The following is a 57,671-nucleotide window of genomic DNA, read 5'->3' as shown; positions in this document are numbered from 1 at the left end:
CCTGGATGCCCTCCGTGGGGAAGCGATTTTGGCCCCAACTCAGTCCGGGTCCCTGCGTACCGGTTTCCATGGCCTGGCTGTCGATTTGATAGACCCATTGCGAAGTGTTTTCGTCGTAGGTGTAGACATGGTCGGCATGCTGCATGAACCACCAGCCGCCGGCGGGTCCGTACTCTGCGGCGTACAGCTCGTTGTACTCTTCCTGCGTTACACCGCCCGATGCATCGGCATCAAAAAAGAGTTCGACCTTGTCGTTATCGCCCGTTGCATCCTGGAAAAGAATATCGTCATAGACCGTAAAGAAAAAATAGAGTCCGTCGGCATCCCATAAGGTGCGGAAAGTTCCGAAATAATCGGCAAAGGATTCCAATGGCCAGAATTCCGTATTCGGATCTCCGATCACCACGGCGCGCGGCATGGCATACTGCCAAATTTCATCCATTTGGGCGTCGATGGTCGGTTTTACACCGGCGCGCGGTGTCGGCAGTACGTATTCATTGGCAGGCGCTTTGGCATTCAAGACCAATTTACCGAAAACCGTCGGATCGCACCAGTTGGCATTCGGATAGTCCATGATCCAGTTGAAAAAGGCGCGCTGTTTTTCGACGTCAAAGTCATTGACCTGAACGTTGAAACCGATCTCTTTGCCGGCTTCAAAGGGGCCCTCGGCTTTCAAACTAGACCACGGAAAAGCGAATTCCATGGTATATCCGTCTTCAGTGCCTGGGATTTTTTTCGCTGCCAAAATGCCGTCCGTCGGGAAACGGTTCTGTCCCCAGGAGAGGCCGGGGCCTTGTGTACCGGTTTCGATGGCTTCGCTGTCGATTTGGTAGACCCACTGAGAGGTGTTTTCGTCATAAGTATAAACTTGGTCAGCGTGTTGAACAAACCACCAGCCTCCGGCCGGTCCGTACTGACCGGCGTACAGGGCATCGTATTCTTCTTTCGTCACCCCGCCGCTGGCGTCTGCATCGAAAAAGAACTCCACTTTATCATTATCTCCCGTCCCGTCGGCAAAGAGAACATCATCCATGACATAGACAAAGAAGTAAAGATTGTTTTCGTCCCACATGACCTTGAACCACGCGGCGTAATCCTCGCCTGATTCAATTTCGCTGAAGCCGGTGCTGGGGTCGGCCTGCGTGACGGCAAAGGCCTGCGCGTCTTTCCAGGCTTCGTCCTCTTCGCCGTCGATGACGGGTGTAGCCGGAGCTTTGTAGACCTGAATAACGCGATCGGGTGTACGATAGGCGAAAAGTGTACCCGCCGCTGCGAGAAAAATTAGTAAAAATAGGTGCTTCATGATGGCCTCCGTTTTTTTATGAAGAGACTTGTTGGTGTGCTGCCTTAACTTAATTATTGTCGAAAACGATTAAGAACGTATTATACTTTAATGATTTTTAGTGTTTTTGTCAATATCTTTTTTCGGGCTGTTCTGAATCTATTGGGTGGGCCTTAATGAGCTTATTCACACAGTATAATCCAAGGGATCGGAAGAAAGGCTTTATAGGTCGACTCGTGCCGGTTTCTTTTACGACAATCCGTAGTGCTTTAATTATCTCTGACCGCAGTTTTTCGACGGCTTGGAAGGCAATTTGAAAAGTCCTGCGCCTCCTCTTTTCCTTCTATAAAGTCAAAGAGATAAGCGCAATCAATAGTCTGCTCTCTCGGCATAGAGGTCTAGAGAGGCGGTAAGGGTGATGAATTTATGTTTGATTCGATGCCTGCAGAGGCAACGACATTGCCTGAGGGAGGTTTAGGCGTTATCCCCAGTTTTCATACAGTTTAAAATATCGATCGTAAAAATGTTATTCTTCTTTCGGGTTGAACCGCAGTCCAAGCTCGACGATCTCCGGTCGACTGCCGAGGCGAATCGGCGGTCCCCAGGTACCGACGCCGCAGGAAATATAATATTGCGTATGTCCTTTTTTGAGATAACCCCAGCTCTGCTCGTAGGTTGCCCGCGTGATAAGGTCCAGCGGCCACAACTGACCATTGTGGGTATGACCGGAAAGCTGCAGATCCACACCCTGCTCGGCTGCTTCGTGCAGCTCGAACGGCTGGTGGTCCAAGAGCAGAATCGGCTTGCCGGGATCGACCGACTGCATAAGCTCGCGCAGACTTTTACGATCGACGCCGGTAAAGGCTTTTTTCACCCGATCATCTCTGCCCACCAGATAAAGGCCGTTGGGGAGGAGCACGCTCTCGTCGCGAAGCACTCTGACGCCGTGCTCCTGCAAATAGCCCACTGCCCTCTCGACGCCGCCGATGAACTCGTGATTTCCGGTCACTGCATAAATGCCGTAAGCCGCTTTGAGGGAGCGCAATGCCTCGCCCAGATTCTCGCGCACCACCGGCGCAATGTCTTCGTCGATCAGATCGCCGGGAAAGAGGATCAAGTCCGGCGACAGCGAGTTGATTTTATTGACGATGCGACAAAAGCGGCGCCGCCCGACAATTGTGCCGAGGTGCACGTCGGAAGCCGCGGCGATCTTGAGCTCTTTTGTCTCGCACGGTTTGTCGATCTTGATTTCCAGGCGCCGGACTTGAACCCTGCAGGCGTTCACATAACCTGCAAGCAGAATCAAGAAAACCACAGAAATGCCGGCTGTAAATGCCGTAAATTTCAGCCGTTCGGAATCCGCAGCCAAATAATGAAAGAACGGCAGAAAATGATTAACGAGGCGCAATAAATCGATAAAGAGGACGATCAAAAACAGATAGAGAAAGGCCGCCAACCAAAAGGATCCGACAAAGACAAGAAAATCCGAAATGCGGGAAAGCCAAATTCTTTCGAGGAGGCGGCCGATCAAATAGGAGAGCGCCAGGAAAAGAAAAAGCACGGTGAAAACGGTTGACAGCGTCGGGTGAGCCGTCAACGCTTGGCGCCCCCGAACAAAGATGTAAAAGTTCAACAGGCCGTAAATGCTGAAAACGACCGTGAAAAACAGAAGAAAGTTGATTTGTCTCATGATGGTCGCGGTTCAGTCCTTCAGGACGCGATCGATAAATTCAAAAACCTGATTCAAAGTCTCCGGTGAAGAAAACTGCGGCCCGCCGTGACCGGCACCTGAAAGAAGGATGAGGCGACATTTTTCCGAACCGATGATACGCCCCAGCTTTTCAGCAAATTCGATAGACTGTTCGACGGGCACTACCGGGTCATCCGTTCCGTGCATAATAAGGATCGGCGGGTCGTCGACCGAAAGGTAGGATTCCGGATTTGAGGCTGCAACCTTTTCAGGTATTTCGGTTATTCGGCGGCCCATAAAAAGGGATGCGGGCGAATCGGCCTCACCGTGATTCGGGCGGCCTTTGCCGCTTTTTCGGAACTGTTCATCCATTGTCAGAAAATTGATCGGGCCGAACCAGTCGACCACAGCTTGAACACAGCTTGAATAGTCTGCGTTGCCGAGGGAAAGATCTTCCAATTCCGCAACGCCGCAGGTAACGCCGGCCATGGCCGCCAAATATCCGCCGGCAGAAGGTCCCCAAGCGACAATGCGGGTACCGTCCAATTTATACTCTTCCGCGTGTGCGCGCAGCCAACGAACGGCCGCTTTGACGTCGTGAACTGCGGCCGGAAAAGTCGCCTCGCTGCTTAGGCGATGATTGATCGATACTACTGCATAGCCGCGGCGGAGACCTTCGAGCATCGGCGTCAGCTGGCCGTCGGCTTTGTCGCCGCCGAGAAAGGCGCCGCCGTGAATAGCGAGGATCACCGGAAAAGGCCCGTCGCCTTCATCCGGCAGATAGATATCCAGCTTTTGCGCTTCGGAAAGCGAGGCGTAAGGCAAATCAAGCCATTTGCGCTTAATCTCTTCGGTCGGCGCTTTAAACATGGGAAACTGTGCCGATAAAGATGAGGCTATCAAAAAAAGAGGTAAAAGTCTGCGAAATTGCTTCATATTTTATCCTCCGGTATTCATTGAATAGTGCCGGCAAGTATTCCATTAATCTTTCGGCTGAAATTTAGAGCCTTGTCAGAGTCAGCAGAACCACATCGTTTTCGCGCATGGTCAGGTCGAGCGCATATTTGCCGTCTTCGGCAATCGAAACGATTCGGCACTGTTCCGGCGCGCCGCTGCAGCAGGCGTGCAGCGCCTTTTCTTGAGCGCGGCTCAACTGGTCCGGGGCGCCCATTTCCAAATATGCGGTAAAGACGTCGTTTATGCGATAGCCGACGCGTCGGATTTCGAGAGCGTAACGCCCCGCCTGTAGGTTCGTGAATAAGAGTCGGCAGGGAGGCAAATCCGCCGCCGGATGCACCCGTTTGTAAAAAGCTTGATTGTTTGTCGAATCGGGATTGGGCATGATGCGAAAATCCCAAAACAGCACCTGCACGTTGCCTTGACTGTCCTTGCATGCCCAAGAACGATCGTCGCTGTTGACGAGCTCAATGTCGCCCAAGCGATTTAAAAATTCGAAAGCGAAAAAGGCCGGCTTTTTGCGCCCCTGAAGATTGAGCAGGCCGAAGCCGCCGTGAAACGGCCGTTTGGGCGGCGACGATTCTTCGAAAATATCGGTAAACACCCAATACGACATCGAGGTGACGGCGCGTTCCGCTCCCTTGACTTTATCAAGAATATAGGCCGCCTGCTGGTAGGTGTCGTGGTAATAGTCCGTCGGCGTATAGGACGAACTCCATTCGGTGTAGTGCAGCTCCAAGTCGGGTCGCGGCGAAGCGGCAATGATTGCCCGCGTGCGGATCATGTTGCCCTTGACGGCATTCGGATCGGGATCGAGCACCGTGCCGCGAAATCCCGTATCGTCGAAAAAGCCTTCGCGGACGCCATAGTCGTGGGTGGAGATAAAATCGAGCGGCACGTTTTGCGACGTACAGAAATCGATCATCTCGCGGACCCAGCCGTTGCCCGCCGTAGCCGGCCCCCCGACGCGATAACGCGGCGAAACCGATTTGACCGCCTCGGCCGTAACGCGATATAGACGAAAGTACTCTTCCTGCGTGCCCGCCCAGAAAAAGTTCAGGTTCGGCTCGTTCCACACCTCAAAGTACCATTGAGCGACCTCATCCTCGCCGTAGCGTTCGGTAAAGTGCAGCGTAAGCTGGCGTATTAGTTCGGCCCACCGTTCATAAGATTTGGGCGGTTTGATGATGCCGTTCCACCAAAAGACGGTATTGAGGCCGGGGTGATCCCAATCGGCCAAATCCCGCGGCATAAAGGAAAGCTCCACAAAGGGTCGAATGCCGATCGAAAGCAGAAAATCGTATAATTTGTCTATATACTGCCAGTTGTAGACAGGATTGCCGTGGGCATCCTCGGAATAGACGCCCATGTCGTCGTGCAGCAGGCCGTGCATGCGGAGATAGCGAAAGCCGCAGGCTCGTTTGGTCTCGATGAGCTGAGCCTGCCAATCGGCGCGCAGCCCTTCTGCCGCGCGACCGGCTCCGACGCAAAGGTTGCCGGCGAGAGACCTCGGGCCCAATATTTTTTGGGCATCAACGGTGATTAAGCGCGGCTGCGGAGCCGGTTTTCGCGATGCAGCAAGAGAAGCTCCATACAAAACAATAAAAAGGGATAAAAGACACTTAAAGACCTTCACCAAGTCCTCCTCTTTCGGTATGGACTGACTATTGCCCTTGGGCAACACGTATAATGGCATCCAACGCCGGTTTAGGCTTATAGTCGCGGTCAAACAACAGCGGCGCATTGCGGCGGTTGGGGACCGGAAAACCGTTCAGCCACGAGTAACGGTCCGTTACACCCCAAAAAGTTACGCGCGTGATTTTATCGCTGTGTTTTTTAAAGAGTGAAAAGATCTCGCCGTAGCGCTTGGCCTGCAGCTGCAGAATCGAATCGGGGATACTTTCTTCGTACAGTTTGCGACGGTCTTCGAATTTATAGAGACTCAAGTCGAGCTCGGTGATCATCACTTTTAAGCCCAAACCGTGATAGGCGAGGATGCTCTTTTCAATCTCTTCAATCGGCGGATCGTAAATGCTCCAATGTCCCTGCATGCCGACGGCGTCGATCGGAACACCCTTGTCGAGCAGGCCTTTCAGGAGAATCAGCGCTTTTTCCCTTTTTTTCGGGTCAGCCATTGAATAGTCGTTATAATAGAGCTCCGCGCCGGGATCGGCCGCTTTGGCAAAGCGGAAAGCGTATTCAAGATAATCCTCGCCGATGATTTTTTTATAGGGACTGTTGCGTAGAATCTCATCGCCGTCAGACGGGTCCATGATTGCCTCGTTAACCACATCCCAGCCGTGGATTTTGCCTTTATAGCGCGTCATAACTGTGGTAATGTGTTCCTGCATGCGCGCCAAGAGCTCATCGCGACTCAGGGGAGTGCCGTCGGGGTGTTGGAAAACCCATCTCGGCGTCTGCGAATGCCAAACCAGCGTATGGCCGATGACCTTCATGCCGTGCCGTTGGGCAAAGTTGACCAATGTATCGGCAGCGGCAAACTCCCAGCGGTCGGGCTGCGGATGGATCGGTTCCCATTTCATTTGATTTTCCGGCGTCAGCACGTTAAAATGCTTTTTTATCAGCGCAACGAGGTTCTCATTTTTTTCAAAATTAAAGCCGGGAGCGGTGCCGATCAGAAAATCGTTTTGAAAGTAATCCTTCAAGCCTTTCTCTTGGGCGTTGATGAGAAATGGAAATATGACCAGGGCGACAGCGAAAAACCGAATTTTCATGTTCAACCTCCGTGCGATTGTGGGTCCGGCAAAAGCAACGGCTAAAGTAGGGAAAATGTTTCTAACCCGCGGTTGGGTATTGGAATTTAGCAATATTTTTCAAAAATTGACCAAGAAACTTGCAAAAGCCGGAAAAATGCGGATCGGCCAACCTGGTCATAGACTTTAATTTTCGTTCATTTTGCTGCAGGCAATGGAAGAAGATTTTTCTAGTCATTCTTGCCGTGTTTGGGGGGCTGTCGAACAAAGATGAAAAAATGAGTCGAAGCGGGTTTTGTTAAAGACACGGCGTTCATATCCGTAAAGATGATATGGGCTTTTTATTGTCGAATTAATTTTGACTTTGCTCGGGAGGCGAATGCAGTTTTTCAAGTTGCCGTTTGAGTTTCTTCGTCTGTTAAAATTCGGGGCCGTCGGAATCTCCGGCGTTTTCGTCAACAGCGGCCTACTGTGGCTGTTGGCGACAAAGACCAAACTTCCCTTTTATCTCTGCTCGTTTATTGCCATCGAAACCTCGATCATCACCAATTTTTTACTGAATGATCGTTGGACCTGGTCGGATCGACGGCGCGGCAGCTTTTTAAGCCGGCTTTTGCGCTACAACGCATCGACTGCCTTTAGTTCGATCTTTATCACCATGACCATGCTGCTCCTTTTCAAAGAATGGGCGGGCATTCCTTTTTTGATCGCCAATCTTTTGGCCATAGGCTGCGGCATGGTGTTCAACTTTGTTGCCAATTATTACTACACTTACGGGCAAACCCGACTCAACCTGCCGAAAAGGGTTTGGATCGTGCTTTTCGTTTCGCTCGCCGTACGTTTGGGATTGGCGGCTTTTTTGGGCGCCGGTTTCGATGAAGCCTATTACTACAGCTATTCGATTCGCCCCGATCTCAGCTATTTCGACCATCCGCCTTTTGTAGGATTTTTAGCCGGCTTTTTTCCCTATTTGACCGGCCTTGCTTCCCCTTTTACCATTCGTCTGGGCGCCGTTCTGCTTTTTACCGCTTCGAGCCTGCTGCTCTATCGCTTGGCACTCCAACTGACGGACGAATCGCGGGCTTTTTACGTTTTGCTGTTGTTGAACAGCACGCCGCTTTTTTTCATCGGGGCAGGTACCATGATTCTCCCCGATGCCGGTCTGCTCTTTTTTTGGTGTGCGACTTTATTGCTCTTTCATCGCATTTTCATTCGAGAGGAGTTTACGCTCATTAACTGGCTCGTGGCCGGTGTCCTAACCGGCTTGGCCATGCTCTCCAAATATCACGGCGCGCTGTTGGGCCTCGGCGCCGCCTTGTTCTTGATTCTTTGCTGTCACCGAGAATTTTTGCGTCTCGGCGTCTATTGGTATGGGCTGACGGCATTTGCCGCATTTTTGCCTGTCATAGTCTGGAACGTACGGCACGATTTCATCAGCTTTGCTTTTCAAGGGGCGCGCGCAGCCGGCGGCACCTTCTCCCTGCAAAAGTTTCTGCAGGCCTTGGGCGGACAGGCCGGTTACCTGACGCCTTTTCTCTTTTTCCCGATGCTGATCGTTATTGTGAATGTTGTCAAAAGCGCTTTAAAAGGAGGAAAAAGGCCGCTTTTTTTCCTGTTATTCGGCGTGCTGCCGACATCCTTGATGTTGGGCATCGCTTTCTTTAAGCCGATTTTGCCCCACTGGACTCTGCCCGGCTATATCGTTTTGCTCATTCCCTTGGCAGAGTGGTTTTCCTTTGAAAAGAGCCGGGTTCGTCTTTGTTTACTGAAAGCAGCCGCTGTATTTGTTGCGTTTTTGATGCTGACGGCTGCCCTGCACACCCGTTACGGCATTCTGCACTTGGAAAAGTGGGCGCGACGGGGTTGGATCACGGAAAAGGACGTCCGAATGGATGCCACTCTCGACATGGTCGGTTGGCCGCAGGTCGGCCGTCGACTGATCGATCGGTATGCAAACCGCGATGTCTTTTTGTTTACTCACAAGTGGTTCCTAAGCGGTGAGATTGACTTGGCAGTAAAAGGTAAACTGCCGGTCATGTGCTTTAATGCATATGATGCGCGCGGTTTTGCTCTCTGGGATGCAAAACTCGACATGCGCGGCAAGGACGGAGTGCTGATCACATCGTCCCGCTTTCCCATCGATGTACAAAAGGCGTTTGCCGACTATTTTAGATCAATTACTTTGAGCGACTCTTTGGTCATTCTGCGCGGCGGAATACCGGTGCAAACCTTTTATTTTTACGAATGCCGAACTTTGTTGAAACGTTTTCCTTTGCCGTACGGGTTGAACGAGTTTTAGCTGGTTCATCGATATAGACCGTGTTTTGCACCCAGGCATCAGTTCCGAATAGAACGCCGAGTAGAAACAGCAGGCTGCTGAAATGCCGCCGGATCGTTGTTACAAGTTATGCGCCCGGTCGATTTATATATCAGGTGGAGAAGGAAAGCCGCCATTATTTTTCGATGAGATTGTTGATGCATTGCATTGCAAAGAGCGTCTGCAAAAGCGTTCGGTCTTAAAAGTGGAAAAGACCCTGAAAGGTCGGCATCGTGCCGGCTCAATTCATTTTCAGAATTCGTAATTAAATGACAACGAGACAGAATTCGGGAGGATTGTGAAAAAAACGCTTTTATGGCATGTCGTCGGTGCTGCAGTGTTGTTGACCCTGGCTGCGGTCATTCGTTTGGCGGACGCCGATATTCCTCTTTTTTGGCTGCTGCATCGGGTATCTGCCGTCACCGGCACCTTTCTTTGGGCAAACCTCACCATTCTAGGCGACACCTTGGTGGCTTCCGTCTTTTTTATCTTGTTGCTCCGCCGTCATCCGCAAATTGTTTGGAGCGCATTAACGGCTGCAGTCTTGGTGACGCTGATAGTAACTGTACTGAAATCTGGGACCGGCGTGCAGCGGCCTCCGGCTGTCCTGGATCGCTCGCTAATGACTATTATCGGCCCTGCGTTGGGACGTCGATCGTTTCCCTCCGGTCATACGGCAACGATTTTTTGCACCGTTGGGGTTTTATTGCCTTATCTAAAGGTGCCGACCAAAGCGGCGGCTTTGTTGCTGGCCGCAGTCGTCGGCTGGGCGCGCATCGTCGACGGTGTGCATTGGCCGACGGATGTGGCGGCCGGAGCAGCCATCGGACTGCTCGGCGCCGCTGCCGGTACGTTACTCGTTGCCCGTCTAAAATGGCGCGCTCATCGTACGGCACAATTGGTTTGGGGGGCGGTATTCCTAATCGCCGCCATAGTCCTGCTGATCTCCTATGACACCCGATATGAACAAGCCGTCGGATTGCAAAGACTCTATGCTGCGCTGATTTTATTGTTCGGCGGTTGGGAATATCTGCATTTGCTCCGAAACCGAACTCACAAAGCGGTGGGGCTCGGAGATCAAAGCATCACATGACCATTAATGATGCCTGCACGACGACTCTTAAGTAGGCGTTTCTGATTCCCGAAATGCCGATGGCCGATTTAAAACCATAGAAGGATTCAAACAGCAAACGTCTTTGCTTTGTTTGAAAGAGTTCTTTAACCCTATGAGGGACTGTGCTATGAAGGCATTATGGTTTATTTGCTGGACCGTGGCCGCAGTTTTTGCGTCGGTTCCAAAAGTAATCTTTGACACCGACATGAACGGCGATGTCGACGATGTTGGGGCACTTGCTTTATTGCATGTATTGGCCGACAACGGCGAAGTGGAGATTTTGGGTTGTATGACTTCGCATCCTGCTAATGCGGTCTGCCGGGCCGTCGATGTCATCAATACTTTTTATCACCGGCCTGACCTGCCTATAGGTGCCGTGCGCGGCGGCGGCGACAACGGCCAATATGCGGCCGTCATTGCCCAATCTTTCCCGAACGACGCGGTTCAGGCAGAGATACCGCTGCCGGTCGAATTGTATCGCAAAATCCTTGCAGAACAACCCGACAGCTCGGTAACACTCATTACCGTCGGCTTTTTACCAAATATTGCCGCCCTCCTTCGTTCCGGAGGCGATCATTACTCCGAGCTGAACGGCATCGAATTGGTAAAGAAAAAAGTCAAAGAGTGGGTATGCATGGGAGGTGTTTTCCCTGCAGGCAAAGAGTATAACCTCTCCTATATGTTTTCGGATGATGCAGTGTTTGCAGTCAATTCATGGCCATGCCGACTCATTTTTACCGGCTGGGAAATCGGCAAAGAGATTTTCACCGGTCGTTATGTCCACGAATTTATCGCCGGTAGTCCGGTCAAGGCCGCTTATCAGCTCTACAATTGTACCTGGGCATTCGACGGTAATCCGTATATTGCCTATTATCACGGCCATTATTCTTGGGATTTGACTGCGGTTTGGATTGCCGTACGCGGTTATGCACCTTTTTGGGATGTCGTTGATCAAGGATATTGTTATGTAAAGCCGGACGGCAGCAATGAGTGGCGAACGGACGACGATAAAGATCATTTTTACGTCGTCGCCAAGATGCCGGCTTATCAGATTGCCGAGGAGATCGATCGTTTGCTCAATCTGCCGCCGATCGGCGCCTATATTAAAAAAAGCAGCGCCGTCGGTTGGCTGCCTTGCCTTATCGAATTTGACGGACGGTTAACTAGACCGCCGAAAGAACGAACTGTTCAAGAGTATCATTGGCGGATCGGCGACGTACGTGCCGAAGGTGAGGTTGTTGCCTACAATTTTACAACACCGGGCATGTACCCAATAGAGCTCACGGCAAAGATGAATGACAGCGCTATTCTGACCGCCGTCGATAGCGTGCGCATCAGCGATCCGATTTTCAGCGGCGATCCGTTTTACGGGGATGCACGCAACTATCGCCGTATTCATGAAGATCTATGGAGCACAACATTTCATCAAGGAGATTTAAGATACCATCTGAGCGCTGATACCCGCACGCCTGCGATGTGGGACGGATTTTGTTTCGTGCGCGATACGCTTTTTACGACATTTGCGCTGGAGATGCTGGTTTGCTCCGAATTGGATCCGCGCTCGGCTGAATTTAAAATTCTATTCGGGGTTCAGGATGAGCAGAACTATAATCTGCTGCAGGGACGAGCCGCCTTGTCGCGCCTTTATGCCTTTCGCAACGGCAAACGCACCGTTAACGGAGTTATCTCGGCTAACCTAGTACCGGACGACCAGTTTCATCGCATTTACCTGGTAAATGACGGTACTCGCCTGACGGTTTATTTCGACGGTGTGTCGGTTTTCTCGCAAACAGATGCCGATTTGCTTCGTGCCGGTGCTGTAGGGTTCGGCTCAGACCGCTCCGCTTTCTTTTTCGACGATATTAGTATCAGCAGTCCCGTTGCCGAGGCTTCAAAAAATCAGAGCTTGCCCAAGTCGATTCTTCTATTGCCCAATTTTCCGAATCCGTTCAATTCCCTCACTACTATTCCCTATGAGCTCGATCGGGATAGTTTCGTCTCTTTAACCGTGCACGACCATAACGGCCGGATTTTGGCGGTGCCGGTAAAGGAATACCAAACTGCCGGTCAACATGAAATTGTATTCGATGCTTCTCATCTTCCTTCCGGAGTATATTTTTATCGCTTGGCCGTTACATCGCAAGCACTCGATTCACCCATGCCTTCGCAAATAAAAAAGATGCTGCTGTTAAAGTAATGCTTCGGGCACCTGAATGGAAGAATTGTCGCATAATTCCGCTCGTGATTTATTTTTCGAATAGAGCTTAGTTATAGAATCCTATTTGCGAGAACAAAGAAACAGCTCAAAGGATAGGAGAGTTTTATGGAGGCGGGCATTATCGCGATCCGGCAGCGTGCGGCCGCCGGATCGCGCTCTATGCTACTTTACCAAGATCATCTTCCGCGTCGCGCTAAAGTTTTCCGCTTCCATTCGATAGAAATAAACGCCTGCCGGCAAATGACTTGCATCGAAGGTAATCTCATGATTGCCCGCTTCATAAATCCCATTTATCAGCTCGGCCACGACTTTTCCTGCCGTATTGACAAGTACCATCCTAACCTGGCTTTTCTTGTTGAGTTTGAACGGAATTGTGGTCGTCGGGTTGAATGGATTAGGATAGTTTTGCGACAGATGGGCTGTTTTGGGTGCAAAGATCTCTTTATTGGTGACGCGGCTGCCTTTGCCGATGGCAACCATCCGTGCGACTTCGGCCAGGAACACTTTTTCCGATTCGGGGGTAAAGTTGTAATAATTAAACGGCGGTCCGCCGCTGTTGTCGCGGCCGTTGCCGATTACCGTACGCGGTCCGCCGGGCGCATCGATGGAGCCGGGGTAGAACTCGATATCCGGCTCAAAGCGGACGAACAGCACGGTGCCGTCGGTTTCCAGGCGCGCCAGGCAGATGCCGTAACCGGCATCGGTGGTGCCGACCGCATCCATCGGACCGTTGACCCATGGCACAGGCCCTGAGGTGTCGATGCCCTCGAACACCGGGTCGTCGGGCTCTTCGATAATTGCATTGCGAATGACCCCCTCTTCCGTCATGCTCACCATATTATTGGTATTGAACCAATTGAGCCGATTGCTGCGGCAATTCCACAGCTCGATGTTAAGGATGGGCGTCGTGATCTCGTTCCAGGCGGCTTTGTGATCTCCGTAGCCCGGACTGGGCGTCGACCGGCCCATGACGATGAGATCGGCGTTATAAAGAGTGTCCAACGTTTCCTGTCCCGCGGTCGACAACGCGGCATTATAAAAAATGATGACGTCGTACCCCGCATTCCTCAGCGCATTGATATGCGGCATGTCGGGATAGTCGTTGGTCACCGGGTCGATCTTGGTCTCAACTTGATAACTTACAAAGACGATCGTGCCCTTTGACTGCGCCTGCAACAGCGTAGCGGCGGCCAAAAACGCAAACAGAACAAGCAGCAAAATTTTGCCTCTCATGAAACCTCCCTGGTTGAATGACTCAATCCTCTTTTCGACTCCTCTCGTTTTCACGCTTTTCGAACTCACCCGCTCGACCGCCTCACCCATTTAAATGATGCTAACTTTGTTCGACCGCTTTACCTCGATCACCTCCTCTCAAATTTTATCCACACTCAAAAGGAACTCGACGTTTGCATCTTTTCCAATGAATAGCTTTAGAAGGTTATCATCTTTTCCCTCTGGGAATTATCAAAGCGTTTGGCACAGGATCTTCGGACGGTTTTATTGACCGCGCTAATAAATCGCTTGGTATATCCTATTCGTTCAGCGCAATAACGTAACTTTTTGAATAATGGACTGCTCATCTGTGGTCAAACGGCAAAAATAGACGCCCGAGGGCAGGTGATCCGGTTGCCACTTGAGGGCATGTTCTCCTGCATTCTGTCGACCTTCGAACAAGACTTCTGTTTTCCTGCCCAACAGATCGTATACGGCAATTTGGACCTGACCCGATTTAGGCAGCATATAACGAAAGGTCGTCGCCGGGTTGAAAGGATTGGGTTGACATCTGAGCATAAAATGCATCGGGAATCCGGATTCGGGTATTTCTACTTCGGCAGGTTTACGGAACATGCCGACGGCAAAGGGCCCGAGTCGGGTGATACCGCCGCGGGCAACCCAATACGGCTGCGTATCGAACTGCATGATGTAGTCGCCGCTTCCCGTTTCGGTGGTGTCGGTAAGGCAAAAGATTCGGGCGAATCGAGCGCGATCATTGCGAAACTCGTTGCTCTCCTGTGAAGTCCAGCCGAACTGCAAAGTATAATGGCCTCCGCCCGGAACCTCCTCGAGGATGTTCCATTTGACCCGCACGCGTCCCCCAAAAGGCGCCGGATCATTGTCCGGCAGAGCGCCGACAGCGATTGCATCGACTTTCCCATCGTTCTTGATCCAGACCGGCGCATAGCTGATTGTACCGATCGGGAAAAGAACCGGTTCGGATCCTACCGCCTGCACTTTGAGCATGCCGCCTTCAGATGTTACCGCATAAAAGCGGATGTCTGCCGAGGCAGCCGAGCCGACGGTAAGCGTATGCGGTCCCAATTCTAATTTTCCTTGCAGTTCAAGGTGTGCCACGGTTCTCGGCGCGTGCAACGTCACTTTTTTGGCGTTGGCGATGATCAGCCGCTTGGGTCCGTTCGTTTCCGGAAACTCGGCGTCTTTGGTCAACTGCGCCGACTCTCCCGAGTATTTCAACGAAGCCTCGGCGCCGTAAACCAAGCGGTTCGAACCCAACTGCAGTGCCCCCGCCGCCAGCTCTAAAGTCCCATTTACCTGAACCGATCGGGAAAGCGTCACACCTTTGCCGTTGCGAATGATGAGATCTTTAACGACCGCCGGCATTCGTGCTCCGGTGGCTTGCGCAACGGCGCCGTTAAAGCCGTAACCGGCGCCTTCCTCCAGGAGAATCTCGCCTGTACAGGCCAGCGAGCCGTCCACACCCTGCGGATGGCCGGTAAACAGCAGCGCCCCGGCGCAAAGATGAAAGGACCCTTTTCCCTGCAGGACACTTTCGCCCAAGTCCAAAACCGCTCCTTCGGCAACGATGATCGGCAAACCGCCGTCGCTAAAGGTCACTTGTGAGTGCGTCAACCTTTGGGGGACGCTGCGATTGACAAACACCAGCGCCGCTTTCGGGGATTGGGAATTCTGCACCGTTGCATTACGAAATTCGGCATTGCCGTAGAGATTCCAGATCGCGGAGACACTGCCTGGGGTGCCGCATTGGACGGCAAAGATGCCGCCGGTCACCTGCAGGTTTCCTTTGTGGTGAATCAGGACCTCGCCGTCCTTATTTTCGCAGGCTGCCAATTGTCCTCCTGTTTGGATCAAATCGCCGACGATTGTCACCTCGGCTTTGCCCCCGTCACGAGGAGAACAAAGCAGCAAAGTTCCGATACCGGTACGGTTGATGATCACATTGCCGCCGACTGTGTTGCCGTTCCATCCCAGTTCAACCGAGGCGGTTTGATTGGGGCAGTCCCAGACAAAATGAAAAAAATTTTGCAGGAGATTTTCGGGCGCGGAATTCACGACCTCAGAGATGCGGCAAATCGAATTCGGCCGCCAGACGGCTATAGGAACGGCGCCGCCGCCCTGCATGTGCTCATAGCGGCCGGTGTTGTAAAAGCTGATCGTCGCCGCCGGCTCGGCAACGATCACGCCGCGGTTGACCACCGTTCCTTCAACAGCCAGATCAATCCCCAAATCGTCTACCACGGTTAGCTCTTCCCCATCGGCAATGCTCAGCATGCCGCCCGATTCCACCCTCAGTTCATCGATTCGCACGTTCTGATCAACGAGCAGGGTATCGCCTCTTGAGATCGTTACGGGGCCGTCGGTATGGTCGGGAGTCTTGGGTGCGGGATATATCCACGCGGCGCCGTCGAATTGCGCCCAGGAAGCGGGGTCACTCCATCGGCCGGATTTCCGCGAGCGGAACTCGCCGACCGGTTTGTAATAATCGACACCGGCGTCGAAAGCTTCAACCGAAAAATAGTACTCTGTTCCGTGGTTGAGGCAATGGACGACCAGGGTGTCTGCATCGTAGACAATGAACGAGTTGTACAGCTTATTTGGCGCAATGCCGTAGCGGATGAGGTAGCCGTCCGCATCCGGAACCGGCGACCAGCGAATGACCGCGTCGCGTCCGTCGGCAGGGTTGCGCTCAACTTTGACTTCGGCAACGGGCGTAAAGACCGCCTGTCGGGAGTTGCCGAAAATGCGCAAATCGCGAACCGCAAAGGTGCCGCGGCCTGGGACAAAGACGTTCTTTAGCCTGACGTATCGGCTCGGCACCGGCTGCGGCAGTTCGATATAGTCGTGGGGCACATCTTCCGTGTTTCGGCTTTTGTCGACAAGGGTCTCCCAATTCACGCCGTCCGCCGACCATTCGAGTAAATACTGTTGATACAAAGAGACGTCGCGACCGCGCACCTGCTCGGGAACAGTATTATGTTCGGCAAAATTGACCTGAACGGCTTCAATGCTGCAGATCTTGCCCAGGTCGATCAGCAGCCATTCGTCCGCGTTGCCGGTTGCGGCGCTCCAATAGGTGCGCACCTCTTCGTCAACGGCGAGTTCGGGACCATGACCTTCGATCGACGAGGAGGCCAGGACTTTTTTCTTGTGCGAAAGGAGCAGCATTCCGCTCCAATTGTCGTCGATCGGTCGGTTCTCGAGACCAGGGAGAAATTGGGGATAGTCGCCCAAGGCGGTGTTGCAGCGGATAAATCCGTCCGCATCAAAATCGACCGGAAAGAGCCCCAGTCGTCGTTCGAACATGTGCTTGACGGAGATAGTCATGGTCACGACGCGCCACCATCGGCCGCTTTTGTCTTGAAACGTCCAGCCGTGACCGGCGCCGGTGATGAAGCCGGTCGGTTTGAAGGAAAACGGGCTGTAGGGTGCGTACTGATATGGGCCTAAAGGCGAAGAAGCCGTATAAATGCCGTCCGCATAGGTTTTGAACTCGGTGCCGGGAGCCGAATAAAGCAGATAATACTTGCCGTTGTGCTTGATCAGTTGCGAGCCTTCAATCCAGGGCTGCTCATCGAGGAGGTTGTCGTCGCCGCGCCTTTCCCAGCCGCGCCGCTTGGCATCGGCATAGACCACGTTGACCGGAGTGCCTTTTTCACGAAAAGTAAAGGGGTCCAACTCGACGATGCTGATCGGTGCAGCATTGGAAACGCCGTAGCTCAAATAGAGCCTGCCGTCGTCATCGAGAAAGAAGGCTGGGTCACCATAGCCCTTAATGAGCGGTCCTTTCTGCCAAAGGCCGGATTTAGGATCGGCAGACTTATAAATTTGACCGCTGCCGCCGGGGAGATAAAAGAGCGTGTCCCGCATGGCAATAACGGCCGGAGCGTAGGATTCTACATCGAGACCGCTGGGCACGATCAGCCGCCAGGTATGCAGATCCGGCGAAGTCCAATAACCGCCGGAGCGCGAGGCGAACAGATAATAGTCGCCCTTGAATAACACCATCACCGGATCGGCCGCCTCACGGGCGTCAACTGCGTCCACCATAAAGCTGTAGTTCAAGTTGAGCGGATTACAGAAGGTTTTTGGAGTCGCTTCGGACCGTACGGAAATCCAAAACAACGCCGTCAATGCGGCAAGGAAAAAATTGGATCGGTGGCCTTTTTTCATGCTCCTGCCTCCTTTATACACCTTACTTAACGTAGCAATATTTATAAAGTTTTACGATAAAACTCGAAACGAGACAACTAGTAAAATACAAGCAGCAAGCCTAATATTGTATGCTTTTTACCAAAAAATGAAATACAAAAACATTTATCAGGGATAACTATCTGTTTTTTTACTGCTCTAAGGCCGCTACGGAGGCCGAATCAGCCTTTTCCGAACATATTTCCGGCAGCTGTGCGCATTCGGCTTCAAATTCCTTCCGGATCCTAACAAGCATGTCGGTAGAAAATCAGCTATATTGTTCAATATCATTTTGTCATTTTTATTTTGCAAGACGGGTTTCCGAACCTTAATAAGTTTCGACAAGAGTGCATTTCTTCCCTAGATTGTTATTGATTTTTATATCAAGATGACCTATAATTAGGATGAATTGATTTTTTGACTTCCTGCCGATAGTTTCCTTTAATCATATAAGCGTCTCACCGCGTTGTTTATTCAAGGGTTTTTCGAAGCATCCCAAGATAAATCGCGCGATCTTTTAGTGTTCTTTTTACGCATTTACGAGCAGAGATCGCTTTTCTAGTGATAAAAACGGCTGAAAAATAGAATCAATCATAAGGAGAGAGTCAAAAGATGAGCCAATTCGTCCAAGATTTTATGGCGGAAGTCAAGGCTAAGAACCCCAACGAGCCCGAGTTCCATCAGGCCGTGCAGGAAGTTGCGGAATCGGTAGTGCTGGTTTACGAGCGCCATCCGGAGTATCGGCGTGCAAAGATCCTGGAGCGCATTGTCGAGCCGGAGCGCGTCATTATGTTCCGCGTGCCCTGGACCGACGACCGCGGCGAGATCCGTATTAATCGCGGTTATCGGGTTCAAATGAACAGTGCGATCGGTCCCTATAAAGGCGGTCTACGTTTTCATCCTTCCGTCAATCTCGGCATCCTCAAGTTTCTCGCCTTTGAGCAGGTCTTTAAGAACAGCCTCACCTCTCTGCCGATGGGCGGAGCCAAGGGAGGTTCGGATTTCGACCCCAAGGGCAAGAGCGACGGAGAGGTGATGCGTTTTTGCCAAGCCTTCATGAACGAGCTGTTTCGTCACATCGGCGCAGATACGGATGTGCCGGCGGGCGACATCGGCGTCGGCGGGCGGGAAATCGGGTTTCTTTTCGGTCAGTATAAGAAACTGATGAACTGTTTCACCGGTGTGCTCACTGGAAAAGGTATCAACTGGGGCGGTTCGCTGATTCGTCCCGAAGCCACAGGCTACGGTGCTGTGTATTTTGCCGCCGAAATGCTTGCCACCCGCGGTCAGACGCTGGAAGGCAAGGTGTGCCTCGTTTCCGGCAGCGGCAACGTCGCGCAATATACGGTGGAAAAGATTCTCGATATGGGCGGAAAGGCCGTGACACTTTCGGATTCGGACGGTTACATTTATGATGAAGCCGGCATCGACCGCGAAAAGTTAGAGTTCGTCAAAGAGCTGAAAAACATCCGCCGCGGCCGTATTAAAGAGTATGCGGAAAAATATCCGGGCGTTGTGTACACGCCTGTGGATCCGAACCTGCCCTACAATCCGCTGTGGAACCATAAAGCAGACTGCGCGTTTCCCAGTGCGACACAGAACGAGATCAATGCGATCGATGCCCAAAACCTGGTGCGCAACGGCGTTTATTGTGTTGCCGAAGGCGCCAACATGCCGACGCATATCGACGGCGTCCGCATTTTCCTCGATGCGGGCATATTGTATGGTCCGGGAAAAGCGGCGAACGCCGGCGGCGTAGCGGTTTCCGGTCTGGAGATGGCGCAGAACAGCATGCGCATGCCGTGGCAGCGCGAAGAGGTTGATGCTCGGCTGCAGATCATTATGAAGAATATCCACAAAACCTGCAAGGTGACTGCCGAGCGCTACAATGCGCCCGGAAATTACGTCGTCGGTGCCAACATCGGCGGGTTCCTCAAGGTCGCCGACGCCATGATGGATCAAGGCATCGTATAACCGTTATGGTTCGGAAGCCCTTTAAAGACGTTCTGACGCATTTCGATCCCAGCTGGATCGAACACGGCTACGGAACACGCTTTCAGGGCTTCCAAAACCTGATGCGACAACGCATCAGGGATATCCTTCTGGTCTCCAGCCTTTATGATTTGTATGTCTTTGAGGAGGACGGTCGGCTTTACGAGCTGCTGCGCGAAGAGTACCAGAAGCTGATGCTTTCGCACGCGCCCGAGTTTACCCGCGTTTCCAGCGGCCGTGAAGCCCTCAGCCTCATCAAAGAGGAAAAGCGTTTCGATCTTATCCTCATCTCCCTGCACATCGAGGACATGAACGCCATTACTTTCGCCAAGATGGTTCGGGAGAGCGGATTGGACATTCCGGTCGTTCTGCTTGCCTACGACAACCGCGAGCTCGCCGACCTTTTGCGTCGTCAGGAAGCGACTGCGTTCGACCGCGTCTTTATGTGGCAGGGGGACTTTCGCCTACTGATCGCCATCATCAAGACCCTCGAGGATCAGCTCAACGTCGATCACGACACACGCATCGTGGGTATCCAGTCTATCATTTTTATCGAAGACAATGTCCGCTTTTACTCGACTTTTCTGCCGATAATGTACTTGGAGCTGCTGACCCAGGCGCAGCGGCTGATTTCCGAGGGCATCAATCTGTCGCACAAAAACCTCCGCACGCGTGCACGACCCAAGATTCTGCATGCGACCACCTATGAGGAGGCATGGGACTATTTCAAAAAATACCAGGAACATATTCTGGGGGTGATTTCGGACGTCGATTTTCCGCGGCAGGGCAAATATGATCCTCAGGCCGGGCTGATGTTTGCCGAAAATGTTCTTGCGCGGCGTTCGGACGTGCCGATTCTTCTGCAGTCCAATCTTCCCGAAAACGAGCCGCTCGCCAGGGCTTTGGGCGCCTCTTTTCTGCTCAAGACCTCGCCGAACCTGGCCGAGGAGCTGCGCAGTTTTATGGCCGAGAGCTTTAGTTTCGGCGATTTCATCTTTCGCACGCCGGACGGCCGTATTGTGGGGCGCGCCCAGGACTTGATCAGCCTCGAAGAACAGATCAAAGTGGTGCCCGAAGAGAGCCTTCGTTATCATGCAGAACGCAATCATTTCTCCAATTGGCTGCGGGCGCGCACCGAATTTTGGCTGGCGCATAAGCTGCGTCCGCGCAAGGTCTCCGATTTTGCGTCGATGGAGGAGCTGCGCCAGGATCTCATTCGCTCGCTGCGGGAATACCGCCGCCTCTGCCAGCGCGGCATCGTCACCGATTTTAATAAAGACACCTTTGATCCGAATACGAGCTTTGCGCGCATCGGCGGCGGCTCGCTGGGCGGCAAGGCGCGCGGCTTGGCTTTTGTCAACATTCTCATCAACAACTATAACGTCCAAAACTTTTGGCCCAACGTCACCATCGACGTGCCGGCGGCATTGGCCATCGGCACCGACGTTTTCGACGAGTTTTTAGAAGAAAACAATCTGCGCAACTTTGCCCTTTCCTGCGAAAGTGATGAAGAGATTTGCCGACGCTTTTTATTGGCGTCGCGATTTCCCGAGCGAATTTTGGGTGATTTGGCCGCCTTCCTCGACTTGATGCATGCGCCGCTCGCCGTGCGTTCTTCCAGCCTCCTGGAAGATTCGCAGTACCATCCTTTTGCCGGCGTTTACCACACCTACATGATTCCCAACAATCACCCCGACCCCATCGTTCGGCTTGGTCAACTGCTTCGCGCCGTCAAACGAGTCTATGCCTCCACCTTTTTTCAGGCGCCGAAGGAGTACATCAAGGCGACGTCTTATCGGCTGGAAGAAGAAAAGATGGCGGTGGTCATTCAAAAACTGGTCGGCTCACAGCACGGCGATCGTTTCTATCCCGCCTTTTCCGGCGTGGCACGCTCCTACAACTTTTATCCGGTTGGACCGCAAAAGCCGTCTGAAGGAGTCGCTTCAGTGGCTTTGGGTTTAGGCAAAATGATCGTCGAGGGCGGAACTTCGGTGCGCTTTTCTCCCGCTCATCCCGATCATCTGCCGCAGTTTGCCACGATTGCCGATACTTTGAACAACTCGCAGCGCGACTTTTACGCGTTGTCGCTGGCCGAAGATCAGTACCACAGCGGTGTTGAAGATCTGCAAATCAAGCGCTTCGATATTCGCGTTGCCGAGCAGGACGGCGTGCTCGGCTTTCTCGCTTCCACTTATTCGCCGGAAAACGACTGCATCTATGACGGCGTCTCCCGTGAGGGAAGAAGGTTGGTCACTTTTGCGCCGATTCTCAAAGACAAAATCTTTCCCCTGCCGCAGATCATTGAGCTCCTTCTCGATATGGGAAGCTGGGGCATGGGCACGCCGGTGGAAATCGAATTTGCAGCAGACATGAGCCGCAAACCGTTCGAGTTCGGCCTGCTGCAGCTGCGTCCTTTTGTGCTCAATCGCGAGTTGGAAGAACTGACGCTCGAGGAAGTGCCGGAGGATGAGCTCCTCATCTCCTCAAACAGTGTGCTCGGGCATGGGGTGATGAACGATATTTATGACATTGTCGTCGTGGATCGCGATCTGTTCGAGCGCGGCAAAAGCCGCGAGACGGCCCAGGAGATCAGCCGCCTCAATGCAGAGCTGCTTGCCGATCATCGCCCCTACCTGCTCATCGCACTGGGCCGACTCGGCACGCTCGATCCGTGGTTGGGCATTCCGGTCACCTGGGATCAAATCTGCGGCGCCCGCGCCATTGTCGAAACCGATTTCAAAGACATGCCCGTTTCGCCCTCACAAGGCTCGCATTTCTTTCACAACCTGACTTCTTTTTCCGTCGGCTACTTTTCCATTAACGGCAGAGACGCTTCAGGAAAGATCGATTGGGAGTGGCTGAATGCCCAGCAGCCTGCAGTGCAGCTGAATACGGTCAAGCTGCTGCGGTTCGACTCGCCTCTGACGATAAAAATCAATGGCCGTGAAAACAGAGGATATATTCTCAAACCAAAGCGGGTAGCTCCATGACTGAAAAGGATCCCTTCGAGGGCATCATCGATCAGTGTCCGCACTGCGGCCGCAAATTAAGTCCGTGGGAACGCATTCTACTGAATGTCGATCGCGCCCTCATGTGTAAAGGCTGCTGGTTTCGGATTATCCTCGACGCGAGCGACGCTCCTCCGGCGCCCACCTTTTTACGAGAGCCGAAAAACCAAGATCACTGATCATTGTTTACGAATGATTGTCATTGCACGAGCATATGTATTTTTAAAAATTACGGATAACTTGGCAAACTTTTCGCTGTCCTGATAGTAAAAAATGCCGTTCTAAATTTCATTTTCAATTTTCCCCATAGGCTTTTATAAGTGAACTTGTAGAGCGCTGCCGCCTCATGGAGGTAAGCATAGACGTCGGCCTCATTAAGCAAGGAGAATAGGCGTCAGATGTTCAGTCGACAAGCGATCAGGCGACGGTGCAGCATCTCGCCAACCGGCAGCGGCTGACGGTGCTTAAACGAAAGGATGAATAAATGTCAAGCTGTATAGCAAACAAACACAAGGATCGATCGCCGCGTCCAACAGAGGGTTTCCGGCTGATCCTGCATTTTACTTTCGTCATCATGGGAGCAGTCCTCATGTCATCACTTGCAGTGGCTCAGACTCGTGAGACAAAGGCGCCTTTTCACTGGCCGAACGGCGCCCGCTGTGCCGTCAGTTTGACCTTCGACGATGCGCGGCTTAGTCAAGTTGATCGCGGCATCCCGCTCCTCGACCGCATGGGCGTGCGGGCGACATTTTATATCTCTCCCGACAATGCCAAGCAGCGACTCGAAGGTTGGCGTGCCGCCGTTGCTAAAGGACACGAGATCGGCAATCATACCGTCACCCATCCCTGCACCGGTAACTATGCCTTTTCACGGCATAATGCGCTGGAAGACTATACCCTCGAGCGCATCGAGGCGGAAATTCGGCAGGCGAACGAATTTATCGAAAACGAGCTGGGTGTTCGGGCGGTCACCTTTGCCTATCCCTGCGGACAAACCTTTGTCGGTAGAGGCGCAGAAGTGCAAAGCTATGTGCCGTTGATCGCCCGTCTCTTTATTGCTGCTCGCGGCTGGTCCAACCAGGAGGTAAACAATCCGCTCGTTTGTGATCCCGCGCAGCTGCTTGCCGTGGAAAGCGACGGCAAGAGTTTTGCCGAGCTGCGCGCTTGGGTGGATAAAGCCGCGCAGGAGGGAGGCTGGCTGATCTTTGCCGGACACGAGATCGGCGACGGCGGGCCGCAGACGACTCTGGTTGCAAGCCTGGAAGCTCTTTGCCGCTATGCCGCAGATTCCGCAAACAAGATTTGGATTGCCCCCGTAGAAAGCGTTGCCCGTTATTTGATCGAGCATCGGTGAGCGGTTCAGGATGCCCGCATGAAAAAGCTTGTCTTGTTGACGTTGATTTTTCGGGCTTTGATTTTCGCCGCCGAACCGGCTTATCGGGACGCTTCTTTGCCTATTCAGCTTCGCGTCGATGATCTTTTGCAGCGGATGACGCCGGCGGAAAAAGTCGGGCAGATGAACATGCCCTGTGTTTATGAAGAGGCATTGGGCGGCAGCGGGGCGGAAAAAGTCATCGGCGTGCAGCAGTTTGCCCGTGGTACGCACCTCCACGGCCTGGGCCCCGGAGGCGGATTTTTTACCCTGCCGAACACACTTTTGCACCAAGGCCCACGACAGCAGGCCGCCTTCCTCAATTCTTTGCAACGGATCGCGATTGAGAAGACGCGACTTGGCATTCCCCTGCTCATCACCGAAGAAGGCACCCACGGGCTGATGTGCGCCGGCGCAACCATCTTTCCCGAGGGGCCGACGTTGGGCAGCACCTGGAATCTGGAGCTGATCGATCGCATCTATGCCGCCGTTGCCGCTGAAGCGAGGGCTATAGGGGTGCACCAGCTCTTTACGCTGGTTGTCGAGCCGATCCGCGATCCGCGCCTGGGCCGCAATCAGGAGGCTTACAGTGAGGATCCGTTCTTATGCAGCCGAATCGCGGAGACGATTGTGCGCGCCGTGCAGGGCGACGATCTGACGGCACCCGATAAATGCGCGGCCGGGCTTTGCCATTACCCTGGTCAAAGTGAACCGCTCTCCGGTTTGGAGCGCGGCGCTATGGAAATCTCGGAGCGCAAGTTAAGGGAGGTCTTTTTGCCGCCGTGGGAAGCCGGTATCCGCCGCGCCGGTGCCCTAGGGGTGATGGCCACCTATCCTGCAATCGACGGTGTGCCGGCGCACGCTTCGGTGCGGCTGCTGACCGACATCCTGCGCGGCGAGTTGGGATTCGAAGGGCTGGTCCTCAGCGAAGGCGGCGGACTTGGCACGCTCATCTATAACGGTTTGGCAGCGGACCAAAAACGCGCCGGACAGCTTGCCCTGCGCGCCGGCGTCGATGTCGGCATTTCGTATGAATCCGGCTATATGCTCGACCTGCTCTCCTCTTTACAAGAAGCGGCACTCCCCGAATCGCTTATCGATCGTTCGGTACGGCGCATATTGGCTCAAAAGTTCAAGTTGGGCCTCTTTGAACGGCCGTTTGTCGATCCGGAACGCGCCGAGAAAGTGGTGCATCAGCAACGCCATCAGGACCTGGCGCTGGAGGCGGCGCGCGAAGGGATTGTTCTGCTCAAGAATGACGGCGTGCTGCCGTTCGACCGGCATAAAATGAAAACGGTGGCGGTCATCGGGCCCAATGCGGACGATCCGAAGAACCAGCTTGGCGACTATACGTCGGTGACGGTGCTGCAGGAGATCGTGACCGTGCGTCGAGGACTCGAAAGGCTGCTTCCGAACAGCAGGATTGTTTATGTTAAAGGCTGCAACGTCACGGGGGCGGCGCTCGACGAGATCGATCAGGCAGTGCGGGCGGCGCGGACCGCCGATGCCGTAGTACTGGTTTTGGGTGAAAACGAGTGGCGCGCGCAGGATGAGCGCGGGCGGCGCGTCGGTACCGTCGGTGAAGGGTTCGACGCCGCTACTTTGGAACTGACCGGCCTGCAGAATCGGCTTGCCGATGCCGTACTCGCCGTCGGCAAACCTACCGTCGTGGTCCTCATCAACGGACGGCCCTTGGCCGTACGTGAGTTGGCCGAAAAGGCGCCGGCACTCGTTGAGGCGTGGATTCCAGGTGAAAAAGGCGGCTTGGCAATTGCCGAGATACTCTTGGGTCAAGTCAATCCCTCAGGCAGACTTTCGGTGACCATACCGCGACATGTCGGCCAATTGCCGGTCTATTATAATTATCAAAAGTCCAAACGGTATTGGATTGAACACGGATGGGGCGTGCCCTACGTCGATATGGATCCGACGCCGCTGTTCGCTTTCGGCCACGGCCTTGGCTACACCACCTTTGCCTATCGAAATCTGCGCCTCAGCGCTAGCGAGATAGGGGTCGGCGACAGCCTGCGGGTTACCGTCGACGTCTGCAACACCGGCAGCCGAGCAGGCAAGGAGGTCGTGCAACTGTACCTCGAGGATCTTTTGGCATCGGTTTGTACGCCGGTGCAGGAGCTGCGCGGCTTTGCCAAGGTGCAGCTGCAGCCGAGAGAAACGCGCACGTTAAATTTTCTGCTGACTCCTGATGACCTCGCGCTTTATAATGCAAAAATGCAGCGAATCGTGGAACCGGGCGAGTTTGCGATTAGAGTCGGTGCAAGCAGTACGGATATCAGGTTACAGGCGCGATTTTGGGTGCGATGAGATTTCTCCGACAACACGATATAAAAGCTGGTTTCACAGAGATTACACGCCCGTTGATAGGGCATCAGTAGGAAAGAGGTGCCTCTTTGTGTTTGCGCGAAACCATTATTTGTCGTGAGCTTATTTAGGCGAATGGGCAAGTCTGAATCGATTCATTTCCCAGGTTGATTGAATGTTGACGATGCCTTGTACAAAATCTTTAGAACTTGAGTGGACGGTGGGGCCGCATTGGCAACTCGAGGAGCCGCCGACCGAACAGATGCCCGCCCAGGTTCCGAGCGCCGTGCAGCTCGATTATGCTGCGGCCAAAGGATGGCCTCCCTACTGGTTCGGAGACAACTTTAAAGACTATCGCTGGATGGAGGATGTCTTTTGGACCTATCGCTGCCGTTTCCCCAAACCTAATTTTCACAGAGGCGAGCGGGTCTATTTTTATTCCAAGGGCATCGACTATCAATTTTTTATTCGCCTGAACGGCGCAATTCTGCTTGAGCAGGAGGGGATGTTCACTCCGGTTTGCCTTGACCTGACCGATTACCTGCGTGCCGACAACGAACTGCTCGTCACGATTTTTCCGGCGCCGAAATCGCGACCGGAGCCGGCAGATCGGACGCAAGCCGATCAATGCGTTAAACCCGCCGTATCATACGGTTGGGACTGGCATCCGCGACTCATTCCGCTCGGCATTTGGGATGAGACGGGCATTCTGGTTTGTCACCCTGCGGTATGGGCAGAACCTTCCATCGACTATGAGCTCGATGAAGAGCTTACTGAAGCCGCTATCACGTTGACTTTTGAAAAAGAGCTTCTGCCTCTCGAATTTGTTTGGAAACTTGAAGACCCTGAAGGTAAGCTGCTCTTTTCAAGAACCGGGCGTGTAAAGAAAGGATTGCATCTAAAGGAAACGAGTTCTTTTATTGAATTATGGTGGCCGCACGATCAAGGGATGCCGCGGCTTTACACCTCGAATGTCTCCTTTTATGAAGGTGGTCGACTGGTTGCCGACCATCGTCGACGCATCGGCTTTCGTCGCATTCGCCTGGTCATGAACGAAGGAGCTTGGGACGAACCCGCCGCTTTCCCCAAAACGCGCAGCGTGCCGCCCATGCAGCTGGAAGTCAACGGGCGACGCATTTTCGCCAAAGGCAGCAATTGGGTGCCGCCGGAAATTTTTCCAGGGTTGTTGACGCGTGAACGATATGAAAGGCTGATCGATCTTGCCGTCAATGCCAATATGAACCTTTTGCGTCTTTGGGGCGGCGGCGTCATCAATAAGGAATGCTTTTTCGATCTGTGCGACGAAAAGGGTATCTTACTATGGCAGGATTTTCCGCTTGCCTGCAACAACTACCCCTCGACACCGGCTTATCTGAAAATTTTAGAGCAGGAAGCGCGATCGATCATCACCCGTCTCAAGCCGCATCCGTCGTTGGCGATCTGGTGCGGCGGCAATGAGCTGTTCAATTCCTGGTCGGGAATGACGGATCAGTCTTTGGCCCTGCGGCTGCTTAACAGCCTCTGTCTGCAGCTCGATCCGCAGCGGCCGTTTTTGCCGACATCTCCCTTAATGGGCGTCGGCCATGGTCATTATCGCTTTCGCGATCCCGAGAGCGGCGAAGAGGTTTTTCAAATCATCCGCCGCTCGCGCTGCACCGCTTACACGGAATTCGGCATACCGTCGCCGTCTTCAGTCGAGGTGCTGAGGTCATTTCTTCCGGCCGAGGAGGTCTGGCCGCCTAAAGCGGGGACAGCCTGGGAATCCCATCATGGGTTCAATGCGTGGGAAAAAGATACCTGGCTGACGCTGCCCACTCTAGAACATTATTTCGGTTCAGTCCGTTCGCTCGAAGAACTGGTGGAACGAGGGCAAATGCTGCAGGCGGAAGGCTATAAATGCCTTTTCGAAGGAGCGCGACGGCAAAAACCCTATTGTGCCATGGCGTTGAACTGGTGCTTTAATGAACCTTGGCCTACAGCAGCTAATAACAGCATCATCCAATGGCCGGCTCAGCCGAAACCTGCCTATTATGCCGTCCAGGCAGCCTGCCGTACAATCTTATTCAGCGCCGAATTTCCAAAATTTGTTTGGCAGGCGGGCGAAGAGCTCGAGTTCCGCCTTTGGCTGCTCAACGACTCTTTTGAATCGGTACCGCCGGCATCGGTTTCAGTTTTTCTAAGTGAAGAACAGGAAATTGCAAATTGGGATTGCCCGGGCGCACCGCGAAATTGTAACTTTTGCGGCCCGCTCGTAAAATACCGCTTGACAAAAGATAATTTCCCCGAGCGTCTATTGCGAATCTCATTAAAATGCAGGTCGAATCCGCATTGGAATTCAGAGTATTTTCTGCTCCTATCCGCTCATTAAAAGTCAAGCTCAAAAGTGATTCATAAAAATTATTATTGATTTTTACAAAAAATTGATTTAAATTACTTAAAGCTTTGAATCAATATGGAATTATAGCCATCAAAATCTCGGAATCAAGAGATTTAGAATGGTATATGTGATGATTCAAAGCTGCGGTCGAGGAATTTTTTGAATTTGCCCTCTCTTTCGACTCCGAATACGATCTTCCTCGCTCAGCAGTAAAATTCAAATTAATAACAAATTTTGAGGTGCAGGGATGCTGCAGGCGACGAAACTGTCGATTTTTTTGACTTTTATTTTTAGTGTTTCTCTTTTTGCCCAATACGAAACGGTGCATTTCACTTCCGATGCTGAATATGAAGCGATTGTTCAGTATATGTACGACCACCTCTCGTTCGCTCCGGAACTGCGCATGGGTGACAATACTTCGGCCGGCGACTGGGAGCAAGGCCAACACGATTTTAAAGCCGGCACGCCGCCTTACGGCGCCTATCGTGCCATCGGCAATGTGGGCCAGCGCACCTGGCAAAGCGGTGTGACCTTTGATTGGAGAGTGGTTTATGACGCTTCCAACGGCACTGTCTCGTTCGAAACAAAATATCCCTCGGAAAGCTCTTGGCTGGTTACTACTGCCACAACAGATCCGGCCAACCGAACCTTTACGGATATTTTCATTCGCACGTTCGGCAACGTTTCCGGAACAAACATGCGGCGTTGGAAGATGTGGAACATCAGCATCTCCAAAAACAACGGCCCAGCGGTTGCCGTCAACGACTCTTCTTACGTCGATACCCCCAACACACCGGTTCGTGATTATTTGTGGATCAAGAACGTCAACGTAGGACCGACTGATACATTTGAGATGACGGGCAAAGGGTTGGTGCAGTGGACAGGTGCACCTCCGACTCGTTCAAACCTTGCCGCGCAGATCAAACTCACCCGCATTTCTGATCGTCGCGATTACGGGGATGCACCGGCCTCTTATCCGGCGGCGTGGATGACCAACATCGGCTGGTATAATCCGGGCACCAATCATTACTGGTTTTATATCGGCAACGGCGGTGCTGTCGGCTCGCCCAAAATCGATACGGATGCGGCCAATCAACCCTCTGCCGCAGCCGACGGCGACGATACGGACGCCGACGGAGATGACGAAGACGGCATCGTTTTTCTCGACGCCGACGGCAATCCGCTCAATCCGAATGTCTTTGAGTTCATTCCCGGTCAAACCTATCAAGTACAAATTACTGTTTATAGCCGCCATTACGGCGCCGTACTGCCGGTTTATGTAAAAGGTTGGATCGATTACAACAAAAACAGCTCGTTTTTGGATAATGGTGAAAGCATTATTGATGTAACCAACCCGGCTAATCAGTTTGTCTCTTTGGTGTCAGGAGACGGTTTATCGTCGCCTAATCCGCCGCCGGCGCAGGTCAAAACCATTTCGTTTACCATTCCGGCAAATGCCGCCGCAGGTACAACCTTTGCAAGATTCATCTTGACAACCAATGCCGATATCGGTCCGCACGGACCGGCTTCAGGCGCTCCTCAGCCTGGCGGCGAAGTGGAAGACTATAAGCTGATCATCCGCGAAGCGGCGGATTGGGGCGATGCGCCGGACACAGGCAGCGGAACAGGTTTGGGTAATTATCAGACAAAATATTACGATAACGGGCCGCGTCATCGCATCGTTTCGTCGTTGCGACTCGGCAATTTGATCGATGCCGAATACGATGGTTATGCAAATGTGGGAGCCAACGGCGATGACACCAATCAACTCGATGATGAAGACGGCTTAAACGGATCTCTATCCGTTGCCGTCGGTTCACAGCCCGCAATCTCTGTGCGCGCTTTTAATATGACCGGCAAAACTGCCGTCCTTAGCGGCTGGATCGATGTCAACCGCAACGGCCTTTTCGAAAATTCGGAACGGGCTTCCGCTCTTGTTCCAAACGGCACAAACGGTTTTGTCAATCTGATTTTCCCAACCATCAGCGGGCCTGCAGGTTTCACCTTTGCCAGGTTTAGAATCAGTACGCAGGATGATAACAGCGACGGTCATCTAGATCCCACCGGCTTTTTAAGCGACGGCGAAGTGGAAGATTACGTATGCGAAATTGCTTTGGACACCGGCGACGAAGACCACGGCGATGCCCCGAGTTCTTACGGTGATGCCGCGCACGCCGGAATTTCCAACAATCTGCAGCTGGGCCCGGTCAATAGCGCCGGTAACGGTGTAATCGTCAATGTTGACGGCGAATTGATGAGCTTTTTTAGTGAAAATGCCGTCGGCGACAATCTTTATAATGATAATGACGAAAACGGCGTAGCAGCTTTTCCGGCGCTTAAAACCAATTCGACCTCCTATTCGGTGGCCGTTCAGGTCTTTAACCAGAGCGGACAGAATGCCGTTCTAGCCGGCTGGATCGATTTCAATCGCGACGGCGTATTCAGCGCGAATGAGGGAACAACAGCCTCCGTACCGAACGGCACCGTCGGAACGGTGATTCTAACTTGGAATAATTTGAGCGGCTTGACGGCGGGCGCCACCTATGCGCGTTTCCGAATCGCGCCGGTCGGCTCAGGGTTGTCCGCCTCGACTCCGGAAGGCCTGGTCATGGGCGGTGAGGTGGAGGATTATGTTCTGCAGATTGAAAATCCGATCGCTGTGATTTTGTCGACTTTTGCTGCCGCACCGGTAAAAGACGGAGTCCTTATTAGCTGGCAAGTGGAAAGCACGGTTCAGACAGCCGGTTTCCATCTCCTTCGCAGCGAATCGGAGACGGGACCCTATCGACGCATAACGACGGAGCTTATCCCGGTCAAAGAAGATCTTTATCGCTATGAATATCTCGACAGGGCTTTGAATACAAATTGCTACTACAAATTGGAACAAGTTCGCTTGGATGGAAACACGGCCGTGTACGGACCGATTGCTTTCAGTAACATCCAAGCCTCTATCGAAATGAACAACGTTCCGCGTGAATTGAGCTTGGCGCAGAATTACCCCAATCCGTTTAATCCGTCCACGACGATCAAGTTCAACCTAACAAAAGCCGGAACAGCAGAATTGATTATCTATGACTTGTTGGGCCATGCTGTCAAAACGCTTTTTGCAGGACAGCTTGAAGCGGGCGAACATTCCGCCGAATGGGATGCGACGGATCAAAACGGAAACCCCGTCGGAAGCGGCATTTATATCTATCGCCTGACTGCTGAGGGCCGCACATTGACTCGACGAATGATTGTGATACGATAGCCTTTCGAATTCATATCGAGCCGCCTTGCAAAGTTGCCGAGGCGGCTTTTTTATTTACTGTCGAGAAATCAGTTCGTCCATTTAAAAATCAAGTCGGCGCCGGAGCTGCGGGTGTCGCCGCTGATCAGGCGAAGAAAAAGACGTCTGGTCAGTTCATACTCAACCGTGACGATGCGCGAGGGCCGATCTTGTTCCAAAACTCCAAGAGTTTGCTCGTAGCTGAAAAAGAGATCCGGGGTGAGATACTTGCCCACCACGAACGAAGCGGCATTGAAATTTTCCTGTCCCTGCAGTTCGACCATATCAAGGTCGAGAACGTTGCCGAGACGCCGGGCGAGTTGCGCCGTCAACAAACCGGCTGCGGCATCGGCGGCCAACCGCTCCGGCCGCACGCCCGCCTGCAGCAGCCGAGTGTTGCTCATATCTGCAAGGGATTTACCGAACAGCATATACGCGACGGCTTCGCCTTCAGTGACCGGCTGATCGTCCACGGTAAAGGCGAACTCTGGTGCAGCGACTTTGCCGCGAATCGTCAATCGCAGCGTGCGTCGGTTGCGTTGGCTGTCGCGAAAGATGTAATCTGCCTTGACGGACAGCTGCGCATCTTCCACTTTGCCTCCTTGAAAAGTAATTTCTCCCTCGGCCAAAGTAAAACGCTTGCCCAGCAATTCATACCAACCCCGTAATGTCCGGATCGTGCCGAACACTTGGATCTCTTCTCTGGTCTTGAAAATGTCCGCCTCGCCTGCCAGCTCGACGCGCAGGTTGTTGTTATAGATCCAGCAGTTGCGCGGCAAAATGACTTTGATCTCGGTGCGCAAATTCGGCCAGAGCGGCAGCCCCCCAGAAGCCTCTGTTTTCTCGGGTATGACGAGCGAGTCGGCGCCCAACGCCTCGACCAACAGGGGCATTTTGGTTTCTTCTACCTCGGGAGAACCTGCTGAAGAAAACGCAGCAGTATGAAATGCTGCCTGTAGGACGCGAATCGTTCCGCCGAGAATCAGCTCCGGCGGCGCGCCTCGCAGGTAAAGATCGGCATCGACCTGCAGCTCATGCGGCGAGCGATTCGAGACAACGAATCGCTCGGCGACAGCCCGCAGATCGACCTTTTCGATATGACGGTCGAATTCGGCAGCGCCGGAGAGCCGCACCAGACCCCGGCCCCGACGACCGGTCAGCTGTTCCAGCCGCACGAGCTTCGGCGACAATGCCACATCGGCCTGCAGCGGACCGAGCTCAAAGCCGAACTTTTGTAAAAGGATGCGTCCGTCGCGCAATCGAATAGTGCCTTGAGGACGGACAAAATCAAGGTTGTCCTGAGAAAAGACATGTACCTCCAGTGAGCCGCGCAGGTCATCAAAGGGTTTCGGCGCCTGCAACAGTTTCTCGAGCGGGAGCAGCTCGGTGTCGACTTTCCAGAAAAGAGGGCGATTTTGAATTCTTTCGATTTTCCCCTCTTCCTGCGTTATGCGGAGGGGCAAGGTAACCTGCAGGGAAAGGCTGTCGCCGTTTAGAAAAAGGCCTGAATTGGCCGTTAAGGTTTCGTCGGCATAGCGGGCCAAGATGCGGGCGCGATCGACCACTGCCTCGCGATAGCCGCCGTTTTCTATGTCAGCCTCCAACTGCATAATCGGCTGTTTTGCATCCCCGGACAAGTCAAGATGCGCTTCTAAAATGCCGACTATGGGCAGGTTCATGTTTAAGCGAGAGAGTAGATGAAGGTTAAACTGCGAGATGTCAAGAGTCATTTCTTGACGGCCGCTTTTCGAGAGTCGTCCGTTGAGCCGCAGGCGGCCGGCAGCGGAATCCGGCATAGCCTGCCCAAGGTGCAGATTGTCGATGCACAGGTTATCGTCTGCCAGGCAAATGCGCGCCGGTGATTCGACAAGGCGCCATGCCTGATCGCGAAGGTCGAGATCCAGCCTGCCGAGCTCGACCTGCAAAGAATCGCCCCGTAAAATCCGCGCGGCAGCGCGTAGGTCCCCGACGGCATGGGCAATATTCAAATCCAAATCGACTATATGGTTATGTATTGTTCCATTCGATGTAACTTTTGCAAACTTTAAGCTGCCTCTGCGGATGTCCCGAGTCTTCAGCGAGTAGCGCCCGCCGAGTCTACCGTCGATGAGCGTCGCTTCGGCTGCCAGCGCGAGTGTATCGACACGTAGGGAGTCCCAGAGAAGCGGAGCGGCTCTGAGGTTTGCTTTCGCAGCGAGTGAATCGATGGTGCCATGGAGTTCGGCGGACAAAACGCCGCACAATTGGGGCAGTGAACGCAAGGGAGGCTCATAAAGGCATGGGCCGAATCGCGCCGCAAGCTCGGCATCGAAGCGGCCGGCAAAGGAAGCACTGCCGTTCATTGTCACCATCAGTTGAGGAAGAAAAAGAGCCATGGTATCGACAATGACCCTCTTTTCCTGCACTGCGAACCAAAGGCGTAGCGAATCGGCGGACATGCCCGCGACTGTAGTTGCATCGGCCGCCAGTGTGCCGGTAGCCATCAGACGCTGGAGACTTAGACCGCTGCCGTCGGCTCTGAGCTGCAGATTGATATGCGAACTCGGCAATTGACCTGCCGGAAGCGCAGCAAGGTCAATACCTTCGGCGATGAGGCGGGTCTTAAACTTTTGTCTGCCAAAAAAGTCGTCGATCTGGGCAAACAGCTTGACATCGCCGGCAGGAAGACGAGCCTCCAGCTCGCCGCTCAGCGAGCCTGCAGCCAGTTCTATTTGCGCATTCAGGGACGTTGCTTTCCACTCCCGGTAAAATCCGCTTAGCTGCACGACAGCCCGGCCGCTCATCGCGCGCCAGGATGTGCCGGATCCGGTCGCCTCGATTTCACCGCTTATCTCGCTTGGTCCGTCGACGGAAGCGAGCCAGTCCGTAATTTGCAATTTTTGAACACGTGCCTGTAAAGAAAAACGCCGCTCGATGAGCGAATCGCTGAAAAATGCGGGAAAAGGATGAACGTTTCCCTGCAGGCGGAGAAAGGCCTGATCGCTCGATACGGCCAGGTCCGCCTGAAGAATTTGCTCTGTTAGCGAGCCGTTCAACGAAAGCGAAGGTCTGCCGGGAATGCGCAGGGTCGGGAGGCGCAAATGAAGCTCTTGCGCGTTCAAGGAATCGGTTTGAAGGGTAAAGTGTCCGTCGGTCAAGAGCGGTTTTTGTGCAGCCGCCGAGGCAAAAAAACAATTTTCAGCGGTTCGTAGTTCGAAATCGCGTAATTCCACGCCTGCAGAATCAGATTGCAAAATGAATCGCAGATTGTTAATCTTTAGGTTCGGATGCCGAGTCGAAAAATGAGCTCGGTGCAGGGCAAAACGGTTCGCTCGGCCGATTTGTAATTGCGCATCGATATGAATCGAGTCGGTTTCTTCCGGCACCCAGTCGGGTCCGCCGGCTGATTCGACATGGCCGTTGCGCAGAATCAGGCGGTCTAAGAAGAGGGTAAAGGGTCTCCCCATGCCGCGTTTGATGCTCGGCGATTCGGGCGTTGATTCGGGCTGCAGCTTGAAGAGGGTGATGAGGATCGGCTCACCGTTCTCGTTGCGCAGGAGACGGACCTTTGGATGATCAATGCATAATGAATCGATAAAAAGCTGTTTATGCAGGAGCGGTTTGAGACGATAGGATGCCTCAAGCCGAGCAATGGAAAGCAGAGTATCGGAGTGGAAGATGAGCGAAGCTTTTTTAAGGCAAAAGTGAGAGTAGAGATTGCCCTCGAGACTGCCGATGTACAGCTCGGCACCCCAGCGACGGGAGAGATGTGCCGTCACCCTTTTTGCCGCAATAGATTTGAATTCTTTATTTTGTAACGCCAGCAAAAGCGTAAAGAGAACGACAAAGCAGAAGAGAAGCAGGCCGACGGTCAGACGAGCGAACCATATTAAAGCTCGACGGATCATCAAAAGGCCTCCCCCACGGTCAAGTGCCAGCGCAACGCCCCGCTTTCGGATATCGGTCGCGCAAGGTCGAGGCGCAATGGGCCCACCGGCGTTTTGAAGCGCAGTCCGCAGCCGACGGCGATGCGGCTGTCCAGCAGGTTCAGACGATCGATAAAGACATTGCCGGCGTCGATAAAAAGGGCGCTTTGCAGAAAGCGGTAGAGCGGCAGCCGCATTTCGAGCGATGCTTCGAAAATTGCCGTACCGCCAAGCGGTTTTCCGTCGTCGGCGCGCGGTCCCAACTCGTAGCGTCCCCATCCGCGGATCGAGTTGGCGCCGCCGGAAAAAAAGAGGTCTTCGACCGGCACAACTTTGATCGGGTCGTAGGAATCAATTTTGCCGACTGAAATCCGTGCGGCTACGACTCCGCCCAGCCGTTGCTGATATCGTCTAATATCCATCAGCCATTTGGAATAGTGATACTCGCCGGCCCCCAATCCGCTGTATTTTGCCGAGAGCGTGAATCGAGTGCCTTCGTTCGGCGCAAAGAGATCGTCGGTGGTGTTCTTTGAGACAGCGAAAAGCAGGCTCGACTTGTTATAGAGTCCGCGCAGCTCGTCAGTTACGCGGGGAGCAGCGAGGCTGTTCAAATCGAGGTCCACTTGTTCGAATATGTAGGTCAATCCGGCGCTCATCGTTTCGCCGATGCTTTCCTGGTAGAATAAATTAACGCCGTTGCGGCTCAAACGAAAGGCAGGTTCGAACTGGCTGCGCATAAATGGGTTAACGCCGAGCGAAGCCGTCGGTCGCAAAAACGCAGGCTGCACCAGCCGAAGATCAAGCATGTACGGCTCGAGTCCGGAGTGTTTGACCTGAAGATCGAGTCTTCTTGCCCCGCCCAAAAAGCTGAGGCGCTGGAGAGAAACAAAGGCGCGCAGCGCCTCTTCGCGACCGTAACCTACGCCCGCTTTTACAGTCGTGCGGGGCGCCGGTCGAACCCGAATTTCCACCGGAATTTCGCGCTGCGGCGGATGCGGCAGCAGTGCGCGAACGGTCACGAATTCAAAGACATTAAGGGCATAGAGTCGTCGTTGGGTACGGTCCAAGGGCTTTTTGGCAAAAGCTTGGCCGGGACGGAAAGCTAATTGATTCAGAACAAGCGGATCATTTTCTTGTCGGCCGTCCAAAAGGACCTGCCCAAAAACGCAGCTCGGGCCGAGAGCAATATTGTAAACTATAGACGCCCGATGACGTTGCTTGTCGACCATAAGGCGGTGGTCGATGCGGGCGTAAGGATAACCGGCCTCGGCAAGCGCCTGCTGCAGCCGCTCCACATCCGCGTAGAACGTCTCGTCTCGAAACCGCCTGCCCGGTCTGAGCTGCAATACCGCCTGTGCCAGACTGCGCAGCGAAGCCGCTTGAATCGTGTTTTCTAGGGAATCGAATTCTGTCGTCACATTTTCAATTTTTACGGGAATCCCTTCGATGATCTCGATAACCAACTCTATCGTCTGCTTTTTTGCATTGATTCGTTTTTCGGTAAGAACGGCGACGGCATCGAGAAAGCCCTCCTGACGGTAAAAGCGTACAATTTGACGCAAATCATTCTCGATTAGTGTTTCCGCAAAAGGCGGCAGCTCTGCACCGTACACTAACCGTTGCCTAAAACTCGGCGGCCGAGAGTTGATCAGCTGTAAAAGCTGGGCGTTGGAAAACGAAAAATTACCTTTCAGACTTAATTTGGCGATGCGATAGAGGCCGTTGATCGGTGTTTCCGCCTTTCCATTTATCGCCAGGAGCAGAACAATTATAAAGTTTACAACCGTTTTTTTCACGTGTGAATCTCTTTTGTAACTTCCCTTAAAAATAATCTTTCTTTTGCGCAAAAACAATGCAGGCAATTCGATGGATGACATCCCAATAGTTAAAAATTGTCGCCTCTAGAAGAAAGTTTTGGTTTTTAAACGAATTACTCTTAATATTAAATTAACATAGAAAAATGGCCGCCATGTCGAATCGCTTGCTTTTTTTGTTCTTTTTCGTTCTTTTTTCCGACCTTCATCCTGCCATTGTGCTGAATGAGTGCCAATCGAAAAACACGAGAACTGTTGCTGATGAAGACGGGCAATTTTCGGATTGGATAGAACTGTTCAATTCTTCGGCTCAAGCAGTGGATTTGTCAGGTTGGGGGCTCAGCGACAATCCTGCCAAACCGTTCAAATGGGTTTTCCCAAGTTTGGTCATCCGGCCCCAAGAGCATCTTTTGCTGTTCGCTTCTGGAAAGAACAGGAGGGAAGTTTTTTATTGGCAAACCATCATCCGCCAAGGCGATGTTTGGCGTTTTTTCCCCGGCCGCAGCGAACCGCCGGCAAGTTGGAAATCTTTATCTTTTGACGATTCCAATTGGCAGCAGGGTCCCAGCGGTTTCGGATATGGCGATAATGACGACGCGACGATCATCGAAAACGTCTTGACGATCTATATCCGCAAAACATTCAAGATCGACAACCCCGGCCGCGTTCTTCGTCTTTTGCTGCACGTGGATTATGATGACGGTTTTATTGCTTATCTGAACGGCGTGGAAGCGGCCCGCGCCAATATGGGCGAGGTGCATCAACACTTTGCCTTTAACGAGCCGGCAACGGCCGGCCATGAGGCAATGATTTATCAAGGGCAGGCACCCGAAGCTTTTGAAATTGACCCGGCTCTCCTGCGATCGGGAACGAATGTCCTGGCGCTTGAGGTGCATAACATTAACAGCACAAGCTCGGACTTGACGCTGATTCCCTTCCTTTCGGTCGCCGTACCCGAGCCGCCTCAGGATGCACCGGCCATTCTCAACTTGAAATCTGCCGCCCTGCACACCAATTTCAAGCTGAATCAGGGCGGCGAGCTGTTGCTGCTCACATCGCCGGACAGCAGCGCGGCAGATTCAGTGCGCATTCCGTCGATGCCTGCAGACATTTCCTTTGGTCGCCGTTCCGACGGAGCCTCCGAGTGGAGCCTGCTCGCCCAGCCGACTCCCGGCGAGCCCAACAAGGATATAGTTTATATCGGCCAAACTGAGGCGCCGATCTTTTCATTGCCCGGCGGTCTTTACAGTCAGCCTATCACCCTCACTCTCAGCGATACGAGCGGTGGAATCATTTACTATACGCTCGACGGCTCGGAACCGACGGAAAAGGTATTTCGCTACACGCGACCGATCCCTTTGAGTCAAACCACGGTCATACGCGCCCGCAGCCTGCGGCCGCCGCTGCAGCCCAGCCGCATTATAACCCATACTTTTGTTTTCAACGAACGGTCTCCTTTTCCTATCGTTTGCCTGACGACGGATCCCGACAACCTTTGGGATTATGAAACCGGCCTGTTTGAAATGGGGCCGAACGCAGCGAGCGATTATCCCTATTTCGGCGCCAACTTTTGGCAGGATTGGGAAAAGCCGGTGCATGTTGAATTCTACGAACCGGACGGCCGCAGAGCCTTCGCCCTGGACGCCGGACTAAAAGTTTTCGGCGGCTGGAGCCGCGGACGTCCGCAAAAGCCGCTGGCAATATTTCGGCGTGCAGAATACGATACGGCGAAAATCCACTATCGTATCTTTCCGGAAAAGGAAATCGACGAGTTCGAAAGCTTTATCCTGCGCAACGGCGGCAACGATTGGGACAATACCTTTTGGCGCGACGGCTTTATGCAGGCGCTGGTGACCGGCGTCACGGATTTGGAAACCATGGCGTTTCGGCCGGCGCATATCTATTTGAACGGCGAATACTGGGGCATCCTCAACATACGCGAAAAGATCAATGAGCATTTTCTGCACGCCAATCGCGGCATCGATCCGGACGCCGTCGACATTCTCGACGGCTCGGGCACCGAAGATTGGCAGGTGATGGCCGGAAGCCGCAAGGCATATGCCGAGCTGCTTGATTTCTTGAATACGCACAATCTGTCTGACCCCCGCAACTATGCCGTGGTTGATTCTCTCATCGACATTGACAACTATATCGACTATCAAATCGCCGAGCAGTTCATCGGCAACACCGACTGGCCTGGCAACAACATCAAATACTATCGGCCGCATCGGCCGGGCGGCAAATGGCGCTGGCTGATCTACGATACGGACTTTGGTTTTCACCTTTACGATACGCGTTACGATTTCAACATGCTGGAATTTGCCGCGCAGTCGAACGGCCCCTCCTGGCCGAATCCGCCCTGGTCGACGCTGTTGTTGCGCAGGCTTTTGGAAAACGAAACGTTCCGGCAAAAGTTCATTATTCGCTTTGCCGATCTGCTCAATACCGCATTCGTGCCGGCGCGGGTGAAAAGCTTTATCGACCGTTTTGATGCGATGTTCCGAAGTGAAATCGAGCGCCAGCGCAGCCGTTGGCCGGGCTCCTTAGGCGGCTATGCCGGCAGTCTCAGCCGCATGCGCACTTTTGCCGATCGCCGACCGGCATTCGTCCGTTCGCACCTGCGCAGCTATTTCAAGTTGGCGGGAGAATTCGAGTTGGCGGTCGGCGTCAAAGGCGGTGGGCGAGTACGCGTCAACACGGTTGCGCCGGACGAATTTCCCTGGCGCGGCATCTATTTTCAGGGGATGCCGATCACGTTGACGGCTGTTCCTGATGCCGGTTACCGTTTTACAGGGTGGTCGCGGGCTGATTTCGGTGTTAAACCGACAATAACATTTCTCGGCACCGGCAACCAGGAAATCATCGCCTTCTTCGAGCCGGCAAAAGAAACAAGTGATCCACTGATCAGTGAGATCAATTATAACAGCAGCCCGCTCTTTCCGGCCAAAGACTGGATTGAGCTTTACAACCCGAGCGCTGTCTCAATCCGCCTGGCGGGCTGGATCATTCGCGACAGCCGGCCCGACCACCGCTTTGTTCTTCCGGATGATGCCGTGTTGCCGGCCTTCGGCTTTGCCGTTATCTGCGCCGATACGCTGCAGATGAAAAAGCTGTTTCCTCGTCTGCAAACTGTCTACGGCAATATGCCGTTTGATTTTTCCAACAGCGGCGATGCGGTTGTATTGTGTCGTCCATCGGGGGAGGCCGCCGATTCGGTATTTTACAGCGACGAGTGGCCGTGGCCCGAAACTGCCGACGGTCAAGGGTACACCTTGGAGCTGATCGACCCGAATTCGGATCGCAATCAACCGTCGTCATGGACAGCCTCGCAAATTTTCGGCGGCACTCCCGGAAGACCGTTCCGAAAAGAATCGGTCATTGCCGGGATCGAAAAAGCCGCCCCGCCGATTTTTAGTCTGTCACAGAATTATCCGAATCCCTTCAATTCCGAAACACGGATTCGCTATTCTATTCCCTTTTCCGGCAAAGTCTCGCTGAGAGTTTTCGATATTTTAGGCAGGGAAGTTGCCTGCTTGGCGGACGAGGTTCAGGAGGCGGGAGAGAGGCAAATTACCTGGCAACCGGATCTGCCCTCCAGCGTCTATTTTTACCGTATATCCGTCAAAGCCGGAGAAAGAACATTAACAATGACAAAGAAAATGATTCTAATTCGCTAGACAAGGCTATCAAATTAAGGGTTGAAACGACAGTTTTCGAGAAAATTGAACTTTTTAGGGAGGTGAAAAGGGGAAAAGAACATTGAGGCGGTTGCAAATTTACTGTGAGGAAGAGGGAAAGAAAAATTTTAAGAGGAGGATCAGATCATGAAATGGTACGCATTGCCGGTCATCGTTGCTTTTGCATTGCCGGGGTTTGCCGACAATCTCATGCCGGACTTTCCGCCCAGTTTTCAGCCTGGACCTTTTCCGCTGGGAATCGAACCGGTGCGTCATGATGCTCCGGTCGATGAATCGGATCCCGACGGCGTGCTCCACGAGTATACGGCCTACAAGGGAACGGTTGTGGTGGACGGTAAAGTGGATGATGAAGAGTGGGCCAAAATTCCATGGACTTTGATGGAATTCAACTTTGATGTACCGACCAGTCAGGAAGGATCTCACTGGGATGACGCTTATGCGCCGAGCGGTTGGGACGGTTGGACGGACTTGACTGCCTGGTTCAAAGTGCTGCATGATGACAACTATATCTATGTCGCCGTGATGCGCTATGACGACGATTACAGCTTTGACCCGGCGACTCACAACAGCACCGGCAACATCTGGCAGAATGACGCCTATCAGATCATCGTCGATACCCGTGCACCCGGCGCTTTTGACGAAGAGATGCCCGGTGCCGAAGTCGGCATTTGTCTGGTGGATAACGAAGAAGCCTATAATTTCTGGCCCACGAGCCACCAGCATCCAGCGCAAAAGTTGGAGCTTGCGGACGGTGATTGCGCCTCCACGATTACTACCGCCACGGACAAAGCCATCCACGGCGTCATTACTCAGCGTGAAGGCGGTTACATGGAAGTGATCGAAGCGGCTTTTATCAAGTACGACGTCATGGAAGACGACATGCTCGGCATGTTCTCGATCTGCGCGCTGGATCGCGATTACGACATCCGTGAATCGGTGGATCAGTGGGCACAGGGCATCTATGTCAAGGACAGCAAGCAATACGGCAGCATTCTCTGGAGCTCCAAACCTGCTCCTGCTTCGGCGGTTCGCACGACATCAACGGCTCCTCGTGCCTTCTTATTGCGGCAAAACTACCCCAATCCGTTCAACCCCGTTACTTCGATCTCATTCTCCCTAGCCGAGCCGGAGGAAGTGACGCTGAAGGTGTTCTCGTTGGACGGTACCTGCGTCGGTACTCTCATTGATCATCGACTGATGCCGGCCGGTGAACATATGATAAAGTTCGACGCATCGCAACTGGAGAGCGGCGTGTATTTTTACCGGCTGGAAACACCGTCAGGCAGTTTAACCAGGAAAATGACTGTCCTCAAGTAACGTATAAAGCGGCCGGTTTACAGCCGGCCGCTCGTCTCATTGCCGGTTTTTTTCTACAGAAAACTCTAATTCATTAGCCCAATGCGGGCGCCAATCGACATAGAATGAAGGATTAAGCTTGGAGACACTGCGTCCGCGCGCCAATTCCATGACGGCAGATGAGCCGTTATCGTTAATGCGGAAGGAAAACTTTATTGTTTTTCCGGCATCAAGACGCTTTTTGACGTGCGGCAGTTCGCTCCAGGGTAAAGCCGCCTCAACGATGCGGGTGTCGCCGCGGCGAACGATGACCAATCTTCCTTTCGTAACTGCTCCCTCCTGAGGCGCAGAGGGTTGACGGGGATAGAAGTGCTTGTGCGGCAGACCAGGTTTGCGCAGGCGCCAAATTTCAGTTCCGCCGCCGTATTGTTCCGCTACAGGATTCAGGGCATATTCATAATCACTGCATTGATAGTTCGTAAATCCTTTCATAACTCCTGGAGGGCAAGGATAGAGGTCCTTTTCTTCATCTTCCAGAACATTGAAAGCAATCTGCACATTGTCATGATCCGGCGAATTTCCGGCCGGCAATTCCGGTTCCTGACGATAAGAAAATCGTCTCACGCCTTGCGGCCAAACCAACGGAATGACCCGCTTTTCATTAAAAGCAGGATGGGGGACGTCGTCATTCCAAATATGATCGATTTCTCTTTCTTTTTGACGGGTCAACAATAGATTGAAATCTGGGCCGACGAAATATTCCGCATGTAAATCATGATACGGCTGGAAACAGTTTCCCGCCGCATCTTTCCACTGCAGGCGGACGGCAGATTGATTGCCGCCCTCTCGGCGGTATTCCAATTTAAAATCGATCGGATGCCCATCCCCTTCAAGCGACAACTTGACGGTATTGCGGACAAAATTGCCGCCATGATTCAAAACCAAGCGGCCGTTTAAATAGAGCCGAATATAGCCATCATATTCTACAATTAATGTGCAGGTACCGCGCGGCAAAGTTATCTGATCATTCCAACGTGCGGAATAGGACAAAATGGAATGTTTCATGGCGCCGCCAAAGGTGAATTCGCGCAAAGGGATATAACAGGTGTCCGGGTAAAAGAACTGATCGTCCTCTCGGCAGCTGAAACGAATCATGCCGGGATCCGGAGTTGAGTCGGATATTTTGGCGGCAAAATAAAACATGGAATCATCGCAGGCTAACCATCCGACCGCTGCTCCTATCGGGGTTCCGGCTTCAAACTCTTTAAACGGATACCAGGCTGCCTCCGTTAAACTCGCATTGGAATCTTCCCCGGGCCGAATGATCTGTGGAAGCGCGCCGTGCCAATCGCTCAAATCGCCGTCAATTTCTATCGTTCGTCTTGAAATCAGGTTTACATGCAGTTCTTCTTCATGAACAGCAATTCCGTCGCGGCCGGCATCGAAGGTGAGGCGAAGCGGATAGGTGTTGTCTTCTGCCGTAGGAATAGAAATGTGTTTGACAGTCACACAGCGTGTTTGATGCGGTTTGAAAGACAGCTTTAAACGTCTTTGGAAAGATTGATTATATCCGAGTGTAACCGTGAGAGTACCTTTGATCGACCGATTCAGCACATTAGTCAGGCGGAGTTTCAACGGCGGACGGCAACCGATGGATGTCGTAAAATCGTAAACGATCATTTCCAAGGGTTCCAGGCCGATGATTTTTGCATTGCGCAAAGCCTGCAACAAGGCGGCAAAGGAACCGGCAGAGCCGTTCGACCTCAGGAAGAAACCGCGATGATCCAGGAAGATTGTAATATTTTCGTCATCGCTCTGCAGGTTACCATAGAAATCATAAAGAGAAAACCAACGTTTTGGATTCTTGAGAATCATGCACGCACCGTGCCACGGTTCAGGAAGACTTGGTCGACGATTTGTTTCGGCGATCCCCTTGGCATCGCGAACGGGTTGCGGGGCTGTTCGATGCTTCCAAAGCGCAGATTTATGTTCAAGTTCGGCAATGCTGCGTACAGTGCGGAACGGCAGAGCGTCGGCGCCAAAGACATCGCCCAGATCGCCGACAACGACGGCCGTGCCGTCATCCGGCGACGTAATGCCGTCAAAAATTATGATCCATGGTAATCCGTTGCGAAACAGCAGCTCGCGGAAGCGACGCTCACCGATAAAATGCTGAACGGCGCCGACTGCGGCTGCCGGCGGCCAGGCGTGTACAATTTCCCTGATGGAATCCCCGCCATCCGTGCGGATGACCGACCTTTCGACTTGGCAGATGTTTCCTCCGTACACCCCCATGGCGCGGTCGTAGCCGGCCGCTTTGTTGGCAGCCACGACCGCTGCAATACGGTCATCGGTATTCGCCACCCAGCTTTCCGTGTCCCAAATGCGCACTCGACCGCGGCTCGACCTGCGGTTGACCCAACGTTTAATGGTTGCCCAAGAAAAGAGACCTTGATAATGAATGGAGCAAAAGTCGAATCGATCGAGAAATGCGTCGGAGCCGTCGGCAAAAAATTTATCCAATGCATTGGAGGTGGAGCTGCCGCCGCCGAGCAAAATTTCAACGCCGGCATCGTGCCTTGCTTTTTCTACCGCTTCGCACATGACGGTAAAGATTTCGCGATAGCGCAACATATCGGCACCCCAGCCGGAAATCGAAAGACCTTCCCAAGGTTCGTTCCATAAGGAAAAGGCGTTGATCGGTCCCTTCGGCCAACCAAACTCGCAGGCGATTCGATAGCAAAACTCGCGGAAATCGTCGTCGAATTGGGGTAACCAAGCCATATCGCATTTGGTATTCAACATGATGCCGCTTGGATCAAGGTGCGGACGCGGAATGCCCAGCGGATGAACTCTGCTGTAATGTTCCGGAGCACTGATTTTGACCAAAACGGCGATTTGGTTGGTTTCATAGCGCCCAAATCGTTCACGAAGAGACTTGTACCATTCTTCAAAGTCGGCATCATCGGTTGGTTTGTAATTCAGCTCCATACGGATGGCGTGAACCCCTAACCGGCGCAGCAGTTCAGGAGAAATATCATCCAAACAAAAGGAAGGAAATTGTAGACGTTCTTCCGGAAACGAAAAGGTGCGAATACAGGAAGTGATGAATTGTCGGCCATACGGGCCTAAATCGGCGATTATGCCGTAAGCTCCAAACGTTTCGGGGATTTTCAGCTCGATCGGCACATCGGAAAATGCATTTTTATCCAATCTCACCTGCAGGGGGATTTTTTCTGCTTCGGAGATTTTGAACATTTGCGGCGTCCAAATATCGCCGGGGCGCCCTTTGGTACCGTAGGCAATGATTTCGACAAAGCCGTCGACTTGGACCGCTTCACCGGTTCGATTATCCAATTGAACGACAAGGGATGCCTGTTCAAGCGGCCATAGGACATTTCCCAATGCTGAAAAAGATTTAAGCTTTACTTTTACTGGAAAATCCTGCCGGTGGGGATCGATGCCGAACGTTGCGCCGAATTCTGGAATATCGAATCCCGCGACCATTTGCGCTTTCAATGTGCTCATAACGAACAACAGCAGACCAAATGTCATTCTGTATTTCATAGATCTCCCGCCTCCTTTTCAATTAAATGATAGACAAAATACAGTGGAAAAGCAATGATTTCCTCTGCATAACTATATTTAAATGTATAACCTAAATGCTGGTTATTTGTAGAAAATGAATCAGAGTCACGATTTTGGGAAATAATTCCCCCTTCATGGAATGATGCTTTTGAAGGAGCGGCAATATGCCTTTGGTGAGAAAAATAAAAACCGGGCGCCCCATCAGCCTTGGGAGGTAGGAGACTGAAGGCGGCGCCCGGGAGAGAGACCAAGGTAAGAAATATCAGTAGCCGGTAGCCTTGATCTCGGCCAGCACTTCGGCCGCCGCTTTGGCTTCCGGCGAATTGGGGAATTGTCTGATCACCGCCTCAAAGTAGCGCCGCGCCGATGCAATGTCCCTCAGATGGACTTTGCAATAGCCGATTTTGAGCAGCGCGGCAGCCGTCTTTCGGCCGGTGGGGAAAAATAGGATGACGGACTCGAATTCCTTGGCCGCATCCTCGTAACGTTCCTTGGCGTAATAAATTTCGCCGATCCAATATTGCGCATCGACGGCAAACTCGCTGTTCGGAAATCGACGCAGGTACTCATTAAATCCGGCCAAAGCCAGATCGTAATGACCGCGCGACATGTCGAGCCGCGCCAAATCGTAAGCTTTAGCGGCTTCCGGATCGCTAATGTCCGGGTAGACCGGCGTAGTTCCGACTGTTTCTTTGGATGAATCGGTGCCCGCCTTGCTTATCGGCGCGCCCTCCAATCGCCGCAGCAGATTGGTAAAGCGGAGCGTGGTATCCTCCAGCTTGGAATCCAGGGACAGGGTCTGCGACTTGACACCCGAAAGCTCGGCCAAAATATCGGCACGGGTTCGGCGCGTCTCATCGCGCAGAGCGGTCAACGACTTTTCCAGTTCCGTCAGTTTTGCCGCGGCCGCCGCATTCTGCGCCCTGATCTCTTCGCTCTGCTGCTTGAGAAGAGCGACATCCTGCTGAAAGCGGACGATCTCTTTGCGCGTTGCACAGCCGGTAAACAGCAGGGCAACAGAAAAAAGCGCGAAAAGCCTGCTGCTGTTAAAGAAATATTTTTTGCCGTCGATGCGCAATTGCTGTTTTCCTTACTGGGCAACGATGACAAACTGGGCACGACGGTTCTTGGCCCAAGCTTCCTCATTGGAGCGCGGATCGAGGGGCCGCTCCTTGCCGTAGCTGATCGTCGAAATGCGGTCTGCCGCAACGCCGTAATTGACCAGAAAGTTCTTTACGGCATTGGCGCGCTTTTCACCCAGAGCAAGGTTATATTCGACTGTGCCGCGCTCATCGCAATGACCTTCCACCAAGATCTTGACCGATGGATTATCCAGCAAAGTTTTAGCATGCTGCTCCAAGACTTCGCGGGCATCGGGACGAATGTCGTACTTGTCAAAGTCAAAGTGAACGTTGCTGAAAGACAACTCTTTCTTCTCAGGTTCGGGTGCCGGAGTGGGAGCCGGTTCGGGTGCCGGGGCCGGAGCCGGTTCCGGCTGCTTTACTTCAACCGGGGCTTCCTGCTTGACGACCTTTTTGCTGCAGCCTTGAAACGCAACGGCGCAAACCGTCAATACAACCAGTACCCACAGAATCGATTTTTTCATGGCAGATCCTCCTTAAGGTTTGCTTGATAAAATGCAGTTAGTTTATTAAGAGTAACAGCAATCGAGTTGAATGTTTCCGGAGGGACGGTTTTTCGTCTCTCCAAACTCTTTTCCACAAGTTGCATTTCCGTGGAAATTTTGCTGATCAATTCCACATTTTCATCCTCGGCTTTAGCCGAGACTTTGGCTAATTGCGCGCGGGCATTGACCAGCTCTTCTTTGGCTTTAAAGAATTGCTTTTGCTGCATCAAACGGTACGAAGCAGCCACGTGCGCTCTTGAATTCAGGAGCGGCAGGTAATAAGACTCGAGCTTTTCGATGCTGTTCCGCGCGGCAAGGAACTCCTGTGCCGCCCGTAAATCACGTCCGGTTAATTGATATTGCCGGGCTGCATCAAGGTGTCTTTTTACCTCAGTCAATACGGGCGTCAGCGCATAAAGCGTTCCGTCCTCCAAAGCGGGCTGCCGGGCCGGCATTTTGTCGCTGCAGCTTAACCATAAAAGCACCGGCACTAAAACCACAAGATGGGATTGATTTCGCTTATGAACTTTCATGATCGTATTTCGCCGACCAATTTTACCTGGGCGACCATTTCGGTGATGTGTTGACACCATCGACCGTAACGCGACGCACTTGGGAACCGTCGCGATTCATCGTGTAAATATCCCAGCCGCCGCTGCGGTTGGAGGAAAAGGCGATTTTGAATCCGTTCGGCGACCAAGTCGGATTTTCATTGTTTCCATTGCTGAACGTCAACTGCCGAAATGACTCGCCGTTGATATCCACCGTGCAAATTTGAAAGCCCTCATCGGTGCGCGTTACAAAAGCAATCAGATCGCCTTTGGGCGACCAGGCCGGGCTGTCGTTGTACTTGCCGTCGAAAGTAAGACGGCGGACGTTCGTGCCGTCATCGTTCATGATGTAAATTTGTGGGTTGCCGCTGCGGTCAGAGGTAAAGGCGATCTCTCGGCCGTTCGGCGACCAGCTCGGCGACGAGTCAATGGCCAGGCTGTTGGTTAGCTGCCGCAAACGACCGCCGTCGGCGTCCATGACCCAAATATCGGCGTTTCCGGCCGTGGTCAGGGTAAAGGCAATCCGCTTGCCGTCCGGAGACCAGGCCGGCGCACTGTTTAGGCTTTTCGACTTGGACAGTTTGCTTTCTCTGCCGCTGCCGAATGCATAGACGAACAGATCGGGATTTCCCGTCTGATAGCTGGTATAGACCAGCTTGTCCAATGACGGCGACCATGCGGGCGACAAATTCAGGCTCCGGTTACGGGTGATAAGCCGCTCGCCATAGCCGTCATAATCCATCACCGCGATCTCTTTGCCCGTAGCCGTCTGTTTGACAAAGGCGATTTTGCTTTGGGCGATGCCTTTTTCTCCTGTCAAATAGGAAACAATATCGTCCGCACATTCATGTGCCAATTGACGTTTGTTTGGCAGCTCTTCCTTGTATTGTTTGGTAAAAATAGGCTGTCGTGAAGGAACATCGCTCAGACGGGCTTTCACTGTAAAGGCGCGATTCCGCACTTCCAGTTGCGCGTCCAATCGGACGGCCGGTTTTAAGGGAACTTCCATTACGCCGTTGCCGTCCGGCACGGTGACGGTCTGGTCCTCATTCGTCACAACATAAAAAAAGCCGGAAAGAGTCAAATCGCTGATTACGACCTGGCGAACTTCATCGGCAAATTCGGTATAGAGATCGGTCTCGAACGGCGGCACGGCAATGACGATCGGCTGAAATCCTTCCGCCGTTATGGTCATGTAAACTTGTTTTTGCGCCCGACCGTGCACCGCGAAAAACAAAAACGCGATGAAAATAGGAATGAATTTATTTCGTTTCACCAAGTTGCCTCAAAGTCGATAGTCACGTGCAGTTCATTCTCGCCATATTCATCCGGCAGGGGCGGCATTTTACCGACCGCGACGACCGCCCGCTGCGCCGCGGCGTCGTATAAAAATTTGCCCGACCCCTTGCTGATCCGAATGTCGGTAATCGATCCATCCCGCTGGATGGTAAAATCGATCAAAGTGTTCAACTTGCCCCCTTCTGCCGTCTGATAGGGGGGATTCCATCTTTCCTGAATTCGGGTACGCAAAAGCCGTAGGTAATAATCGAACGGAAACCGTTCCGCATCGACCTTGACCTGACTTTTCGACCCTGATTCCGTTGTCGGCTCTTTTTTCGGTTCCGGCTTTTTAAAACGAACCGTCTCCTGCTGCTTAACCGGCTCGCTCCTGGGGAGCTCGGTTTCTTTACGAACCGTAACCGGCCGCTCGACTATCGGCATGGATTGAGCAAAAACCACTTCCGAAAAATTGTCCACCCGAAATCGAGGCCGCGTCGAAAACAGGGAAACGCTGAAAAGCAGAAAAAAAAGACCGTGCACCGCTGCCGACAAGAGATAAGCTTTGCCCATTAGAGATTGCCTTCGAGGTTCCTTTTTCATACGGATCGCCAAGCTTTCCGTCCGATCGTCGGCAGAAATGCGGCATTCATAAAAATAGCCTTTTGTAATCGACAATAATCATGCCGAAAAGAAAAAGGTTTCTGAGAATGCTTTAAATAATTGTTAAACATAGAATAAAAGCTGAGAAAGGCGTGGAAGAAATGCCGAGGAAAACGGCGGGAATGTATAAACTTTTGCCGGCGCCGGCAAGGTTTTGATCAGCAACCGACCGTCAATCCAGGCCGTAACGTCTGATGCGTTCCCGCAGCGTCATGCGCGAGATGCCCAACAATGCCGCCGCCTGTACCTGATTGCCGCCGGTTTTGGCAAGTGCCGCTTGGATCAGCTGTTTTTCCGTCTCTTCCATCACTTTTTGATAGAGAGAACCACTGAAGGCTTCCATTTCTTCTGCACTTGGTATCCGGATCGAACCGAGGGGAACGGTCGGGCGCTCGGCCTTGAACTCTTGTATAAAAAGTTCAGCCGGAATAACGTTGCTTTTGCTGAGGACGACGGCTCGCTGTATAAGATTCTCGAGTTCTCGCACGTTGCCGGGCCATTCATAGGCCAGCAGCGCTCTCAGAGCCTCCTCCGAAAGGGTAAGGCCCTCTTTTTTCTCTAGTCGACTGTATTTGGCGAGAAAATACTCGGCCAGCGCCGGAATGTCCTGCTTTCTTGACCGCAGCGGCGGCAGAGTAATGGTGACGACCTTGATCCGATAGTAAAGGTCTTCGCGAAAATTTTTTTCCTGGATCGCAGCCTCGAGGTCTTTGTTGGTGGCGGCAATAACGCGCGTGTCGACGCGGATCGTCTCTTCGCCGCCGACGCGTTCAAAAGCCCCTTCTTGAACCACCCGCAAAATCTTAGCCTGAGTGGTCAGGCTCATATCGCCGATCTCATCGAGAAAGATCGTGCCGCCGTCGCACTGTTCGAATTTGCCGATGCGTCGGCGGTTGGCGCCGGTGAAGGAGCCTTTTTCGTGACCGAACAGCTCGGCTTCCAGTAGAGTTTCCGGAATCGCGGCACAGTTGACGGTCAGAAAAGGCTTGTCGGCGCGCCGGCTGTGCTGATAGATGGCGCGCGCCACCAGCTCTTTGCCGGTACCGCTTTCGCCGCGGATCAGGACGTTGACGTCGCTGGCGGCGATGCGGCCGATCAGTTTGTAGACTTCCTGCATGGCGGGGCTGCTGCCGACGATGCGGTCGAACGCGGCGGATTCGTCTGTCGATTCGGCAAAGACCACCTCGCGCCGCATGCGCCGACCCGCCTCCAACGCTTCGTCGATCAGCCGACGCACCAGCGGAATGTCAAAGGGCTTGAGCAGATAATCGTAGGCGCCCAATTTGGTCGCCTCGATGGCCGTTTCGGTGGTTCCGAAAGCGGTGATGATGAGCACTACCGCCTTGGGATCGAGCCGCTTGATTTCTTTGAGCACCTGCAGACCCGACATGTCCGGCAGGCGCACGTCGAGAATGATGAGATCGAAGCGGCGCTCGGCAGCTTTGTGCAGAGCCTCTCCGCCCGTATGCGCTGTCTCAACCGCATACCGAGGCTCATGCAGCAACCGACGAAAAGAGTAGCAAACGCTTTCCGTATCGTCGACGACAAGAATATCATACTTCATAGCGCCTCCCGCTTGCGAGGCAACCGAATGGTAAACTGCGCTCCGCCCCCCGGCAAATTGTCGGCAAAAATTTCTCCGCCGTGATTGTGCACGATTTGAGCCGCAATCGACAAACCCAGGCCTGTGCCGTCTTCTTTGGCCGTTACGAACGGATCGAAAATTTGCCCCATCAAATCCGGCGGCACTCCCGGTCCGTTATCGGCTACGACAATTTCTACCGCAGGTCGGTTGCCGAAAGCCTGCATCTCCCGGCAATGGATTGTTATTTTACCGCCTTCGCTGACCGCCTGAATGGAATTGAGCAGCACATTGACAAGCACCTGCTGCATTTGCTCTCCGTCGGCATGGATTTGCAGGGCAGGTGGACATTGCTTTTCCAGTTGAATCTGCTTGCCTTTGAGTTGCGCGGACAAAAGACGAAGCGTTTGACCGATCAGTTCATCCAAATTCCATTCTGCAAACTGCGGGTCCGAAGGACGAGCAAACGCCAAAAAGTCCTGCAGAATCTTTTCCACCCGATCGATTTCGGCGATGATGACGGAAAGATCCTGCCTGAGCTGTTCCGTGTCGAGCGGTTCTTCCTGTGCCGAATGAAGCAGCATCTTGACGGCGGTAATGGGGTTGCGGATTTCATGCGCCAGTCCGGCAGCCATCTTGCCGAGGGCGGCCAATTTTTCCGTGCGCATCAACATTTCTTGATTCAGCTCCAGGTCGCGGTTTACCTCGCCTACCTGGGCAATCAATTGATGCACATACTCGTTCAAATGTTCCAATTCGGAAAGATCGTCCACTTCCACACGGCGAACGAGATCGTTCTGCGCTACGCCGCGGAGCCTGAGCACCAAATTGTGGATGGGGTACAAGATTTTTCGCGACATCCATAAACCGATGCCCAGGCCCGAGAGAATGCCGGCAATGCCGATGCCGGTAATCAGCAGGTTCATCTGATAAAAGTCGGCGGCGACGACGGCGCCGGCATCCAACATGAGATGCTCGTTGATCGTGAGCAGTTCTTCACATTTTGCATAGATTTGATCGAAATAGGGGAGGAGCTCCAAGGTCAGGAGCTCGTATGCACCGGCGGTGTCGCCCCCCCGCGCTGCCGCAACGATCCGGTCGTGGACGGCCATATAGTCGGCAAACAGCGCATCGATGCCGGCGACGATCTCCGCCTCGCGGCTGGATGTCGCTCTATTTTGGGCTTCCTGGAGCCAGTACAAAAAAGCGGCCTTTTTCAGCGAAAACTGGTCCAGCCATCGCTGTTCCCGACGAAGGATATAGTTCGAAGTCAGCCCTTTCATGTCGAGCAGGGCAATCTCGAGCTCTTCCGCTGCTTTTAGACTCGAGACATTTTCCTCAATAATCCTGCGCGTGTTCCGCTGCATTCTGCCGGCATAGAAAATTGCCGCCACGGCGACAATGACTACCAAGACACCCATGGCGGCAAAACCGGTTAGAATGCTGGGACGAATGCGGAACTTCATGCGGCTTTCCTATGCAGGCCTGCCCTGCACACCAATCTATTTCGGCATGACGGTAATCATCACGACGCCGTGCCTCTGTACCGGCGCGCTGAATCCGCCCTTGAATTCACCCAAGTCTTTGTGCTGCCATAAATCGCGCACTTTGGCCTTCAAGTGTGCGGGATAACCGATATCCGTCCAAGCTACCGCAATGTTGGCCGTCTCTTCGCTGCGGTTGAGCAACGCTACGGCGCGGCTGCCGTCATGAAGCTGCTTGGCCCATACCTCAAGATCGCCGTCGTCGCGTACTTTGGCGCCCTGCTTGCCGAGCGGATCCTGGTCTACGGCAATCACCTCTTTGTTGATAAGAATGTCGCGAATTTCCGGCGTCATGGTGCGCAAATCGTTGCCGGCCATCAGCGGCGCCGCCAAAATGCACCACAAGCTGAAATGCGCGCGATACTCTTCCAGCGTCATGCCGCCGTTGCCGACCTCCAGCATGTCCGGGTCGTTCCAGTGGCCGGGTCCGGCATAAACTTCCAACCCGACCTGCTCATCCAAGATGCGCGTCCAGCCTTTGCCGCCCCAAACCCTCGTGCAGTCCCAGCAATCCTGAATGTCGCCGGTGGTTCGCCACAAGTTGCCGACGTCCTTGGCCCACAGCCACGGCTTGGTGCTGCCCCATTCGCAGATGCTGAAAACGATCGGCCGTCCCGCGGCTTTGAGCGCATCCCGCATCAGCGAGTAGGACTCGATCGTGTTCTGATTGTCGGTGTAACACCAGTCGTATTTCAGATAATCGACACCCCAGGCGGCATATTGACGGGCGTCCTGAAACTCATAGCCGCGGCTGCCGGGACGGCCTTGACAGGTTTTGCGTCCCGCATCGGAGTAAAGGCCGAACTTGAGGCCTTTGCTGTGCACATAGTCAGCCAGCGCCTTCATGCCCGAGGGAAAACGTTCGGGATCGGCGATGATGTTGCCGTTTTCGTCGCGGCCGATCTGCCAACAGTCATCAATAACGATATATTCATAGCCGGCATCCTTCATGCCGGAAGCGACCATGGCGTCGGCGGTCTCACGGATCAACTGTTCACTGACATCGCAGCCGAACTTGTTCCAACTGTTCCATCCCATCGGCGGCGTCAGCGCCAGACCATTGTCAAGAGCAAAAGCGGTTGAGACAAGCAGGCAAGTCAAAAGAATGACAACGGCATTTTTCATGGTCAAAGCTCCTTATTCTTGAAAGGTAAAGTAAATTGCATTGAATTGGATTGTTCTATTTTAGCCATAGTTTTGCAAATTTAAAAGGCTTTTTGCAGCGGAAAATCCCGTACTGTTCTTCTTCAACAGCGTTTTTTGCTTTTGGAATGGTTTGCCTGCGGTGCGGAGCTGGGCCGAGACTGCAGTTTTTCCGCCCCTTGGCAGCCCTCCAGAGGAGGACCCCGCATTATTTCAACAGCATGATCTTGATGGTCCGGCCGCAGCAGTCGTCGACCGACAAGCGGCAGAAATAGACGCCGCCTGCCGCCGGACGGCCCTGAGCATCGCAGCCGTTCCAAACAACAATGTGTTCTCCGGGTCCCTCCATGGCGTCGACCAGCACAGCCGTCTCGCGGCCTGAAAGGTCATAAATTTTCAGCACGACATGCTTTTCGTATGCGCCGCTGTTTGATGGCAGAAAATAGCGGATAAGGGTTTGCGGATTAAAGGGATTCGGTTGATTTTGTACAAAACAATACTCAAGAGGTATGTCGGAGGCATTTTGGACATCGACCGTGCCGTTGTATTCCAGCGCGCCGCGATCCCAAACGCCGTCCGCGCCGCGCCGATTGCCGAACATATCGTATGCGAATTCAGCTTCCAGAGGCAAGCCCGGCGCAGTTTCCCGCAGCAAACCGAAATCCGCCCTCAACGGATCACCGCTGCCGTCGCCATAACGAAAGGGTGATGCTTCCGAGCCGATTTGTGCATAGAGATCATCGGCCGCCGCCTCCTCATCCATGTCACACGGCGTGGGTTCGCAACCTTCCACGCGGCGATTTTTACCGAAATAATTATAGCCGTGCTCGGCATCGATGACAAAAGAGTTGGCGATGTTATTGTACCAGATGTTGTTGAATACCCGGTTTCCTTCACCTCTGTCGATGACGATGCCCCCTTGCGAAACGCCGTATCCGCCGATCGTTTCCGGTATTCCGACGACGTTATTGTTATAAAATGCGAGGCCGTTCATCACCTGAAGATTGGCGGCGCCGTCGTAGTAGTAGCGAATCGGCGTAACGCTTCGCGAAAAAATGTTGCAGTAGATTTTCCATTTTTCCGATAGGCCGACGTTAACGCCGGCTATAACGGCTGTTCCGCTGATGTCGTCCCAAAGGTTGTAGCGGATGGTTATATCGCGATTGACGCCGATGGAGGATATTCCCTCAGTATGCCAATCAGGACAAAAATCATCAAAGGAACCGGTCGATCGGGTGTGAGCGATATAATTGTACTCGAGCACAATTGCGGAACAGGAATTGAAGAAAAACGGACAGCCGAAAAGATCGTGAATCGAACAGTGCGAGATCACCGCATCAGAAACGCCGCCGTAAAACGAAATGCCGCCCAATGGGTAATATTTATGCGCGGCAAAGAATTCGGTGTGACGGATTTCGATGCGGCTCTGGGCATCGTTGAGGTCCGCACCGATGCGCAGGAGATCGCCGTTTTCGCCGCAATGATCCGGCGGAGTTTTGACGACTTGGAATCCAAAGCCGGTGTTCCAATTCCCAGGGCCGCCGCCGGTACGGCCGTCGATGATGATGAAAGAAGTCAGAATTTCCCAGCCCGAGAAAACTGCAGGTCCTTCCGCGTAGGCAGGATCCCATCCTTCGTCCGTTCCGTGATCCTCACGCGTTGCTTTTTGAATGATGAGATACTCGCTGCCGGCGCACCTTTCGAAACGATAGGAGGGATAGGACCCGGATGCAATATAATAAATCGCGCCTCTTGTCAGCTGCGGCGGCAGCTGTTGAAAAGCATCATGCCAATTGCTGCCGTCTCCCTTGCCTGCAGCACCGGAACGGACATAGTACGTTGTTGTTCCGAATCCGCTGACTGCAACGATCCAACACATTGCGATAAGAAAGTATTTCATTGATACTCCCCTCCTTTGTAAAGTTGCCTATTCAACCTTCGACTGCTCGATTTTTGATCCACAGCAGAAATAAAATGCATTGCATCTTTGTTAGTTTTCGGCGTATTCAAGTCCCAAGTGCAACAGATGAATCAAGCAAGAGCTGGGCCGGAGTACTGTATTCAAGAAATTTTCTCGGATGGATGTTGAGTTTGTCTTTAAAGACTGCAATTAGTCATTTGTCAATATCCGCAAAACCGGTTTTTCCGGAAGTACTGCCGGATCAGGCTGTCGGTTTTTTAGCAGAGTAAGGGTTTCCGCGAACTGCATGGACGGGAGAAGAATCTGTGTAGATAAGTCGTTTGATTTTCTGTATGTTCGTGATTTCTTTGCCGTGCTCTGCGGTAAAATAATTCTTCTTGCATGCAATGCGGGGGCTTGAAAGCGCTTTCTTACGCCTGTCTATAACGGTAACCCTTCAGTCAACGGTTTCTTCGGATCTCTCGGCTGATTGCGAATTTGTTCGCGCCGATCAGCTTGGCAATTTCGGAGTAAATCGTGCCGATTTTATAATACGTGCAAATTTCCATTCTGTTCGTTGATCAGATGCATATATCTCTTTTCAAGTACTTCCGCCTTCATTTTTTCCTTAACTTCATTAGTCCAGGGACTAATGAAGTTAAGCTTTTAATGAATAACTGTTGCACTTATTACTTGAACTCACGCTGTTTAAAAAAGGGGGAGGAGCAAATAAATATGCGGTCATTTATATTTTTTTTATTCCTCTTGTATTCATGTCAATCGTTTTCGCACGATAACGATCCTTACATTCTAAAGGGTAAAGTATGCGACGCAATCGACGGCAAGCCGCTCGTCGGTGCCAATGTCGTCGCGATCCGAAATAAAAACGGCAGTGCAACTGACTCGCTTGGACATTTCAGCATTGATTTGATGCTTCCTGAAGATACTCTGCGTGTTTCTTATATTGGCTATCGTCCTTTCACAACCAGTATTTCTTTCAAATCCGGTG

General features: G+C 52.8%; 32 protein-coding genes (1 of these 32 only partly in view). 12 read left to right on the top strand and 20 right to left on the bottom strand.

Features of this window, described 5'->3' with window-relative positions; all coding sequences use genetic code 11:
* The 5 genes from ONB24_08165 to ONB24_08145 form a co-directional block, all read right to left on the bottom strand.
* Positions 1-1,303: part of a hypothetical protein coding region (locus tag ONB24_08165; protein MDZ7316083.1), annotated on the bottom strand (this coding region is incomplete at its 3' end). Its footprint begins 440 nt before the window's first position; the window shows 1,303 of its 1,743 annotated nt.
* A 505-nt stretch (positions 1,304-1,808) separates the two neighbouring features.
* A complete protein-coding gene (locus ONB24_08160; protein MDZ7316082.1) occupies positions 1,809-2,972 on the bottom strand; it encodes a metallophosphoesterase in 1,164 nt (387 codons plus the stop codon).
* Positions 2,973-2,984: 12 nt separating this feature from the next.
* Complete coding sequence (locus ONB24_08155) at positions 2,985-3,908, bottom strand: alpha/beta hydrolase (GenBank protein MDZ7316081.1); 924 nt, start codon at positions 3,906-3,908, stop codon at positions 2,985-2,987.
* 64 nt (positions 3,909-3,972) lie between these two features.
* Complete coding sequence (locus tag ONB24_08150; protein ID MDZ7316080.1) at positions 3,973-5,565, bottom strand: glycoside hydrolase; 1,593 nt, start codon at positions 5,563-5,565, stop codon at positions 3,973-3,975.
* Positions 5,566-5,593: 28 nt separating this feature from the next.
* Complete coding sequence (locus tag ONB24_08145; GenBank protein ID MDZ7316079.1) at positions 5,594-6,664, bottom strand: endo-1,4-beta-xylanase; 1,071 nt, start codon at positions 6,662-6,664, stop codon at positions 5,594-5,596.
* Positions 6,665-7,022: 358 nt separating this feature from the next.
* Here ONB24_08145 and ONB24_08140 point away from each other — a divergent pair, with 358 nt between their 5' ends.
* The 3 genes from ONB24_08140 (at position 7,023) to ONB24_08130 (ending at position 12,271) form a co-directional block, all read left to right on the top strand.
* Positions 7,023-8,942: a GtrA family protein gene (locus ONB24_08140; GenBank protein MDZ7316078.1), complete on the top strand. Its 1,920-nt coding sequence runs from the start codon at positions 7,023-7,025 to the stop codon at positions 8,940-8,942.
* 316 nt (positions 8,943-9,258) lie between these two features.
* Positions 9,259-10,053, top strand: a complete 795-nt coding sequence (locus ONB24_08135) for a phosphatase PAP2 family protein (protein MDZ7316077.1) — start codon at positions 9,259-9,261, stop codon at positions 10,051-10,053.
* 148 nt (positions 10,054-10,201) lie between these two features.
* Positions 10,202-12,271 carry a nucleoside hydrolase gene (locus ONB24_08130; protein MDZ7316076.1) on the top strand — a complete coding sequence of 690 codons (2,070 nt, stop codon included), beginning with the start codon at positions 10,202-10,204 and terminating at the stop codon, positions 12,269-12,271.
* Between the two features lie 183 nt (positions 12,272-12,454).
* On the opposite strand, the gene ONB24_08125 is transcribed toward ONB24_08130, so the two are convergent.
* Positions 12,455-13,525, bottom strand: coding sequence for a T9SS type A sorting domain-containing protein (locus ONB24_08125; GenBank protein MDZ7316075.1), 1,071 nt, complete (start codon positions 13,523-13,525; stop codon positions 12,455-12,457).
* A 306-nt stretch (positions 13,526-13,831) separates the two neighbouring features.
* Positions 13,832-17,719, bottom strand: coding sequence for a family 43 glycosylhydrolase (locus ONB24_08120; GenBank protein ID MDZ7316074.1), 3,888 nt, complete (start codon positions 17,717-17,719; stop codon positions 13,832-13,834).
* A 630-nt stretch (positions 17,720-18,349) separates the two neighbouring features.
* Between ONB24_08120 and gdhA the strand changes: the two genes are divergently transcribed.
* The 7 genes from gdhA to ONB24_08085 all read left to right on the top strand — a co-directional run bounded on the left by gdhA (position 18,350) and on the right by ONB24_08085 (position 32,055).
* Complete coding sequence (gene gdhA, locus ONB24_08115) at positions 18,350-19,711, top strand: NADP-specific glutamate dehydrogenase (GenBank protein ID MDZ7316073.1); 1,362 nt, start codon at positions 18,350-18,352, stop codon at positions 19,709-19,711.
* A 5-nt stretch (positions 19,712-19,716) separates the two neighbouring features.
* Complete coding sequence (locus ONB24_08110; GenBank protein ID MDZ7316072.1) at positions 19,717-22,719, top strand: histidine kinase; 3,003 nt, start codon at positions 19,717-19,719, stop codon at positions 22,717-22,719.
* Entirely contained in the window at positions 22,716-22,916 is a 201-nt protein-coding gene (locus ONB24_08105; protein MDZ7316071.1) for a hypothetical protein, read from the top strand. The genes ONB24_08110 and ONB24_08105 overlap by 4 nt, the downstream gene beginning before the upstream one ends.
* A gap of 410 nt (positions 22,917-23,326) precedes the next feature.
* Positions 23,327-24,091 carry a polysaccharide deacetylase family protein gene (locus tag ONB24_08100; GenBank protein ID MDZ7316070.1) on the top strand — a complete coding sequence of 255 codons (765 nt, stop codon included), beginning with the start codon at positions 23,327-23,329 and terminating at the stop codon, positions 24,089-24,091.
* 18 nt (positions 24,092-24,109) lie between these two features.
* Positions 24,110-26,431 carry a glycoside hydrolase family 3 C-terminal domain-containing protein gene (locus ONB24_08095; GenBank protein MDZ7316069.1) on the top strand — a complete coding sequence of 774 codons (2,322 nt, stop codon included), beginning with the start codon at positions 24,110-24,112 and terminating at the stop codon, positions 26,429-26,431.
* A 172-nt stretch (positions 26,432-26,603) separates the two neighbouring features.
* Positions 26,604-28,796, top strand: coding sequence for a hypothetical protein (locus tag ONB24_08090; protein MDZ7316068.1), 2,193 nt, complete (start codon positions 26,604-26,606; stop codon positions 28,794-28,796).
* Between the two features lie 256 nt (positions 28,797-29,052).
* Positions 29,053-32,055 carry a GEVED domain-containing protein gene (locus tag ONB24_08085; GenBank protein ID MDZ7316067.1) on the top strand — a complete coding sequence of 1,001 codons (3,003 nt, stop codon included), beginning with the start codon at positions 29,053-29,055 and terminating at the stop codon, positions 32,053-32,055.
* Positions 32,056-32,123: 68 nt separating this feature from the next.
* Here ONB24_08085 and ONB24_08080 read toward each other — a convergent pair whose 3' ends face one another.
* Both ONB24_08080 and ONB24_08075 read right to left on the bottom strand, forming a co-directional pair.
* Positions 32,124-35,960: a translocation/assembly module TamB domain-containing protein gene (locus ONB24_08080; protein MDZ7316066.1), complete on the bottom strand. Its 3,837-nt coding sequence runs from the start codon at positions 35,958-35,960 to the stop codon at positions 32,124-32,126.
* Complete coding sequence (locus ONB24_08075; protein ID MDZ7316065.1) at positions 35,960-37,774, bottom strand: BamA/TamA family outer membrane protein; 1,815 nt, start codon at positions 37,772-37,774, stop codon at positions 35,960-35,962. Before ONB24_08075 ends, ONB24_08080 begins: the two co-directional genes overlap by 1 nt.
* A gap of 173 nt (positions 37,775-37,947) precedes the next feature.
* Between ONB24_08075 and ONB24_08070 the strand changes: the two genes are divergently transcribed.
* Both ONB24_08070 and ONB24_08065 read left to right on the top strand, forming a co-directional pair.
* On the top strand, positions 37,948-41,469 hold the full coding sequence (locus ONB24_08070; protein ID MDZ7316064.1) for a CotH kinase family protein: 3,522 nt from the start codon (positions 37,948-37,950) through the stop codon (positions 41,467-41,469).
* Positions 41,470-41,616: 147 nt separating this feature from the next.
* Positions 41,617-42,807, top strand: coding sequence for a T9SS type A sorting domain-containing protein (locus ONB24_08065; GenBank protein ID MDZ7316063.1), 1,191 nt, complete (start codon positions 41,617-41,619; stop codon positions 42,805-42,807).
* A gap of 36 nt (positions 42,808-42,843) precedes the next feature.
* On the opposite strand, the gene ONB24_08060 is transcribed toward ONB24_08065, so the two are convergent.
* The 11 genes from ONB24_08060 to ONB24_08010 form a co-directional block, all read right to left on the bottom strand.
* On the bottom strand, positions 42,844-46,353 hold the full coding sequence (locus tag ONB24_08060) for a hypothetical protein (protein MDZ7316062.1): 3,510 nt from the start codon (positions 46,351-46,353) through the stop codon (positions 42,844-42,846).
* Between the two features lie 283 nt (positions 46,354-46,636).
* Positions 46,637-47,452 carry a tol-pal system protein YbgF gene (ybgF, locus tag ONB24_08055; GenBank protein ID MDZ7316061.1) on the bottom strand — a complete coding sequence of 272 codons (816 nt, stop codon included), beginning with the start codon at positions 47,450-47,452 and terminating at the stop codon, positions 46,637-46,639.
* A gap of 12 nt (positions 47,453-47,464) precedes the next feature.
* Entirely contained in the window at positions 47,465-47,980 is a 516-nt protein-coding gene (gene pal, locus ONB24_08050; protein MDZ7316060.1) for a peptidoglycan-associated lipoprotein Pal, read from the bottom strand.
* The gene (locus ONB24_08045; GenBank protein MDZ7316059.1) at positions 47,977-48,594 is read right to left on the bottom strand and encodes a hypothetical protein; all 618 of its coding nucleotides are present in this window, start codon (positions 48,592-48,594) and stop codon (positions 47,977-47,979) included. The genes pal and ONB24_08045 overlap by 4 nt, the downstream gene beginning before the upstream one ends.
* Positions 48,557-49,828, bottom strand: coding sequence for a Tol-Pal system beta propeller repeat protein TolB (gene tolB, locus ONB24_08040; GenBank protein ID MDZ7316058.1), 1,272 nt, complete (start codon positions 49,826-49,828; stop codon positions 48,557-48,559). The genes ONB24_08045 and tolB overlap by 38 nt, the downstream gene beginning before the upstream one ends.
* Positions 49,825-50,433: a TonB C-terminal domain-containing protein gene (locus tag ONB24_08035; GenBank protein MDZ7316057.1), complete on the bottom strand. Its 609-nt coding sequence runs from the start codon at positions 50,431-50,433 to the stop codon at positions 49,825-49,827. The genes tolB and ONB24_08035 overlap by 4 nt, the downstream gene beginning before the upstream one ends.
* A gap of 232 nt (positions 50,434-50,665) precedes the next feature.
* Positions 50,666-52,057, bottom strand: a complete 1,392-nt coding sequence (locus ONB24_08030; GenBank protein MDZ7316056.1) for a sigma-54 dependent transcriptional regulator — start codon at positions 52,055-52,057, stop codon at positions 50,666-50,668.
* Positions 52,054-53,541: an ATP-binding protein gene (locus tag ONB24_08025; GenBank protein MDZ7316055.1), complete on the bottom strand. Its 1,488-nt coding sequence runs from the start codon at positions 53,539-53,541 to the stop codon at positions 52,054-52,056. Before ONB24_08025 ends, ONB24_08030 begins: the two co-directional genes overlap by 4 nt.
* A 36-nt stretch (positions 53,542-53,577) precedes the next feature.
* The gene (locus tag ONB24_08020; protein MDZ7316054.1) at positions 53,578-54,744 is read right to left on the bottom strand and encodes a glycoside hydrolase family 27 protein; all 1,167 of its coding nucleotides are present in this window, start codon (positions 54,742-54,744) and stop codon (positions 53,578-53,580) included.
* A 226-nt stretch (positions 54,745-54,970) separates the two neighbouring features.
* Complete coding sequence (locus tag ONB24_08015) at positions 54,971-56,662, bottom strand: hypothetical protein (GenBank protein MDZ7316053.1); 1,692 nt, start codon at positions 56,660-56,662, stop codon at positions 54,971-54,973.
* An 810-nt stretch (positions 56,663-57,472) separates the two neighbouring features.
* The coding region (locus tag ONB24_08010; GenBank protein MDZ7316052.1) for a hypothetical protein at positions 57,473-57,671 on the bottom strand (199 nt) is incomplete at its 5' end.

It is taken from the genome of candidate division KSB1 bacterium (genome assembly GCA_034505495.1).
GTDB lineage: Bacteria > Zhuqueibacterota > Zhuqueibacteria > Residuimicrobiales > Krinioviventaceae > Fontimicrobium_A.
This window is presented reverse-complemented; position numbering and strand designations above follow the sequence as displayed.

Excerpts from the sequence above, each read along its gene's own strand:
- ONB24_08160 (MDZ7316082.1), bottom strand. The coding sequence starts at position 2,972 with ATGAGACAAATCAACTTTCTTCTGTTTTTCACGGTCGTTTTCAGCATT.
- ONB24_08155 (MDZ7316081.1), bottom strand. The coding sequence starts at position 3,908 with ATGAAGCAATTTCGCAGACTTTTACCTCTTTTTTTGATAGCCTCATCT.
- ONB24_08145 (MDZ7316079.1), bottom strand. The coding sequence starts at position 6,664 with ATGAAAATTCGGTTTTTCGCTGTCGCCCTGGTCATATTTCCATTTCTC.
- ONB24_08140 (MDZ7316078.1), top strand. The coding sequence starts at position 7,023 with ATGCAGTTTTTCAAGTTGCCGTTTGAGTTTCTTCGTCTGTTAAAATTC.
- ONB24_08130 (MDZ7316076.1), top strand. The coding sequence starts at position 10,202 with ATGAAGGCATTATGGTTTATTTGCTGGACCGTGGCCGCAGTTTTTGCG.
- ONB24_08125 (MDZ7316075.1), bottom strand. The coding sequence starts at position 13,525 with ATGAGAGGCAAAATTTTGCTGCTTGTTCTGTTTGCGTTTTTGGCCGCC.
- ONB24_08120 (MDZ7316074.1), bottom strand. The coding sequence starts at position 17,719 with ATGAAAAAAGGCCACCGATCCAATTTTTTCCTTGCCGCATTGACGGCG.
- gdhA (MDZ7316073.1), top strand. The coding sequence starts at position 18,350 with ATGAGCCAATTCGTCCAAGATTTTATGGCGGAAGTCAAGGCTAAGAAC.
- ONB24_08110 (MDZ7316072.1), top strand. The coding sequence starts at position 19,717 with ATGGTTCGGAAGCCCTTTAAAGACGTTCTGACGCATTTCGATCCCAGC.
- ONB24_08105 (MDZ7316071.1), top strand. The coding sequence starts at position 22,716 with ATGACTGAAAAGGATCCCTTCGAGGGCATCATCGATCAGTGTCCGCAC.
- ONB24_08100 (MDZ7316070.1), top strand. The coding sequence starts at position 23,327 with ATGTCATCACTTGCAGTGGCTCAGACTCGTGAGACAAAGGCGCCTTTT.
- ONB24_08095 (MDZ7316069.1), top strand. The coding sequence starts at position 24,110 with ATGAAAAAGCTTGTCTTGTTGACGTTGATTTTTCGGGCTTTGATTTTC.
- ONB24_08090 (MDZ7316068.1), top strand. The coding sequence starts at position 26,604 with ATGTTGACGATGCCTTGTACAAAATCTTTAGAACTTGAGTGGACGGTG.
- ONB24_08085 (MDZ7316067.1), top strand. The coding sequence starts at position 29,053 with ATGCTGCAGGCGACGAAACTGTCGATTTTTTTGACTTTTATTTTTAGT.
- ONB24_08080 (MDZ7316066.1), bottom strand. The coding sequence starts at position 35,960 with ATGATCCGTCGAGCTTTAATATGGTTCGCTCGTCTGACCGTCGGCCTG.
- ONB24_08070 (MDZ7316064.1), top strand. The coding sequence starts at position 37,948 with ATGTCGAATCGCTTGCTTTTTTTGTTCTTTTTCGTTCTTTTTTCCGAC.
- ONB24_08065 (MDZ7316063.1), top strand. The coding sequence starts at position 41,617 with ATGAAATGGTACGCATTGCCGGTCATCGTTGCTTTTGCATTGCCGGGG.
- ONB24_08060 (MDZ7316062.1), bottom strand. The coding sequence starts at position 46,353 with ATGAAATACAGAATGACATTTGGTCTGCTGTTGTTCGTTATGAGCACA.
- pal (MDZ7316060.1), bottom strand. The coding sequence starts at position 47,980 with ATGAAAAAATCGATTCTGTGGGTACTGGTTGTATTGACGGTTTGCGCC.
- ONB24_08045 (MDZ7316059.1), bottom strand. The coding sequence starts at position 48,594 with ATGGTGTCAACACATCACCGAAATGGTCGCCCAGGTAAAATTGGTCGG.
- ONB24_08035 (MDZ7316057.1), bottom strand. The coding sequence starts at position 50,433 with ATGAAAAAGGAACCTCGAAGGCAATCTCTAATGGGCAAAGCTTATCTC.
- ONB24_08030 (MDZ7316056.1), bottom strand. The coding sequence starts at position 52,057 with ATGAAGTATGATATTCTTGTCGTCGACGATACGGAAAGCGTTTGCTAC.
- ONB24_08025 (MDZ7316055.1), bottom strand. The coding sequence starts at position 53,541 with ATGAAGTTCCGCATTCGTCCCAGCATTCTAACCGGTTTTGCCGCCATG.
- ONB24_08020 (MDZ7316054.1), bottom strand. The coding sequence starts at position 54,744 with ATGAAAAATGCCGTTGTCATTCTTTTGACTTGCCTGCTTGTCTCAACC.
- ONB24_08015 (MDZ7316053.1), bottom strand. The coding sequence starts at position 56,662 with ATGAAATACTTTCTTATCGCAATGTGTTGGATCGTTGCAGTCAGCGGA.